General features: G+C 43.4%; 39 protein-coding genes (1 of these 39 only partly in view). 19 read left to right on the top strand and 20 right to left on the bottom strand.

Going from position 1 to position 47243, the window contains the following annotated elements:
• The 3 genes from metK to AACQ81_RS16630 all read left to right on the top strand — a co-directional run.
• On the top strand, positions 1-23 hold the 3' end of the coding sequence (gene metK / locus AACQ81_RS16620) for a methionine adenosyltransferase (protein WP_237385689.1). 1132 nt of this gene lie to the left of the window's left edge; the window shows 23 of its 1155 coding nt (coding positions 1133-1155); its start codon lies off the left edge, out of view; the stop codon is at positions 21-23.
• 248 nt (positions 24-271) lie between these two features.
• Positions 272-1393 carry an ISAs1 family transposase gene (locus AACQ81_RS16625; protein ID WP_237385690.1) on the top strand — a complete coding sequence of 374 codons (1122 nt, stop codon included), beginning with the start codon at positions 272-274 and terminating at the stop codon, positions 1391-1393.
• Between the two features lie 29 nt (positions 1394-1422).
• A complete protein-coding gene (locus AACQ81_RS16630; protein ID WP_237385691.1) occupies positions 1423-1944 on the top strand; it encodes a SprT family zinc-dependent metalloprotease in 522 nt (173 codons plus the stop codon).
• Between the two features lie 93 nt (positions 1945-2037).
• On the opposite strand, the gene AACQ81_RS16635 is transcribed toward AACQ81_RS16630, so the two are convergent.
• Complete coding sequence (locus AACQ81_RS16635) at positions 2038-2385, bottom strand: DUF6694 family lipoprotein (RefSeq protein ID WP_237385692.1); 348 nt, start codon at positions 2383-2385, stop codon at positions 2038-2040.
• Positions 2386-2751: 366 nt separating this feature from the next.
• On the opposite strand from AACQ81_RS16635, the gene AACQ81_RS16640 reads away from it, so the two are divergent.
• Entirely contained in the window at positions 2752-4236 is a 1485-nt protein-coding gene (locus AACQ81_RS16640) for an aldehyde dehydrogenase family protein (RefSeq protein ID WP_237385693.1), read from the top strand.
• Between the two features lie 149 nt (positions 4237-4385).
• On the opposite strand, the gene AACQ81_RS16645 is transcribed toward AACQ81_RS16640, so the two are convergent.
• From AACQ81_RS16645 to rlmD, 7 genes are all read right to left on the bottom strand, one after another.
• Positions 4386-5309, bottom strand: coding sequence for an alpha/beta hydrolase family protein (locus tag AACQ81_RS16645; RefSeq protein WP_237385694.1), 924 nt, complete (start codon positions 5307-5309; stop codon positions 4386-4388).
• Positions 5310-5609: 300 nt separating this feature from the next.
• Positions 5610-6995 (bottom strand): SLC13 family permease, encoded by a 1386-nt coding sequence (locus tag AACQ81_RS16650; protein WP_237385695.1) that lies wholly within the window; start codon positions 6993-6995, stop codon positions 5610-5612.
• Between the two features lie 350 nt (positions 6996-7345).
• A complete protein-coding gene (eno, locus tag AACQ81_RS16655; RefSeq protein ID WP_237385696.1) occupies positions 7346-8647 on the bottom strand; it encodes a phosphopyruvate hydratase in 1302 nt (433 codons plus the stop codon).
• A 103-nt stretch (positions 8648-8750) separates the two neighbouring features.
• Complete coding sequence (gene pyrG / locus AACQ81_RS16660) at positions 8751-10388, bottom strand: glutamine hydrolyzing CTP synthase (protein WP_237385697.1); 1638 nt, start codon at positions 10386-10388, stop codon at positions 8751-8753.
• Positions 10389-10649: 261 nt separating this feature from the next.
• Positions 10650-11450, bottom strand: coding sequence for a nucleoside triphosphate pyrophosphohydrolase (gene mazG / locus AACQ81_RS16665; RefSeq protein WP_237385698.1), 801 nt, complete (start codon positions 11448-11450; stop codon positions 10650-10652).
• A gap of 4 nt (positions 11451-11454) precedes the next feature.
• A complete protein-coding gene (gene relA / locus AACQ81_RS16670) occupies positions 11455-13692 on the bottom strand; it encodes a GTP diphosphokinase (protein WP_237385699.1) in 2238 nt (745 codons plus the stop codon).
• Between the two features lie 77 nt (positions 13693-13769).
• Positions 13770-15092, bottom strand: coding sequence for a 23S rRNA (uracil(1939)-C(5))-methyltransferase RlmD (gene rlmD / locus AACQ81_RS16675; protein WP_237385700.1), 1323 nt, complete (start codon positions 15090-15092; stop codon positions 13770-13772).
• Positions 15093-15145: 53 nt separating this feature from the next.
• On the opposite strand from rlmD, the gene AACQ81_RS16680 reads away from it, so the two are divergent.
• Entirely contained in the window at positions 15146-17485 is a 2340-nt protein-coding gene (locus tag AACQ81_RS16680) for an ATP-binding protein (RefSeq protein WP_237385701.1), read from the top strand.
• Here the strand turns inward: AACQ81_RS16680 and dgt are convergent.
• The gene (gene dgt / locus AACQ81_RS16685; RefSeq protein ID WP_237385702.1) at positions 17478-19004 is read right to left on the bottom strand and encodes a dGTPase; all 1527 of its coding nucleotides are present in this window, start codon (positions 19002-19004) and stop codon (positions 17478-17480) included. The genes AACQ81_RS16680 and dgt overlap by 8 nt on opposite strands.
• 114 nt (positions 19005-19118) lie before the next feature.
• Between dgt and mtnN the strand changes: the two genes are divergently transcribed.
• The 3 genes from mtnN to AACQ81_RS16700 are packed head-to-tail and all read left to right on the top strand — an operon-like array spanning position 19119 to position 21660.
• Positions 19119-19817 (top strand): 5'-methylthioadenosine/S-adenosylhomocysteine nucleosidase, encoded by a 699-nt coding sequence (gene mtnN, locus AACQ81_RS16690; protein ID WP_237385703.1) that lies wholly within the window; start codon positions 19119-19121, stop codon positions 19815-19817.
• A gap of 27 nt (positions 19818-19844) precedes the next feature.
• Positions 19845-20714 carry a vitamin B12 ABC transporter substrate-binding protein BtuF gene (gene btuF / locus AACQ81_RS16695; RefSeq protein ID WP_237385704.1) on the top strand — a complete coding sequence of 290 codons (870 nt, stop codon included), beginning with the start codon at positions 19845-19847 and terminating at the stop codon, positions 20712-20714.
• A gap of 46 nt (positions 20715-20760) precedes the next feature.
• Positions 20761-21660 carry a DMT family transporter gene (locus AACQ81_RS16700; RefSeq protein ID WP_237385705.1) on the top strand — a complete coding sequence of 300 codons (900 nt, stop codon included), beginning with the start codon at positions 20761-20763 and terminating at the stop codon, positions 21658-21660.
• Positions 21661-21782: 122 nt separating this feature from the next.
• Here AACQ81_RS16700 and erpA read toward each other — a convergent pair whose 3' ends face one another.
• Entirely contained in the window at positions 21783-22127 is a 345-nt protein-coding gene (erpA, locus tag AACQ81_RS16705; RefSeq protein WP_237385706.1) for an iron-sulfur cluster insertion protein ErpA, read from the bottom strand.
• Positions 22128-22345: 218 nt separating this feature from the next.
• On the opposite strand from erpA, the gene hemL reads away from it, so the two are divergent.
• The gene (gene hemL / locus AACQ81_RS16710; protein ID WP_237385707.1) at positions 22346-23629 is read left to right on the top strand and encodes a glutamate-1-semialdehyde 2,1-aminomutase; all 1284 of its coding nucleotides are present in this window, start codon (positions 22346-22348) and stop codon (positions 23627-23629) included.
• Positions 23630-23771: 142 nt separating this feature from the next.
• Here hemL and AACQ81_RS16715 read toward each other — a convergent pair whose 3' ends face one another.
• Complete coding sequence (locus AACQ81_RS16715; protein WP_237385708.1) at positions 23772-24524, bottom strand: M48 family metalloprotease; 753 nt, start codon at positions 24522-24524, stop codon at positions 23772-23774.
• A gap of 1201 nt (positions 24525-25725) precedes the next feature.
• On the opposite strand from AACQ81_RS16715, the gene AACQ81_RS16720 reads away from it, so the two are divergent.
• Positions 25726-27678, top strand: coding sequence for a thioesterase domain-containing protein (locus tag AACQ81_RS16720; RefSeq protein WP_237385709.1), 1953 nt, complete (start codon positions 25726-25728; stop codon positions 27676-27678).
• A gap of 155 nt (positions 27679-27833) precedes the next feature.
• Here AACQ81_RS16720 and mrcB read toward each other — a convergent pair whose 3' ends face one another.
• Together mrcB and hrpB are read right to left on the bottom strand one after the other, a co-directional pair.
• On the bottom strand, positions 27834-30308 hold the full coding sequence (gene mrcB / locus AACQ81_RS16725) for a bifunctional glycosyl transferase/transpeptidase (RefSeq protein WP_237385710.1): 2475 nt from the start codon (positions 30306-30308) through the stop codon (positions 27834-27836).
• A gap of 51 nt (positions 30309-30359) precedes the next feature.
• Positions 30360-32855, bottom strand: a complete 2496-nt coding sequence (gene hrpB / locus AACQ81_RS16730; protein WP_237385711.1) for an ATP-dependent helicase HrpB — start codon at positions 32853-32855, stop codon at positions 30360-30362.
• 80 nt (positions 32856-32935) lie between these two features.
• Here hrpB and sfsA point away from each other — a divergent pair, with 80 nt between their 5' ends.
• From sfsA to panC, 7 genes are all read left to right on the top strand, one after another.
• The gene (gene sfsA, locus AACQ81_RS16735) at positions 32936-33646 is read left to right on the top strand and encodes a DNA/RNA nuclease SfsA (protein WP_237385712.1); all 711 of its coding nucleotides are present in this window, start codon (positions 32936-32938) and stop codon (positions 33644-33646) included.
• 197 nt (positions 33647-33843) lie between these two features.
• Complete coding sequence (gene dksA, locus AACQ81_RS16740) at positions 33844-34299, top strand: RNA polymerase-binding protein DksA (RefSeq protein ID WP_047963537.1); 456 nt, start codon at positions 33844-33846, stop codon at positions 34297-34299.
• Between the two features lie 25 nt (positions 34300-34324).
• Positions 34325-35245 carry a tRNA glutamyl-Q(34) synthetase GluQRS gene (gene gluQRS / locus AACQ81_RS16745; RefSeq protein ID WP_237385713.1) on the top strand — a complete coding sequence of 307 codons (921 nt, stop codon included), beginning with the start codon at positions 34325-34327 and terminating at the stop codon, positions 35243-35245.
• 300 nt (positions 35246-35545) lie between these two features.
• On the top strand, positions 35546-36904 hold the full coding sequence (gene pcnB / locus AACQ81_RS16750) for a polynucleotide adenylyltransferase PcnB (protein WP_237385729.1): 1359 nt from the start codon (positions 35546-35548) through the stop codon (positions 36902-36904).
• A 1-nt stretch (position 36905) separates the two neighbouring features.
• Complete coding sequence (gene folK, locus AACQ81_RS16755) at positions 36906-37397, top strand: 2-amino-4-hydroxy-6-hydroxymethyldihydropteridine diphosphokinase (RefSeq protein ID WP_237385714.1); 492 nt, start codon at positions 36906-36908, stop codon at positions 37395-37397.
• 90 nt (positions 37398-37487) lie between these two features.
• On the top strand, positions 37488-38279 hold the full coding sequence (gene panB, locus AACQ81_RS16760; RefSeq protein WP_237385715.1) for a 3-methyl-2-oxobutanoate hydroxymethyltransferase: 792 nt from the start codon (positions 37488-37490) through the stop codon (positions 38277-38279).
• A 38-nt stretch (positions 38280-38317) separates the two neighbouring features.
• Positions 38318-39175 carry a pantoate--beta-alanine ligase gene (gene panC, locus AACQ81_RS16765; protein ID WP_237385716.1) on the top strand — a complete coding sequence of 286 codons (858 nt, stop codon included), beginning with the start codon at positions 38318-38320 and terminating at the stop codon, positions 39173-39175.
• Positions 39176-39370: 195 nt separating this feature from the next.
• Here the strand turns inward: panC and AACQ81_RS16770 are convergent, their stop codons facing one another.
• Positions 39371-40141: an ABC transporter permease gene (locus tag AACQ81_RS16770; protein ID WP_237385717.1), complete on the bottom strand. Its 771-nt coding sequence runs from the start codon at positions 40139-40141 to the stop codon at positions 39371-39373.
• On the bottom strand, positions 40138-41064 hold the full coding sequence (locus AACQ81_RS16775; protein ID WP_237385718.1) for an ABC transporter ATP-binding protein: 927 nt from the start codon (positions 41062-41064) through the stop codon (positions 40138-40140). Before AACQ81_RS16775 ends, AACQ81_RS16770 begins: the two co-directional genes overlap by 4 nt.
• 181 nt (positions 41065-41245) lie before the next feature.
• On the opposite strand from AACQ81_RS16775, the gene can reads away from it, so the two are divergent.
• Complete coding sequence (can, locus tag AACQ81_RS16780; RefSeq protein WP_237385719.1) at positions 41246-41899, top strand: carbonate dehydratase; 654 nt, start codon at positions 41246-41248, stop codon at positions 41897-41899.
• 168 nt (positions 41900-42067) lie between these two features.
• Here the strand turns inward: can and hpt are convergent, their stop codons facing one another.
• The 3 genes from hpt to AACQ81_RS16795 form a co-directional block, all read right to left on the bottom strand.
• A complete protein-coding gene (hpt, locus tag AACQ81_RS16785) occupies positions 42068-42613 on the bottom strand; it encodes a hypoxanthine phosphoribosyltransferase (protein WP_237385720.1) in 546 nt (181 codons plus the stop codon).
• Positions 42614-43050: 437 nt separating this feature from the next.
• On the bottom strand, positions 43051-43695 hold the full coding sequence (locus AACQ81_RS16790) for a tail fiber assembly protein (protein WP_237385721.1): 645 nt from the start codon (positions 43693-43695) through the stop codon (positions 43051-43053).
• Positions 43695-44654 carry a tail fiber protein gene (locus AACQ81_RS16795; RefSeq protein ID WP_237385722.1) on the bottom strand — a complete coding sequence of 320 codons (960 nt, stop codon included), beginning with the start codon at positions 44652-44654 and terminating at the stop codon, positions 43695-43697. The genes AACQ81_RS16790 and AACQ81_RS16795 overlap by 1 nt, the downstream gene beginning before the upstream one ends.
• 506 nt (positions 44655-45160) lie before the next feature.
• Here AACQ81_RS16795 and AACQ81_RS16800 point away from each other — a divergent pair.
• Complete coding sequence (locus AACQ81_RS16800; RefSeq protein ID WP_237385723.1) at positions 45161-45508, top strand: YacC family pilotin-like protein; 348 nt, start codon at positions 45161-45163, stop codon at positions 45506-45508.
• A gap of 324 nt (positions 45509-45832) precedes the next feature.
• Here the strand turns inward: AACQ81_RS16800 and AACQ81_RS16805 are convergent, their stop codons facing one another.
• Positions 45833-46381 carry a cysteine hydrolase family protein gene (locus AACQ81_RS16805; protein WP_237385724.1) on the bottom strand — a complete coding sequence of 183 codons (549 nt, stop codon included), beginning with the start codon at positions 46379-46381 and terminating at the stop codon, positions 45833-45835.
• Positions 46382-46666: 285 nt separating this feature from the next.
• Positions 46667-47107 carry a hypothetical protein gene (locus tag AACQ81_RS16810; RefSeq protein ID WP_237385725.1) on the bottom strand — a complete coding sequence of 147 codons (441 nt, stop codon included), beginning with the start codon at positions 47105-47107 and terminating at the stop codon, positions 46667-46669.
• Positions 47108-47243 lie beyond the last annotated feature (136 nt).

A 47243-nucleotide genomic window follows, 5' to 3' on the forward strand; every position in this document is an offset into this window, starting at 1 on the left:
GCTCATCAGCAGGTTTGAAATAATCCTTTGCTAATCAATGAAGCCCGCTTCATCCTTGCGGGCTTTGTTATTATCAATCTGCTCATTATGAAAGTTTGAAATATAATCATCCTCTTTTAAGTTGCAAAACAGCAAGTTGAAAGATAAGAGATAAATCCTGAAAAGTAAGATAAAAAATTAAAAATACAATATGCAGCAGGGCAATCGCATCTAAAATTCATTGACAATGATTGAGTTTCATGTCGTTATGCTGCTTTTAAAGTCAACCCTTATGTCCTCTGTCAGCCCTTTGTTACAGCATTTTGCCTCACTTGAAGACCCCCGTGTTCAACGCACTCAGCTGCATAGTTTGGAAAATATCCTAACTATCGCCATCTGCGCTGTAATTTGTGGTGCTGAAGGTTGGGTTGAAATCGAAGAATTTGGCGAATCTAAACAGGATTTCTTTACCCAATTCCTTGATCTCAATAACGGTATTCCCTCTCACGATACCTTTGGTCGTGTCTTTGCTGCACTTGATGCGCAGGCTTTTGCCGACTGTTTCACCGCCTGGGTATCTACGTTGGCTCAAGGAATAGAAGAAGATATCGTCGCCATAGATGGCAAAACCCTGCGTCGTTCACTCGATAAAGCCAACGGCAAGGCGGCAGTTCATCTGGTCAGCGCCTTTGCCTGCACCAATCGCTTAGTTCTGGGGCAAGTTAAAGTGGATAGCAAATCCAATGAAATCACCGCGATCCCTGAATTACTCCGCCGGTTGGTGTTGTCCGGAAGCCTGGTGACTATTGATGCCATGGGCTGCCAGAAAGCGATAGCTCATCAGTTAGATGAAGCGGGAGCCGGTTATATCCTGCGCCTGAAAGAAAATCATCCCCACCTGTATGAGGATGTCAGTCGTTACTTTGATTATGTTTCATCCCAACCGGCACGCCTGAGCGAATATGAAGAAGTGGATGCCGGACATGGCCGCATTGAGCGACGCACAGTACAAATGGTTCCTGTTGACTGGTTGGCGGAAAAGACGGCCTGGAGTGGTTTACACAGCATAATACGGGTGATCCGTGAACGCCATGTCGGAGAGGGAGTGAGCCGGGAAATTTGTTATTTTATCAGCACATTACCCCCGACTGAAGCGCAACGGGCAGCGACAGCGATCCGCAGTCACTGGCAAATAGAAACGCAGCTCCATTGGTGTCTGGACATTGCCTTTAATGAAGATCAACAGCGAATGCGGGAAGGCAATGCGGCTGCTAATATGGCCTTACTCAATAAAATCGCGCTGAATTTACTTCGTTTAGCTCCCACCAAAGCGGGAATTAAAGCCCGCCGTAAACGGGCAGGTTGGGATGACAAATATCTGCTGACGGTTTTGGGTAAAGCCCAAAAAATTTAGATGCGATTGCCCTGCAATATGCAGCCGTGATGAAACCTGTCAGAGTTCCCCTCTTCTTACAGCAAGCCGTTATGCGCACCATGCGACAAAAATTGGCACAGGCAAGTAATTTTTTTCAAAAAACCTTTCCTGAGCCTAGCGTCACCTACCGCCAGCGAGGCACGATAGCGGGCTGTGCCCGATTACAAGATTGGGAGATCCGCCTGAATCCGATTTTGCTGATTGAAAACCAGCAAGCATTCATTGATGAAGTTCTCCCTCATGAACTTGCTCATTTGTTGGCTTATCATCAGTTTGGTCAAGTAGCCCCACACGGGAAAGAGTGGCGTTTTATCATGGAAACAGTGCTTAAAGTATCAGCCAATCGGACACATCAGTTCTCTGTTAATTCTGTGCGCAGCCAAATATTCACTTATTATTGTCGCTGTCGGCAACATGAGCTAACAATCAGACAACACAATAAAATCCTCAGAGGAAAAAGTTGCTATATTTGTCGCCAATGTGGAGAAAAATTACCCCCCCAAAATAATAAAATCAGTAAGATGCTATAGCATCAGGGCATCTTATTTATACCCAATCAATTTCAAAATGCTGCTTTATTGATTGCACTGCAACTTGCAATCCATTGGATATAACTTTCTAATTCATTCAGTAGCAATGTTCGTTACTTTGAGTTCTTCAGCTTCCGCTATAATTTGATCTGCTGATTTCCCATGAAGTGATCGGTAGAATTTTTGTTCTAAATTTTCAATATCACTATGATGAATATTTCCGCTCTTATCATTCTGAAATAATTCATCAAAATCAATACTGTTAATCATAGTAATATTCAATGAATCATCAAATTTTAGTTTTTTATCTTCTGATAAAGTATCTCTGATTTTTTCAATCGATGTCTTTACCGCTATTTCGTTCGAACCGTCAATCTTAGGATGATTATCACACCCCGTTAATGCAAAACCCAGTAAACAAGTTAACAACAATTTTTTCATGATCACCCCCACCTGATACGAATAAGATAATCATAGCAGAAGATGACTATATACGCTTCCCTAATAAAAACGTCTCTTATATAAACAGTTTAATTTATAATTTTATTATTTATTTATTGAATTACCTCTGCATTATTAACGAATTAAATTTATTAATTTGCTAGGTTGATATATTTCTAATTTTTAATTTAACTTATACTCCTAATAGATTTAGGTATAACAATAAGTTAAGATTTGTAAACCTCATTTATTGATAAGCCTCTTTTACATTTAGATTCATTTTTGTTAGAAAATTAAGACTTAATCCGATAATCACTTTTGAATATATGTCCTAGCATATAAGAAACAAAGTACCCGGAGAATATAATGAAAAAGTTACATGATATCGCAAAAGAACTGTTACCCGCTAAATCTTACAAGATGTTGATTAACGGTCAGTGGGTTGATAGCCTTTCGAAAAATACGATGAAAAGCTATAATCCGGCAACAGGTGAATTACTGACAGAATATGCAGCGGGTAATGCCGATGATATTGAACTTGCCGTTAAAGCTGCCCAAAAAGCCTTACCTGAATGGAGCAAAATCTCTCCCGTAGAAAGGCAATCTCTGTTACTGAAAATTGCTGATCTGCTGGAAGCTGAAGCCGAACGCTTTATTGCTCTTGAAACACTGGATGGCGGTAAAACACAAGCGTTATGCCGTAATTTTGATATTCCTTTCTCTATTGATCATTTCCGCTATTTTGCAGGCGTGATCCGAGCACATTCTGATGCCTCCGATATTATCGATAAAGATACTCTTAGCCTGGTGATTAGAGAACCCATTGGGGTCGTCGGGCAAATTATTCCATGGAACTTCCCATTATTAATGGCAGCCTGGAAAATTGCCCCTGCTCTTGCCGCAGGTAATACTATTATCATCAATCCCGCAAGCCTGACTCCAATCACTCTGCTTGAACTGGGACGTATCCTGAATGAAGTTCTGCCTGCGGGCGTTGTCAATATCGTCACAGGACGTGGCTCAGTCGTCGGCCAAGCAATCCTAGACCATGAAGGCATTGGCAAAGTAGCCTTTACCGGATCAACAGAAGTCGGATACAAGGTTGCTGCCGCAGCGGCAAAAAAACTTATTCCTGCCACTCTAGAATTAGGGGGTAAGTCTGCCAATATCGTCTTCCCTGATGCCAATATGAAAAAAGCAGTTAAATATGCTGCTAACGCGATTTTGCTCAATCAAGGGCAAGCCTGTGAATCCGGTGCTCGCCTGTTCTTGCATAAAGATATTCACGATGAATTCCTGAAATCACTGAAAACAGTGTTCGAATCAGTCAATGTGGGTGATCCCATGCTGTTAGAAACTGAAATGGGTAGCCAAGTCAGTGAAGAACAGATGAACACTATTTTAGCTTACATCGACCTTGCAAAACAGGAAGGTGCAACCGTTCTGACTGGTGGAAAGCGCATAACAGGCGAAGGATATGATGATGGCTTTTTTATCCAGCCAACGATCCTCACTAATGTGACCAATAATATGCGGGTTGCGCAGGAAGAAATTTTCGGGCCTGTGCTGTGTGTTATGCCATTCAGTGATGAAGAGGAAGTCATCGAAATGGCCAATGACTCCGAATATGGTCTAGCGGGAGCTGTATGGACACAGGATATTAACCGCGCCCTGCGTGTTGCTAAGGCAGTGAAAACGGGTCGTATGTGGATTAATACCTATCACGAGCTGCCCGCCCATACTCCGTTTGGGGGTTATAAAAAATCAGGGCTTGGGCGTGAAACTCACAAAATGATATTGGATGCTTACACTGAAGTGAAAAATATCTATATCAGCACAAAAGAAGAGTAATAAGCTAACAATAAGAATAACTGAAAAAAATCGCCATCTTCACAGATGGCGATTCAATATCACTAATTTATTAATTCAAATATAGAGAACAACTAAAACCGCTTTGATATTATTTACATTTCTTATTGATTTAATAATAATTATCACACTTATTTAATATGATAATTTAACCACTTTTTAATGTCTTCAATCACCATTGATGATTCATCTTCTTTTTCTCTGTTTTTAAAAAAATGGTCAAGATTTTCATAGGTCATAAACGTAATATTTTCATTATTAATCTGATGATACATTTTGTTGAATTCATTAACATTTACATTGATATCATTCATGTTTTGTATAATAAGCATAGGCGATTGTATTGATGATATGACTGATTGATTATCAATGGATAATGACTCTTGCCACCAACGAGTTCCGTGGTCACTAGTGATAAAGTCTTCAGGTAGTTTATTTTCTTTGACCGCAGAAAAGAATTTATTCAAATCTCTGAGCTTACCATCTAATTCATTTTCGTTATTATTTTTTTCTACACTGTAAATGACATCATCACGAAAATAGCGACCACCACCGTTTATTGATATTGTTACATCGCTGACATTCGAATTTGCTGTCACTAAATTGGAAATAATAGCACCTTCACTTCCACCCAATAAAATAACTTTCTTATAATTTTTCTTTAAGAGGCTAATGACAGCAATATAGTCCGACACTCTCTTTTTGGGTGAATCATTTAACATGTAGGTTTTAGGGCAATTATTACTTTCTATTTCAACATCATCCTGACTCGATGATTTTTCATTAAGCCCATATTTTTCAACCAGTAAGAGATCACTTTCAGGGACAATCTGACCAAACTTTTTTATCATGTTTTTGTTTCGTATGGCACTCTTACAATCAGATCCTTGAATGAGAACTAATAAATTTTTAGATTTTCCGTTGTTTCTTTTAAAGAGATAATAAGTAATATCCTTATTATCGTCAGATTTTAGTGTATGGATATTAAAATCCCCTATACTTTTGGCAGAAAAAGATAAAATTAACAAAGTGAAAATAGAAATATATTTAATCATGTGATAATTCTCATTCAAATGAATAATAAAACGCCTACAACATAAATGATAGTAAATTTATAAAGATATTTTTGAAAATATTCAATGAAATTATAACTTATGCGCGATAATAAGAAGTAAACTCTCAAGAGCATAGTTAATTTTATATTTATAAAAATGGCAGTTGGAGTGAGTGTAACGAATAAAACTGCTGCCTGAAAGATGAAGATTATATCTTTAATTGATTTATAAATAATTTAACAGATTTATCTGCAATTTTAATCGCCACCTATAAAGATGGCGATTTTACTTATTGAGTGATTAAACCCAGAAGAACCAGGCAACCACAGAAATAATGGCAATACATGCCACGTTCAGCACCATGCCCACTTTGACCATTTCCACTTGCTTGATATAACCAGAGCCGTAAACAATCGCATTAGGCGGTGTCGCTACAGGCAGCATAAATGCACAGGATGCACCAATACCAATAATCATGGTCAAGACCATGACTGGCATTCCCAATGCTTCTGCAACCGTGGCAAAAATAGGTACAAGCAATGCAGCACTCGCCGTATTACTGGAAAATTCTGTCAGAATGATAATAAACGCAGTAACGGCAACGATGATCACAAACCATGGGCTTGCACCGAAAGTCGTCGCTATGCTATTCGCCATCACTTCACTGGCTCCAGAGTCTTTCAAGACAGCACTCAACGTCAAACCGCCACCGAACAGCATCAACACGCCCCATTCAGTATTGTTTTGAATCTGTGACCACGTTGAAACACCGGTGATACCAATCAGGATAGCCGCGCTTACTGCAATAATTGTATCCAGTTCTTTCACACCACCAAGTGCGTCGCTGATAAATGAACTGAAAATCCAGCACACAACGGTCAGCAGGAAAATGATCATGGCGATAATACGCTTACCTTTCCATTCCAACTGTTCCAGTTCCAGATCAAATTTGTGGTTCAGATTTGGGCGCAACATGATGTACATCACCCCAACCATAACAGGCATCAGAATAATGACCATTGGCACACCGTATTTCATCCACGTGATGAAATCCATGCCCAATTGTGCAGCGGCGATAGCATTGGGTGGGCTACCTACCAATGTACCCAATCCACCAATACTGGCACTATATGCCACTCCTAACAGTACAAACACAAAGGTATTACGCTCAGAGCGTACATCCAGATTTGCCAGAATACCGAGAACCAGTGGCAGCATCATTGCAGCAGTTGCAGTATTACTGATCCACATTGAAAGTAGTGCTGTAATACCAAATATCAGCATTACCGCCACAGACAAACGTCCACGGGCAATCATCAGCAGACGGTTAGCAATCAATCTATCCAGGCCTTGGATATGTAGCGCCGTTGCTAATGCAAAACCACTGAAAAACAAAAAGATAATCGGGTTTGCAAAAGATTTCAGCGCGTCATTGGTCCCCATCAACCCCATACCAACGGCCAGAATTGGAATACACAATGCAGTAATCGTGACGTGAATGGCTTCAGTCAGCCATAACACACCAACAAATGCCATCAATGCCAGACCTGCGTTTGCTTTCTCTCCATAAGGCAAAAACTTAAGCAGCACTACAAGCAAGATGATATCCAGCGCAAGTATAATTAAGCCTCTTTTATTTAAAGGGGTAGGCCCAACCGCTGGGGTTAAAGATTCAGAAGCGTCCATGAAGACTCCATAAAACAATGAAACATTACTCAGTAATGTAAAAAGATAATTGATGAATCATTGCCATAAATGTTAAAGAATTACATTACATGTGAAATAATAAGGAGTATCAACAAGGAATAAAATACGAGTTGTGTGATTTTGGGATCTATTACGCGGGATTTGTCTAATTACCGAATGTATGATCAAAAAATAAACTTAATTTTTGCTTTTATGTTAATTTTTTATATCTTAATTGAGCATAAAATCCTATTTTAAATAAAATTTTCTTTCTTTAAAAAGGCGAAAGGGTTTTAACCTCTTTCGCCGAAATATAAATAATATTTAACTTTATTGGACTAAACTGGCAATTATGCTTGACCTTTTACTTCTTTCAGACCGTTGAAAGGTGCACGGTTACCCAGAGCTTCTTCAATCCGGATCAGCTGATTATATTTAGCAACACGGTCAGAGCGGCTCATAGAACCTGTTTTAATTTGACCTGCTGCAGTACCTACTGCCAAGTCAGCAATAGTTGCATCTTCAGTTTCACCAGAGCGGTGAGAGATGACCGCAGTATAACCAGCATTTTTTGCCATCTTGATTGCTGCCAGAGTTTCAGTCAGAGAACCGATCTGGTTAAATTTGATCAGGATGGAGTTTGCAATGCCTTTTTCGATACCTTCTTTCAGGATCTTGGTGTTGGTTACAAACAGATCGTCACCGACCAACTGGATTTTGTCGCCCAGTATTTTAGTTTGGTAAGCAAAACCCTCCCAATCAGATTCATTCAGACCATCTTCGATGGAAACGATTGGGTATTCTTTAGTCAAACCTTCCAGATAATGGGTAAATTCCTGAGAAGTGAACGTCTTGCCTTCGCCCTTCAGTTCATAGTTGCCTGTTTCTTCGTTATAGAATTCAGAAGCGGCGCAGTCCATTGCCAGAGTAATGTCTTTACCCAGCACATAACCTGCTTTCTCAACTGCTTCTTTAATCGCTGCCAGCGCTGCTGCGTTAGATTCCAGGTTTGGCGCATAGCCACCTTCATCACCCACCGCAGTGTTCATGCCTTTCGCTTTCAATACTTTTGCCAGATTGTGGAATACTTCAGAACCTATACGTACAGCTTCTTTCAGAGAGCTTGCACCAACTGGCTGAATCATGAATTCTTGGATATCGACATTGTTGTCAGCATGCTCACCACCGTTGATGATATTCATCATTGGCAGAGGCATAGAGAATTTCCCCGGAGTACCGTTCAGCTCGGCAATGTGCTCGTACAGAGGCATACCTTTCGCTGCTGCTGCTGCTTTGGCGTTCGCGAGAGAAACAGCCAAAATCGCGTTAGCACCGAAGTTAGATTTATTTTCAGTACCATCCAGCTCAATCATGATCTTGTCGATGTTAGCCTGATCTTTCGCATCTTGACCAACCAGAGCCTGTGCAATTGAACCGTTGACCGCAGAGATAGCTTTCAAGACACCTTTACCCATGAAGCGAGATTTATCGCCATCACGCAGTTCCAACGCTTCGCGCGAACCTGTTGATGCACCTGATGGCGCAGCAGCCAGACCAACAAAACCACCTTCCAGATGCACTTCTGCTTCTACAGTTGGGTTACCACGGGAGTCGATAATTTCACGGCCAAGCACTTTAACGATTTTGGACATTAGGTTTTCCTCAAGTCACAAGTTAAATTCCGGGCAACAGATTGAAACCAAAAAGCCATTAACCTACAGCATTCGATTTAAAACCAACCCATTGCCCCATATCTTATTTCAACAGGCCTTTCTGATATTTGCCTGCGGCTTCAACAAAACCAGCAAATAACGGATGGCCATCGCGAGGCGTTGAAGTGAATTCTGGGTGGAACTGGCACGCTACAAACCACGGGTGCGCGGGGTTCTCAATAATTTCTACCAGTTTGTTGTCGATTGAACGGCCAGCCACACGCAAGCCTGCATCTTCAATACGTTTCAACAACAAATTGTTCACTTCATAGCGATGACGGTGACGTTCAATGATGTCATCCTGGTCATAAAGTTTACGTACCAGACTACCTTCAGTCAGATGGCACAACTGACCACCAACACGCATCGTCCCACCGAGATCACCCTCTTCACTACGTAATTCTAGATTGCCATTCTCATCACGCCATTCGGTGATCAGACCAACAACAGGTAACTTACATTCAGGCTCGAATTCAGTCGAGTTAGCACCTGCCAATCCCGCAACATTGCGAGAAAACTCAATCAGGGCAACCTGCATTCCCAGACAAATTCCCAAATATGGAACCTTATTTTCACGGGCATAACGTGCAGTCATGATCTTGCCTTCGATACCACGACCACCGAATCCGCCTGGTACCAGAATCGCATCCAAGCCTTTCAGAATATCAACACCACGAGTTTCAACATCCTGTGAATCAATCAACTTGATGTTGACGGTCAGGCGGTTTTTCAGCCCGCCATGTTTCAGTGCTTCAATCACTGATTTATAAGCATCTGGCAATTCAACGTATTTACCTACCATCCCAATGGTTACTTCGCCCGATGGATTGGCTTCCTCATAAATGACCTGTTCCCATTCGGACAGATCAGCTTCCGGGCGTTCGAGGTTGAATCGTTTACAAATATAATCATCTAAGCCCTGAGATTTCAAGAGGGCTGGGATTTTATAAATGGAATCAACATCTTTTAAAGAGATAACCGCTTTCTCCGGGACGTTACAGAAAAGCGCAATTTTTGCACGCTCATTGGCAGGGATAACGCGGTCTGAACGGCAGATCAGCACGTCTGGCTGAATACCAATGGACAGCAATTCCTTAACGGAATGCTGGGTCGGCTTAGTTTTCACTTCGCCCGCTGCCGCCATATAAGGCACCAGAGTCAGATGCATGAATAGGGTATTTTCGCGGCCTACTTCCACTGCCATCTGGCGAATAGCTTCAAGGAATGGCAGAGATTCGATATCACCAACAGTACCGCCGATTTCCACCAGCACAACGTCATGACCTTCTGCGCCACGGATGATGCGGTCTTTGATTTCATTGGTAATGTGAGGGATAACCTGAATGGTTGCACCCAGATAATCGCCGCGGCGTTCTTTGCGCAGAACTTCGGAATAGACACGGCCAGTCGTGAAGTTATTGCGGCGTGTCATTTTGGTTCGGATGAAACGTTCGTAATGACCTAAATCGAGATCAGTTTCAGCGCCATCTTCGGTTACGAAAACTTCCCCGTGTTGGGTTGGACTCATTGTACCCGGATCGACGTTGATGTACGGGTCCAGTTTCATAATGGTGACATTGAGTCCACGGGCTTCGAGTATAGCCGCCAAAGAGGCTGCGGCAATGCCTTTACCCAGAGAGGATACGACCCCGCCGGTCACAAAAATATAATTAGTTTTCATGCTGAACCTGAAAGTTTAGGTTTAAAAGGATGATGAATATAACAGGACGGGAAAGCAGTATACCCTAACCTTAAATGCGCTACAAACCATCTGAGCAGGCTAAAGTGCCCCGAAATGAGTAACACCACAAAACGAATGCACTACTTTCTATTTAAATTCAGCAAGTTATTAGTATGAAATTTTTTCACCCGACTCAGGTTATTCAGCTATTCATTCGACATCCTTTTCGCTTTTCACTCGTTATTTGCCGTTATCGCTGCCTTATGACTGCTGCTTTTTGACTCGTTGCCACATTTCTTCCATCTCATCCAGTGTCGCTGTTTCCAGTGACAATCCTTTGTCTAGGATCAGTTTTTCGACGTTGCGGAAACGATTTTCAAATTTATGGCAGGCTTTTTGTAGTGCCATTTCCGGCTTATGCCCCAAATGACGGGATAAATTGACCACTGAAAACAGCAAATCCCCCAGCTCTTCCTCCAGTCGGGATTCATCAACCACGACCTGTTTCGCTTCATCCATGACTTCATCAATTTCTTCATAGACTTTGCCCAGTACCGGGCCAAGGGTATCCCAATCAAAACCGACCGAAGCACAGCGTTTCTGAATTTTATAGGCTTTCATTAACGCCGGCAAAGTGGCAGGAATATCATCCAGCACCGAATGCTGATTTTTCTCCGCCCTTTCTGCGGTTTTGCGCTGTTCCCAGCTTCCTATCGCTTCTTCGCTGCTGATCCCCGTTTGTTGATGGAAAATATGGGGATGGCGGCGCTCCAGTTTGTCGCATACTGCCTCGCAGAGATCATCGAAATCAAACTGTTGCTGTTCTTGAGCCATCTGAGCATAAAATACAATATGGAACAGCAAATCCCCTAACTCTTCTTTTAGGGCATTACTGTCATTGCGCTCAATCGCATCAAGCACTTCATACGTTTCTTCCAGCGTATAAGGGGCAATCGTCGCAGAAGTTTGCACTTTGTCCCAAGGGCAGCCATTCTGGGGATGGCGCAATTGCGCCATAATCCCCTTAAGTCGTTCTATAGTTTCTGTTTTCATGTTGTCCATATCATCAATTACCGTGTAAACGTCTGGCTTCAATCACATCAGGCAATTGATTAAGTTTCGCCAATACCCGCCCGAGTACTTGTAAGTTATAAATTTCAATGTTCATATCAATGGTGGCAAGCTGCTGCTTAACATCACTACGGCTGCTGACACCCAATACATTGACTTTTTCATTGGCAAGGATAGTTGTGATATCACGCAATAATCCGCTGCGATCATTGGCAAGCACCCGAACCACAAGGGAATAGCCACTGGAGTAACTTTCTCCCCATACCGCATCAACAATCCGCTCTGGTGAACTGGCTTCCAATTCTGTCAGTTGGTCACAATCAGAACGATGGATGGAAATCCCGCGCCCACGGGTGATAAACCCGATGATCTCATCACCGGGGATAGGCTGACAGCAACGGGCAATGTGATGCATTAAGTTACCCACCCCTTCTACGACAATACGGCCATTGTCTCTGGTTGTATTGTGCGGTGTATAGGATTTGTTTTCCAGATTGCGAAGCGCTTCGCGATCCTCTTCTTCCGCCGTGATTTTATTGAATTTACTTTGCAGGAAATTCATCAACTGATGGATACGGATGTCACCAACACCAATGCCTGCCAGCACTTCTTCCAACGAATGGACGTTATAACGGGCAATCAGTTCTTTCTCAGCTTCCTTAACCGTGATCCCTAAATGCGCCAGCTCATTGTCCAGCATTTGCCTACCGGCAATAATATTCTTATCGCGATCCTGCTTACGGAACCAGTTATGGATTTTCGCCCGACCACGGCTGGTAGTGACATAGCCAAGGTTAGGATTAAGCCAATCACGGCTTGGGTTAGGCTGTTTCTGGGTGATGATTTCTATCTGATCGCCCATCTGGAGCTGATAACTGAACGGTACAATGCGTCCCCCGATTTTCGCCCCGATACAACGATGCCCGACATCACTGTGGATATGGTAGGCAAAATCCAACGGCGTAGAGCCGATTGGCAGGTCAATTACATCACCTTTTGGCGTAAAGACATAAACACGATCATCAAATACCTGACTGCGCACTTCATCCAGCATCTCGCCGGTATCCGCCATTTCTTCCTGCCATGCGATCAGTTTACGCAACCACGCAATGCGGCTTTCATAACTGCCAGATTTGCCACCGCCAATCGCAGCACCTTCTTTGTATTTCCAATGGGCAGCCACCCCAAGTTCAGAATCGTCATGCATCTGACGGGTTCGGATTTGGATTTCAAGGGTTTTTCCATTTGGCCCCAAGACGACAGTATGAATGGACTGATAACCATTCGGCTTCGGGTTAGCAACGTAATCGTCAAATTCATCCGGCAAATGACGGTAGTGAGTATGTACTATCCCCAAAGCCGCGTAGCAATCTTGCAAACGTTCGACAACAATCCGAACAGCACGTACATCAAACAGCTCATCAAAAGAGAGGGATTTCTTCTGCATTTTTCGCCAGATGCTGTAAATATGCTTGGGACGGCCATATATCTCACCGCGGACTCCCTCTTTCAGCATGTACTTACGCAGAGTTGTAATGAATTTCTCGATATATTGTTCGCGATCAATCCGGCGCTCATGCAGCAGTTTGGCAATTTTTTTATATTCATCAGGATGCAGATAACGGAAACAAAAATCTTCCAGCTCCCATTTCAACTGCCCAATCCCCAGACGATTGGCGAGAGGTGCATAGATATTGGAACACTCTTTAGCCGCCAGCACTCTCTCATCTTCACTGGCATCCTTTACCTCCCGCAAATGGGCAATGCGTTCTGCCAGCTTGATAATGACACAGCGAAAATCTTCTACCATTGCCAACAGCATCCGGCGAACATTATCGACCTGTGCTGAACAAGTAGAGTCAGTATGTGTCGCTTTTAGCTGACGAATGGCGTCCATTTCCAGTACACCATTGACCAGATTCGTAATGGACTTACCAAAAGTCTCCGTCACTGTTTCGCTATCGATCAGCTTAGAATTAAGGATGGGAAAAAGTAGCGCGGCGCGCATACTGTCATTGTCCATACTCAATGTGGACAAAATTTCCACCATTTCCACACCGCGCCACAACAGCAATTCCGCATCGGGGTGATTTTGGACTTTTTCGTGACAGTAATGCCATGTTTCAGCCAATTTTTCACTGGATTGTGGGTTAGTAATATTTAAACTTGCGATCCACTTATCGACAGCAAATTCACCTGCCGGTGTGAGATGCGCACTTCTTACCGCAACCATAATTTCTCCCTACTCGATAGCCCTTGGCTCACGACTGACAATTAGCTCACAACTAACGCGACTAATGACTAATAAAACTAATAATTAATAAATAGCGCCATGGACTCCAAATGACCGGTGTGCGGGAACATATCCAGCATCCGCACACTGACAAGCTGATAACCCGCCTCCAACATAACCTTGCTGTCCCGCGCCAGTGTTGTGGGGTTACAGGAAACGTAAACCACTTTTTCGGGAGCCAGTTTTACAATATGTGACATGACGCCAGCGGCACCTGCGCGGGCTGGGTCTAACAACACTTTATTGAATCCCAGCGCTGCCCAAGGCTGCTGGTGAATATCTGACTCCAGATTTTCATGAAAAAAATCGACATTATTAAGTTCATTAAGCTGAGCATTATATTGCCCACTCGAAACCAGAGCAGCAACACCTTCTACACCAACCACAGCCTGTACTTTAGTAGCCATTGGCAGGGTAAAGTTCCCCATACCACAAAACAGATCCAATACTCTGTCCGTTGGCTGCAAATCCAGCCACGCCAATGCCTGTGCTACCATTTGTTGGTTAACTTCATCATTAACCTGAATAAAGTCCCTCGGGCTGAACACCAATTTCAGTCCATCGACCTGATACCACGGCTCAGCCTGCTCTGCTATCAATGGTTCAAGCTGCTTTTCATCACCCGCCAAATAGACTTTTACATTATTCTGCACCGAAAAAGTGCGCAGAGCGTCCTTATCTTCATACTTTAGGGGATCAAGATGACGCAATACAATTAATGGGCCGTTATCCGCCAGCACCAACTCAACGTGTCCCAACCGCTTAACTGCGTTCAGGCTATTCAGGCATTGAGATAAAGGCAGCAATAATTGTTCCAATTCAGGGCGCATGACAGGGCAGTGGTTAATATTCACTACATCATTGGTCTGATTTTGGCGAAATCCCATCAATAAAGTGCGTTGTTTGACGTTATATTGCAGGCCGAGCCGGGCACGGCGCCGATAACCATATTCAGGGCTGTGGATGATGGGATGCGCGCTGATATTAATACCCGTCTCCCGCCGGATAAGGTGTTCCAACACACTGGCCTTGGTACTGGCTTGCAGTTCTGTGGCAATATGTTGCTGCTGGCATCCGCCACACACTTTAAAATGCGGACAGTGAGGTGCCACACGATACGGGCTGTCTGATACCCGTTTCACTACTTTAGCTTTGGCAAACTGACGTTTTTCCTCTGTCAGTTGGATCTGAGCCTGCTCACCCGGCAATAACCCTGAAATAAAAATAGTTTTTCCCTGATGATGGGCAATGCCTTGCCCTTGAGCATCAAGGTTATCTGCGGCAACGGAGATAATGCCTCGGTTTACGGAACGACGATTTGGGGAGTAAAATTGCACCATGATTCTGACTGACGTTGAAAAATTGAGTTATGATTTTCCCACAATGGACGCCTATGACCAAATATAGCCTACGCACCCGTATGATGAGCCTGATATTGGTTCCTGTTTTACTGGTCGGAACGCTTGTGAGTATATCATTTATCTCATACCGCTATTACGAGTTGAAAATCCTGATAGTCCGAAGTGGGATCAGCATTATTGAACCCCTATCTATCGCCAGCGAAGTTGGCATTAATCTGGACAATCACAGGCGCGTCAAGTCATTGATAAACAGCCTGCACCGCCGTAATTCTGAAATTGTCAGGGCAATTGCGATTTTCGATGAACACCATAAATTATTTGATATTTCGAATAACAAATATAATGTCAATTACCTGAGACTCACACCCGATGAACTGATCCCAACGACATTATCCAAGACAGAGTATGGCAATAGCATCATCCTGAAGATGCCGATTATCTCAGAAATACAGCCTTCTAATCAGCAGGACAATCCCTCCAGCAATACTCAGCCCATCGGTTATATCGCGATTGATTTGGATTTACGCGTCGCCCAGCTTCAGCAATACAAAGAGATTGCCACCGCCATTATCCTGTTGATTTTGTGTCTGGGAGGAACAGCCTTGTTTGCTCATGTTCTGGTGCGCAAAGTGACCCAACCCCTGAATTGCATGGTCAAAGCCGTGGATCGCATTCGACAAGGGCAGTTGAACAGCCGTGTGACAGGTGCTATGCCGGGAGAATTGGCCGCGCTTCAAAATGGTATCAATACCGTGGCTGAATCGCTTTCAAAGTATAAAAACGAGATGCAGCTCCATATTGATCAAGCTACTTCTGATCTGCAAATCACCATGGAACAGTTGGAAATCCAGAATGTGGAACTGACCATCGCCAAAAAGCGGGCACAAGAGGCCGTCAGGATCAAAACCGAATTTTTGGCCAATATGTCCCATGAATTGCGCACACCACTCAACGGTGTCATTGGCTTTACCCGCCAAATGTTAAAGACCCCCATAACCTCCCGACAGATGGAATATCTGTATGTTATTGATCGTTCAGCAAACAACCTGCTGAAAATCATCAATGACATTTTGGATTTCTCACGGCTGGAATCCAATAAATTGGTGCTGGATCAAGTCCCTTTTCTGCTGCGCGATACCGTCAATGAAGTTATTGAATTACTTACTCCCGCTGCCAGTGTGAAAAATTTGCTATTGAATCATCATATTGATGAAAAACTGCCTAATCTGATGATTGGCGATCCCATTCGCCTGCAACAAATACTCACAAATCTTATTGGCAATGCGATTAAATTTACCGATAAAGGCTACGTGGCACTGAATATCAAATTACGCCAGCAACAGCACCACCTTGTACAGATTGACTTTTCCATAACGGACACAGGTATCGGCATAAAACCGGAATACCGTCCGATTTTGTTCCAAGCCTTCAATCAGGCAGATGCCAGTATTACCCGCCATTATGGAGGAACGGGACTAGGCCTGAGCATTACCAAGAGACTCGTCAATGAGATGAAGGGTGAGATTGATTTCACCAGTGAAATTGCCAAAGGCACAGTGTTCTATTTTGATATCTGGTTGGAAAAAGAAGAATGCTTATTCGGATCACTACCGAAGCTTGTGCCCGTTCCTTCAATAGTAACGCGTTTACCAATAACTGTAATGGCTGTGGATGACAATCCCGCAAACTTAAAATTGATTGGCACTCTATTAAATGAGCAAGTTGAGAATACCCTACTGTGCAGCAGTGGCATGGAAGCGTTGGAAACAGCAAAAAAACACGCTCTGGATCTGATTTTGATGGATATTCAAATGGCTGATATGGACGGTATTCAAGCTTCTGAACAGATCCATCAATTGCCTCAGCATAGAGAAACACCGATTATCGCCGTCACCGCCTTTGCTTGTCGTGAGGCAAAAAATGCGCCGTTTATTGACTGCCTTTCTAAGCCGTTGGATGAAAACCGTCTGAAAGCCTTGCTGAATCAACACAGCCAGCAGAAAAAGCCACCCGTCATTGATTGGGGTATAGCGTTACAACAAACCGCCGGCAAGGAATCATTAGCACGAGAGATGCTGGAAATACTGGTACAATCTTTGCCTGAGATGAAAAACATGATTGAACGGGCTTTATCTAACGATGGCGAATTGTCTCGCAAACACTTTCAGCACTGCGTTCATCAATTACACGGTAGCTGTTGCTATAACGGTGTCCCAAAACTAAAAGCGATTTGCGAATTCGTCGAAAAGCAACTTCAACAAGATATTGCTTTGGCCGATCTTGAGCCGGAATTGCTGGAGTTTATGGATGAAATTAATCACGTAATTGCGGCAGCCCCTGATATATTCAGAGCCACCAAACCCCTTATTTAGTTACCATAAACTTGCGGTATTCTTCGTAGGCATAATGGTCTGTCATACCACTGATATAATCTTGAATCAGACGCGCCCGATAATAAAATTCGAGTATATCTTTTTCAGTTTCATCAGTGGCAACAATTCCTTCTACCGATTCGCTATAAGCCAGACGATGCTTCGCAGAAAGTTTGTGCAACAAGCGCGTTTCAATAAAATATTTTTTGTGGAAATTATTCTGATTCAGTTCGATAAAGTCTTGCCGGGACAGCTCCAGCAAAGGGCTATATACATCCAGTAATCCGTTAATAATCCGGTAACCCTGCAATTCCAGCTCTTCCACTTCAGGATGATTGAAAACCCGTTTACGCGTAACATTTTTCAAGGTTTTCAACAAACGGTGTTCATCTCCCTTCCCTTCCAACAAGGCGTGGTTAAATGTTCCTGCATAAATTTCGGGCAAATTTTCAATAAACAATCTGGCAGTATAAGGAACCAGTTTCCCCGTGATAAATACCCGCAGGTACATAAAAAACTGTTCGTGAATATTACGACGGGCTTCGTTATTGGCTGTTTTTTTATGGGCTTGCATTACCGTGGCTTCGAATAAATCACCTTTCCTGTGCCCCCCCTGTTCATCCCACTCTTTTTTCAGGTATTCCAGTAATTGATCAACGTTAAAGATGCCCTTTTCAACAGCATCATCTAAATCCGCAATGCAATAGGAGATATCATCTGCGGCTTCCATAATGTATGTCAGGGGAAAGCGGCAAAAATCCCCCATTTGCAGCTCTTTTCTCAGCTCACGAATAAAACTATCTTCCGACCAGTAATAACCTGGTTTCTTCATGAGATAACTGAATTCAAGAGGGTTCCTTTCCAGACTGTATGCCGGGCCGGTATATTTCAGGATACAGCCTATTTGGGCATAAGTGAGATTCAGCCGGAGCAGATTATGCGCCAGACGGATAGCCTGAGCATTGCCTTCAAACTGGCATAAGTCTTTGCGCAATTGCCGACGGAATAAGTCTTTTTTTTCGTCACCGCTCAGGAGCAATGCCGCGACGTTACAACCATCCTTCCGATCTTTCATTTTGAGTGAATAATCAGGGTCTAATCGGCGGGAGAACCAATCTTTAATCGCCGCTTCACCAAAATGGCCGAATGGGGGATTACCAATATCGTGCATCAGGCAGGCCATTTCTATCAGGCTTTCAAAGGCAAGTAACCGCTCACTCAGCCCATATTTTTTCAGCAAATTTTGTTTTGTCAGCTCCGAAATAATCGTTTTTGAGATATAACGTCCTATTTGCTGAACTTCGAGAGAATGCGTCAACCGACTACGCACGGCGGCATTACGCTCAAGTGGAAATACCTGTGTTTTCTGCTGCAATCGCCGAATAGCGGCTGAGTTGATAATCCGTCCCCGATCACTTTCAAATTGGCGAGTTACATGTTCCTCATCATCAGGGTGGATAGAAGCGTTGCTGAACTTACGCTGGTAATTCAGCTTCTGTTTGAAATCAATCTTAGACATTAATCCCCCCATGCCGAATGAAACGATTATTTAGAATAGGAATCTCCGGTAAATCACTATTCAATGATACACTTCCCGACTCAAATCAGCCCATTAATAAGCGAGTATGACACAATGAAAGTAGGTGTAATAGGTGCAATGGAACAAGAAGTGACTCTATTGCGTGACCAGATTGAAGGTCTGCAAATATTGTCACGAGGCGGTTGTGAAATCTATACCGGCAAACTGAATGGCGTTGATATCGCCTTACTGAAATCCGGTATCGGTAAAGTCTCAGCGGCACTTGGAACCACTTTGTTGATTGAACATTGCCAGCCAGATATCGTGATCAACACAGGTTCAGCAGGCGGCCTTGACCCTAAGTTGAAAGTGGGGGATATCGTAGTTTCCGAAGAAGTCCGCTACCACGATGCTGACCTTACCGCTTTTGGTTATGAATCAGGACAGATGGCACAATGTCCACCCGCTTTTATTGCTGATAAACAACTAATCACTCTGGCAGAAAAGTGTATCCAATCCCTTGAGCTGAATGCCATTCGTGGTCTGGTTTGCAGCGGTGATGCTTTTATCAATGGCTCAGAACCACTGGCACGTATTCAAGCGACTTTCCCGAAAGTCGCTGCGGTTGAAATGGAAGCAGCAGCGATTGGTCATGTTTGCCACCAATATAAAGTCCCGTTTGTTGTCGTCCGTGCCATCTCTGATGTTGCCGATCAAGAATCCCATATCAGCTTTGATGAGTTTTTGGTTGTCGCCGCCCGTGAATCCACACGGATGGTCAACGCCATGCTGTCCGAACTCAGCAAGCAGTAAATCATCATTTAAAGTGGAGCATGAATAATGAAATCATTTTTGAACATTGCCCCTCACCGATCTATTTGGCTGGCCTTTTCATTTCTTCTATATGGTTTTTTATATAGCTTTTTATATGGTTTCAGTGCTCCACTTTATGCCGCCGCTTCCCGCGTTATCAGCCTTGCGCCATCAACAACAGAGCTTGCTTACGCAGCAGGGCTGGGCGATCAGCTTATTGCAGTCAGTGCTTACTCCGATTATCCCGAAGCAGCCAAAAAACTGGAACAAGTTGCGGATTGGCAAGGCATTAATGTAGAACGGATTATCGCACTGAAACCTGACCTGATTCTGGCATGGCGTGGCGGCAATCCCCAGCGTCCGCTCGAACAACTGGCCGCTTTGGGTATTCCGATTTTTTATTCTGATGTGAAAAAAGTAGAAGATGTCGCGGCAGAGCTGGAGCGTCTTGCTGACTATAGCCCAAGTCCCGATATAGCCAAGAAATCCGCTTCAGATATTCGTCAGGCGTTCAATCAATTAAAACAGGATTATGCCAACCAGTCCCCTAAGCGGGTATTTTTACAGTTTGGCATGAATCCTATTTTTACGTCATCTGATCACACTATTCAAAGTGAGATTGTCTCCACATGCGGGGGCAAAAATATTTTTGCTGACAGCCCGGTTCCGTGGCCACAGGTTAATCGTGAGCAAGTACTTACCCGCAAACCGGAAGTAATAGTAATGGGTGGTACGGAAGAGCATAAACAACGGATCGCAGATTTCTGGCAACCACAAATGAATATCAAAATCATCGCACTCAATGATGACTGGTTTAGCCGTGCAGGGCCGAGGGTTATTCTGGCCACAGAGCAACTTTGTAAGCAGTTAAATTATTCCAACAATCAAGCAAAATAGGACAATATTCGGTTGCCCTGCTTCTTATTTGGATGGATTCAAAAATATGAATAACGCTTTTTACCAGAGGGCTGAATTTTATGCTCTCACTGCCGCTGCGCTTAATGGCACTATCGGCGTGCTGACTCATTTCGGCCTGAATTCAGGGATCAGCCACCATCAGGTCGCATTCTGGAAATGTTTTATTGCCTTCCTGATCCTGCTGGTATATGGCTTAATTAAGCCCTCTGAACGACGTACATTTTTTGCTTTACGTCATAAGAGCCTGCAATTTGCCATCCTCGCCTTCTTTGGCATTTTTTGCCTGTATTTTTTCGAAACCTGGGCGTTTAAAGAAGCACCCGTTCCATTAGTCTCTTTTCTGGTCTATGCGGCCGGTGGTATTACACTCATTCTTTCATCTCTGTTTTTAGGTGAAAAAATTGGACTCAATAAATGTTTATCATTTGTGTTCATCATTATCGGTGTTTACTGCCTATTTAATTTCGCGGAACAAACTTCCAGTAGTTATCTCGGCATTATGCTGGCCCTGTTGGGTGGATTGGGATATGCCCTCTTCATTTTTCTCTCAAAACTGATGAACATCGGCAGCGGGATATCAGTACTGCTCTGGCTGTTTGGTTTCGGTACTGTCTTCCTTGCTATTCCTGCAATATATGAAGGATTGCAAATTCCTTCTGGTATTGCTCTGTTGATGATTTTGGGGCTGGTATTTTTGCCATCAATTGGCGGATTTTACTTTACAACCAAAGCAGTAGAGAAAGGAGAAGCGAGTAGCGTACAGATTACGGAAACCAGCGAGCCACTGTTTTCAACCCTGTTCGCATTTGTATTCATTGGGGAAACATTAGGATGGATGGGCACACTAGGGGCGTTTTTCATTATGTCCGGTTTAGTGGTCAGTATTCTTAAAAAATCCCACCAACCACAATTGCTTTCGTCGTAGACATACACGACAAATTTCGAATTATGGATCGAAAAAAAGAATAGGTATCAAGATACTGAAAATACTTTGCAAAATAGCCGCCTGTAAAGGAGGCTATTTATTACAATGGAAAATAATCTCAATCAGACACTGAAAGAGGAGCCACAGCCACAGGTTGTTTTTGCATTTGGATTAGTGACGATAAAACGAGAACCTTCCAGCCCTTCCGTATAATCCACACAACCGCCTACCAGGTATTGCAGGCTCATCGGGTCAATCACCAGTTCAACCCCTTGTTTCTGAATTGTCATATCACCTTCGTTAATTTGGTCATCGAAAGTGAAACCATACTGGAAACCACTACAGCCCCCACCTGTAATATAGACCCGCAGGCGCAGATTCGGGTTATCTTCATCAGCAACCAGTACTTTGACTTTATTGGCTGCAGCATCAGTAAACTGCAAAGGCAATCCAGCATCATCGCTCATATTTTTGCTCCAGTCCGGTTTTCCGGTAAAAATTCTCGAAAGTTCATTTTACACTTTCTGATCAATTGTCGGCGATTATCCAATACCTGACTCATTCGTTCAAGTTTTGCCACACGAATGCAACAAGGTAAATCCTTCTCATTATTTGGCTTCCCCATTAGGGTGCTTTAGAATGGCATACCCCTATCTGTACCGTTATCTTTCAGGAGCTTTAATTAATGAGCCAGTCCGAAACGCTTTACTCTCAGGCAAAACAAGTGATCCCCGGCGGTGTCAATTCACCTGTACGTGCTTTTAATGGTGTTGGCGGTACGCCTGTCTTTATTGAGCGTGCCGATGGTGCCTATCTTTATGATGTCGATAACAACGCTTATATCGATTATGTCGGTTCATGGGGACCGATGGTGCTCGGACATAACCATCCGGCTATCCGCAATGCTGTCATTGAAGCCGCTGAACGTGGATTAAGTTTTGGCGCGCCAACCGCAGCCGAAGTAGAAATGGCAAAACGGGTAACAGAACTTGTACCTTCCATGGATATGGTTCGCATGGTGAACTCAGGTACAGAAGCCACCATGAGTGCCATCCGTCTGGCTCGCGGTTATACCCAACGTGATAAAATCATTAAATTTGAAGGTTGTTACCATGGTCACGCTGATTGTCTGCTGGTAAAAGCAGGATCTGGTGCCCTGACTATTGGTCAGCCTAACTCTCCGGGCGTTCCTGCTGATTTTGCTAAGCATACCCTGACTTGTGTCTACAATGACCTGAATTCCGTCCGCGAAGCCTTCGAAAAATATCCAGAAGAAATTGCGTGTATCATCGTAGAACCTGTCGCAGGTAACATGAATTGCATTCCACCAATGCCGGAATTTCTGCCGGGTCTGCGTAAGCTGTGTGATGAGTTCGGTGCCCTGCTGATTATTGATGAAGTCATGACAGGCTTCCGTGTCGCTCTGGGCGGGGCACAAGAATATTACGATGTTAAGCCGGATCTCACTTCTCTTGGTAAAATCATTGGTGGCGGGATGCCTGTCGGTGCTTTTGGTGGTCGTCTGGCGATCATGGAAAAGCTGGCACCAACCGGCCCTGTTTATCAGGCAGGAACCCTTTCTGGTAACCCAATTGCAATGGCTGCGGGTCTGGCTTGCCTGAAAGAAGTTGCTCAAGCGGGCGTTCATCAGCGTTTGAGCGAACTGACCGGAAAATTGGCTTCTGGATTTAAAAACGCAGCATCAGAAGCCGGCATTCCACTGGTTGTTAATCACGTTGGTGGCATGTTCGGTATTTTCTTTACCGATGCGGAGAGTGTCACCTGCTACCAGGATGTCATGAAATGTGATGTTGAACGCTTTAAGCAGTTCTTCCACCTGATGCTGGATGAGGGGGTTTATCTGGCTCCTTCCGCATTTGAAGCAGGCTTTATGTCCATCGCTCATTCCGATGAAGATATCCAGAGTACCATTGACGCGGCAGCACGCTGCTTTGCTAAATTGAAGTAAATTATCCTATTGTTCATATAGTTAAAATATGAATAAGATTTCAGGACAATAGATCACCTAAAGAGAACTCAGTCCGATTTTTGCGATCTGATCAATTGCCAAATCCAAACAGATCACTAACCGGACTGAGTAATCAAACATTTTATTTCTTGTCTGCTACGATACGCTCACGAATGTGTTTAGCACGTTCCTGTGAAGGTGGGTGTGAATCAAACATGCTGCTTTTACCACTGCCCAGTTTAGCCAGTTTCTCGAAGCCGGTTGCTAAACCTTCAGTTTTGATACCGCGTTTTTTCATCAGATCATAAGAGAAGTCATCAGCCTGACTTTCCTGATGCTGTGAAAACTGCGAGTTGATCAGTTTTTGACCCATGGCGGCAAATTGAGAGTTGCTCAGCTGTCCTGCCACACCACCGGCTGATGCAGCTGCGGTACGTGCTGCAACTGCTGCATAAGCAACCTGCATTGCTTTACGAGAGTGGCCCAGTGCAACGTGACCCATTTCATGACCCAGAACACCTTCGACTTCGTTGTCATTCATCATGTCCATCAGGCCGCTGTATACACGCACACAACCGTTAGCCATTGCCCAAGCGTTCACATCCTTAGTCAGATAAACTTTATAGTTAACCGGTGTACCGCCAACTTCGTTACCTAATGCTTTGGCAATTTTGTTCAGACGTTTAGTATACTGGCTGGATGCTGGTGCAATTTTATTCTGTGCATCCATCTCTTTACATGTTTGGTTAGTTAACTGTTTGACATCTGAATCACTCAGCGTCGCAGCCTGGAATAATTGCATTCCAGATTTAGCCAGCATTCCCTGATCAATATTCTTACAACCCGTCAGAATTACAGCAGAAACTGCTACTGCAACAAGAGTTTTAATTTTCATAAAATTGTTTTTTCCTTTGCAATACATGTAACTATTATATGTAAAAGCATTAAATAGTCTTCCAAAATTGTAGATCACTTCCTTACTCCCCGCATAGAGAGGAGTAAGAATCTTCATAAATTGAGTGTATAACTATTATGACCATTTATTTAAAAGACTATAAATTTTGCTAAAAATAATAACAAAAATAAACCCTAATATTTATCATTATGTGAATTTGATAACATTTTAAATAAAAAAATCAATGAATGAATCGAGTGATTCAATCTAAATTTACTTAACCAAATAATTTTTCGTCTGTCTGATTAATTATTTTGACATTATTCTGTACGATCGACTAAGAACCTATCCCAAAAGGAATTGTCAATCTGTAATGGGCTGTTTCTGAAAAGACAGGCATATAGCAAGCAATAAATGGTGCCATTTTCTTTGTGTTCAGTCATCGCTGTGAACCGAACATTCAGTCGTGCAAAAAGAAGAGATAATAGATGAATATACCCATTGGATTTCAAGATGCAGCGCGACGGCAAGGAACGAATTCCCGGGAGCATAGATAACTATGTGACCGGGGTGAGTGAACGCAGCCAACAAAGCTGCAACTTGAAAGACGACAGGTATATACAATTCAAAGTTTATAGCTCGATAGTGAAAAAGATGTATAGCGGGATGTACCGATTCCAACTTGTACAGATCCGTTGGGAGAAAAAAGTTGAAAACCATGAAGAAATGTTGCATCTGGTATGAAATATTATTGTCTTTCTAAAAGTCTATTTAAATAGACTTTTAGAAAGACAATAACAATTACTCCAAAGAAAAACACCTTACAAAATATCTATAGTCCAAAATTGAAAATGTAAATAGAAAATTAATTGCAACCAATCATCAACAAACTCATTATAACCAAAAAGAATAAAAGAAAGTTACCCATAAAAAAATTGTTAACAATCATATGAATATATTTTATTTATTATAAAATCCACGTTCACTAAGACTATTTAACACTTAATACTTATTCGACATGTAAAAATAATTAAATTAATTTAGCGTTGTCTATTTTGCACACTATTTTATTGGCATTTATTACTTTTGCAATTCATTGAAAGTTCATTTTTTACGCATCACACAAGTTAAAGTTAATAATTCTCGTCTTTCCAAACCGAATATCGGACTGGGTTTAAACTATTACACAGGAGAAATGAGTATGTTACCCAATAACAACAATAACCCTCCTCTGAAAATTTCCCCAACGATTGATAACGATAACTCTTTTCCTTTGAACGCATTGGGGGAGATTGAGTCTTGCCTCACCCTCTGCCCCGATATGCGTGAAGCTATGGTGCTGATTCGTACAGACGAAGAGGATCAAAAATGTCTCATCGCCTATCAACTACTGACTCGTATGCAGGAGCAAAATATGGAAACTCCATTGGCAACATTGTTAACTTATTCAACACTGATTGAACCAGCCTTAGCCATGGGTGAGCGGACATCCTCGCCAAGCGACATTTTTGATGCTAATCCTGTGCCATTAAGCCCTAAAGGGAATTTACTGCCACTATTTTTCGTACACGAGTCATCCGGTGATCCGCTGGTCTATTCACCTTTGGCAACTTTGCTTCCTCCTGAACTTCCTGTTTACGCCTTGCAGGCGCTTGGTCTCCACACACTTTCCAATCCGCCAACATCTATTGAAGCGCTGGCTAGCTGCCATATTCAAGCTATTCGCCGTGTTCAGCCCCATGGCCCTTATCACCTCGCAGGATGGTCAATGGGAGGCGTCATCGCCTATGAAATCGCTCAACAATTAATCAACAGCAAGGAAGACGTGGCATTTATCGGCATGATCGATGCGGTCAATCCCGCCCAGCAAAAAACCGCCCTTGATGACACAATGGATAAAACCCAAAAACGCATTCATATAATGGCAGAGTTCCTGCACAAACTTATGGCACCGACCGATGCATTAGAATCAGAGGAACTTCGCCATCTTGAGGATATCGAACAATTTTTTGAACTGTGCATTGAACGAAAATGGCTACCTGCTGGTATTACACGAGAAGATTTCTTCCTACGTGTATACACAACCGAGCTGCTAATGCAGCTTAAAACAGCTTATGTTCCATCAGCATCACCGTTGCCCATTCATCTCTATACAACTGACAGCACGGTTAATGGAGATAAATGGCGAGGTTGGAAAGGTATTGTGAGTAATACATCGGTCATTCATCCTATCAGGGGTACACATTACACGATCATGCAATTTCCTTTGCGCAATCAAATAGCTGATTCGATCACCGGAATTCTGTTGCCGGCTCTCACTTATGATCCCCTCGTGATCATCCAAGGTGATAAAAATGATACTCAAATATACTCACCGTTGTTCTGTCTTCCTGGTGCCGGTGCCAGCGCTTCCAGCTTCCTTGAGCTAGCACTATCATTCCCGTCATCCCTGCCCGTCTATGCCTTACAGGCACGCGGATTGACTACTCCCGAACTGCCACCTTATACCAGCATTGAAGGGGCTGCCAATGATTACATTAAGAAGATCCGACAAACACAGCCAACAGGCCCTTATCACCTATTAGGCCACTCTTTTGGGGGCTGGATTGCCTTTGAAATCGCGTTACAACTACAGGCACAAGGGGAACAGGTCGCCAATTTGATTCTTCTCGATACCAATGCACCTACTCCACAAAACTACCATTTCAGGTCATACAATCGTATTGAAACATTGATGAAGTTAATTAAACTCTACAACATGATGATAAACCAACCACTGCCGCTTACGAAGCAGGATTTAGAAGGGTTAACTCATAATGAACAGATTCTCTGTCTGCACCAAGCTCTGGTACATGCTCGGTTATTCACTGCCAACTCTCCCGTTTCATTGCTAGAGGGGGTTGTTCAGGTTATGCAAGCCAATCTGAATACGTGTTATACACCTCGTGCCCAATATGATGGCTGTGTTCATTTCATCAACGCAAAAGAGAAAAACATAGATGAAATTCAAGACAGTGTGAGCCAATGGGAAAATTATGCCTCTCAGTTAGATACAATGCTGGCATCCGGTAACCATATGACCATGTTGTCCATGCCACATGTCAGACAGCTTGCCCCAGAACTATGGCAAAATTTAAATGGCATGGAAGACTGAAATGTTTTTTCTATGACCAGAAAAGCAAAGCATTTTATCTGGCAGACGACTAATGCCCTTGCTGGCTACTTTCGAAATTGTCTATTGCATGACAGAAGGTATAAGTTCCCCACCAAAAATCAGGAGGGGAACTTATTTTCTTACGGATCCAATGATTACTGACTAAACATTTCCCGCAACCAACCCGGAGCTTCTTCTCCATTCTCCTCTATCGGCTGTTGCACCGACTGCTGGCATAAGCCCTCTGGATTGTCTGTCCAAACCGGCAATATCCTGATGCCATTACCAGCGCAGTTGAAACTTCCATCTTCATTGACCGACATATCCACAATACCTTCCGGTGGACGGTTGTTCAGCATCAGTGGCGTTTCATTTTCCAAGTAACGGCGGTAAATCGTCATCGCCCCCGTCGCGCCCGTCAAATTGGTTGGGCCATTGTTATCGCGCCCTGTCCAGACAATTGTGACTTCTTTGCCATCAATTCCCGTAAACCAACTGTCACGAAGATCATTGGTAGTACCGGTTTTCCCCGCCAAATTATATTTGCCGTATTTTCCGGTCAGTGAACGGCCTGTACCCCGTGCCACGCCTTGCTGCATACCATATAGTGTCAGATAAGCAGCCTGTGGCGGCACAGCTCGCTCAGCCTGTGGAAAGCTCTGGTAAACCACGGTACCGTCTTCAGTAATGATAGAACGCAGTGCAGAGAGTTTAGCCCGATTACCGCCACTGCCAATGGTCTGGAACTCTTGCGCCATTTCCATTGGCGTCAGGTTAATCGCGCCCAGCAACATGGCAGGAACCTGCTGGATCTCTTTCGCCGGAATACCCAGTGAAATTAAGGTGCTGGTAATGCGATCCAATCCAACATCCAGCCCCAGATTCACTGTTGAGATATTTATCGAACGTGCCAACGCATCAACCAACATCACCCGTCCGCTGAAGGTACGGCTAAAGTTCCTTGGTTCCCAGGATTTTCCACCCGTCAGAGGGACAGAAATGGGTTCATCTGCCAACCAAGTATTCAGGCGATATTTATCCGGCTGGCTCAATGCGGCCAAATAAGTCGCAGGCTTAGCTAAAGAACCGATTAAGCGGCGGGCATTCAATGCCCGGTTAAATCCTGCATACTGTGGTTGGGCCCCCCCCACCATTGCACGAACTTCACCACTGATGCGATCCACAACCACCATTGCACCTTCAAGGTCTTTGATCTTTCGCGTTTTTCGCAGAGCGGCGACACCTTCCTCCACCGATTTTTCTGCCGCATCCTGTGAAACAGGGTCTAAGGTAGTAAAGATTTTTACACCTGATAAATCATTAACTTTATCACCTAACTTTTCCTGTAATTCCTGACGCACTAACTGCATAAACGCAGGTTGTGGCGTAATACTCTCACTTTTAGGTTTTACGCCCAGTGAGCGGACACTCAACAAGTCATAATCCTTTTGTGTGATGACGTTCCGGTTCTGAAGAATTTTCAGAACGATATTCCGGCGTTCCAGTGCTTTTTTAGGATTGCGCCACGGGTTATATACCGATGCCCCTTTAACCATCCCCACCAGCAAAGCCTGCTGATCCAGCGTTAATTCACCAATCGGGCTGCCAAAGTAGTACTGGCTCGCTAACGGGAAGCCATGGATCTGTTCATCGCCACTCTGCCCCAAAAAGACTTCGTTCAAATACAGTTCAAGAATGCGATCTTTGCCATAACGTGCATCCATCAACATTGCCATCAGCGCTTCATTCGCTTTACGGGTCAAAGTACGCTCATTGGAGAGAAACAGGTTTCTCACCAGCTGCTGAGTCAACGTACTGCCTCCCTGAACAGTACGCCCCGCGGTCAAATTAGCCAACGCAGCGCGGATAATGGATATTGGCCTGATTCCGCCATGTTCATAGAAATAACGATCTTCTGTTTCCAACAAAATCTGAACCAGTGAATCAGGAAAACCTTCACGCGGGACAAACAGACGTTGTTCGCCATTCGCCGACTGCATCATCGTAATCAGTTTTGGATCAAGGCGGAAGAAACCAAACTGCCGCTGGTTTTCTACGTTTTCGATGCTAGTAAGATGATTGTTTTCAAAGGACAATCTGGCCTGGATCTGATTTTCCTGACCATCAGGGAAATCAAATGAACGACGCAGAAGTTCAATATTGTTTCCCTTGAGTACAAATTCACCCGCACGGGTTATTTTTGTCACTTTCCGGTACTGCATACCTTCCAGCAAATGAATCATTTCGTCCTTGCTGTAATTCATGCCCGGTTCAAGATTGACCATCCGACCATACACTGCGGCGGGCAAATCCCAGACTTTACCATCAATGCGCTGGCGGATTTTGTTATCCAGATAGAAGCCATAAATAACAATAAATACCACCAGCACAATAAAGATTTTCAACAGCAGCCATAAAATCCAATTCCCTCTGCTCCTTGATGCCTGAGTCTTGGATGGGCGGGTATTTCTCCCTTTTTTGGTCATGACTTCGTCCTCATCGTCGTCAAAATCATCATTTTCATAATCATCATAGTCATCCCGCCGATTGCGCTTTTTTGATGTTCGCCCACGACGAAGTCCTGATTTTTTACCCTTACGTCCGATTGGCTGACGATCATCATCAGACATACCGAATTCTCCACATATTTATTTAAGGCAATTGTATGAATAAAAATTCGATTACATATATTTTTTCACCTGCCTTGTTGGCGCAGTATTGGCAGGATCATCTGGCCATAAGTGTTTAGGATAGCGCCCTTTCATCTCTTTTTGCACTTCACGGTAGGCTCCCCGCCAAAATGCAGCAAGATCTTGTGTTATCTGCAATGGTCGATGGGCAGGAGACAACAACTCAATGACAACCAGAATTCGTCCTTTCGCCAATACTGGATTTTGCTGCTCCCCATACATTTCCTGCATCCTGACAGACAAAACAGGCGGCTTATCACTAAAATACTGGATAGTGATCCTGCTTCCAGTTGGCACAGTGTAATTAGTAGGCAATTCATTATCCAGCATTTGCCGTTGCTGCCAGTCAAGTAACCCCATCAGACAAGTTGATAATTCAATCTGACGTAATCCTTTCAAGTCAATAACGCCTCCCAGTGCAGGAAGCAGCCACTGTTCGAGGGAATTCAGCAAAGCGGTGTCATCAACCGCAGGCCATTCTACTTCTGGCAGCCATTCTGTTGCCCTTTGTAAGCGTGTGCGCAACTGTAATGCTTCTGATGACCAATTCAATGCCGACACACCTTCCTGCCGAATCCAATTCAGCAAAGCATCATGTAATTCTGCTTCCGACGGTTTTGCCAAAGGCTGTGCTCTGACGATTAAACGTCCGCACTGCAAACGCCGCCATGCACGCAGCGAACCTTTACTATCATCCCACTCGACGGCTGTATGTTCAGTAAACAGAGACGGCGATTGCCGTACAATCTGTTCGATATTTAATGAACAGGCAAGTAAAATCCGGGCATCGGGGCTTTTACTGCCCTGCAGTAATAAAGGAGCAATCAACCAAGACTCTCCCGAAAGGGGTTCTTCACGTTCCAGTTCGATCCCCAATCCATTGGCTAACTGAAAACGCCCAAAATTATCACGGTTTTTGGCTATCCGATCTGGAAATCCCTGCACCAATAATTCAGGTACCAGCCTGAGATTAATATTTTCATCACAACCATCAAAGCGCGGCTTTTTATCTTTGTCCGCAACATTTCTGATCAGTTGGTTAGCCCTTTGCCGCCAGTGGCGCTGGTTTGATGTCATCCAATAAATAAGATCAGGTTGCCCGTGACGCGGCGGTTCTTCCAAAATAGCAACCAATTTTGCTGCGGTTGTCAGCACTGCGCTATTCTGTTCTTTATCCGCATACTCTTTACCAGCAGACAGAATAGCCGCCAAACGCGGCTCACTGCCGGATTCCGCCATTTGCCGACCACGGGCAGTCAATTGTTGTTTCTCATCCAATGCCCCCAATTTTAGCAGTAAGGATTGCGCAACGGCCAAAGCCGGTTGCGGCGGATTATCCAGCCAATGAAGCTGAGAACTGTCACGGCACCCCCATTGCAATAAAGAAAGCAACAGACTGCTCAGATCTGAATGCAGGATCTCCGGCTCGCTGTATTCTGTAGCTCTTTCCGCCTGCTCCTGACTAAATAAATGCCAGCAAATACCAGACTCTAATCGGCCGGCACGCCCTGCCCGCTGAACCATTGATGCCTGGCTGATTCTCTGGGTAATCAAACGAGTCAAGCCATGTTTTGGTTCAAATCGGCTGGTACGCTCAAGACCGCTATCGACCACCAGACGAATGCCTTCAATCGTTAAACTGGTTTCAGCAATGTTGGTTGCCAGCACAACTTTACGCATTCCCGCTGGAGCCGGAGCTATTGCCTTGTGTTGGTCTGATAACGATAGCGCGCCGTATAGCGGACACAATAACGTATCGTCATTGATCTTACCTTCCAAGTGTGAAAAAACACGCTGAATCTCCCCAACACCAGGCAAAAACAGCAACAATGAACCCGCCTCTTGCTGCAATAAACGTAATACCGCCGACGCAACAGATTGCTCAAAAGACTGATGGGCAGAAAGCGGATGATATGATCTCTCGACCGGATAACTGCGTCCTTCTGACACAATCACTGGTACGTCCGGCAATAAAGAAGAAAGACGCTGATTATCCAATGTCGCTGACATCACTAAGATACGCAGATCGTCGCGCAATCCTTCCTGCACATCCAGCAACAACGCCAGTGCCAGATCGGCCTGTAAACTGCGTTCATGAAATTCATCAAGGATCACGAGAGAGACATCACTCAATTCGGGATCTTGCTGAAACATTCGCGTTAAAATCCCCTCCGTCACAACTTCAAGCCGTGTAGAAGCACTGACTTTAGTGTCTGAACGCATCCGATAACCCACAGTCATCCCAACAGGTTCATTCAGTTGTTCAGCAAGGCGCTCAGCGACTCTGCGTGCGGCAATGCGCCGTGGTTCCAACATAATAATACGACCGGGCAATTGTGCCTGATTTAAAATCGCCAGTGGCATTCCTGTCGATTTTCCGGCTCCTGTTGGCGCATGTAACAGCACCTGTTTCGACGTTTGCAATTCATCAATAACTGATTCCACTACATCATAAACGGGTAATGAGTTATAAGTTGGTAATAACAAAGAATCACCATAATGGATTAACTTTCAATAAGTGCCATTGTAGCATTGGCACATTTGATTTTGGTTATGAAGGAAGGTTTATGGAATTTTCACCCGCTCTAAAGTCCGCTATTTTAATTCGCCGTTATAAACGCTTTCTTGCGGATGTCCTTACGCCAGAAGGAGAAACGCTCACTATACATTGTGCCAATACTGGCGCAATGACAGGCTGTGCTACACCGGGAGATACCGTGTGGTATTCCACATCGGACAATCCCAAACGCAAATATCCGAATAGCTGGGAGCTGACTCAGACTCAAACTGGCCACTGGATCTGTGTCAATACGCTCAGAGCCAATGAGTTGGCCTATCAGGCCATTGAAAATAATGTAATTTCGGAATTATCCGGTTATGAACACATCAATCGTGAAGTGGGCTATGGAAAAGAGAAAAGCCGCATAGATTTATTGTTACAGTCAAAACAAAGAGTTAATTGTTATATTGAAGTAAAGTCAGTGACATTATTAGAGGGGAATTATGGTTTTTTCCCCGATACCGTAACAATTCGAGGGCAAAAACATTTACGTGAGCTATCATTGATAGCACAACAAGGTCAGCGTGCTGTCCTGTTATTTGTCGTTTTACACTCTGGAGTCAGTCAGGTTACGGCAGCAAAACATATTGACCATGATTATGCTTTTCTTTTGGAACAAGCGTGTAATTCTGGAGTCGAAATAATTTGTTATAAGGCCAATATGACAGAAAACAGGATGGTTATAAGTGACAAATTACCTTTTTTATCAATAGGATAATTTGTAAACAGATCATACTGGCGAGAGTGGTTTTGCAATATATTTAAGCAGTAAACATGTCTGTCTTCACACCATTGCAAAACTAATGGCAGGAACAATTGCCAACCTCGCAGTCATCTGTTATTTATAGCGGCCTATTTTTTTCCCCCCTGCTGTTGGGGGGGTCGTTTGATAGTGCGTGTGTAAGGAGAAGCATTATGCAAGAAGGGCAAAAACGCAAAACCTCGTCCTTGAGCATTCTCGCCATCGCTGGGGTAGAACCTTACCAGGAAAAGCCAGGCGAAGAATACATGAACGATGCCCAGTTAGAGCATTTCAAGCTGATTCTGGAAGCATGGCGCAATCAACTCAGGGATGAAGTAGACCGTACTGTATCTCATATGCAAGATGAGGCAGCGAACTTCCCTGATCCAGTTGACCGTGCGGCGCAAGAAGAAGAGTTCAGTCTTGAATTACGTAATCGGGATCGTGAGCGTAAATTGATCAAAAAGATCGAGAAAACGCTGAAAAAAGTTGAAGAAGACGACTTCGGCTATTGTGAATCCTGTGGGGTTGAAATCGGCATCCGCCGTTTAGAAGCTCGCCCAACAGCCGATTTATGTATTGACTGTAAAACGTTAGCCGAAATTCGCGAAAAGCAAATGGCTGGCTAACCAATAGGGCTAAATACGGCGCCCAATGGCGCCGTATGCTCCCTATAATGATCCTGATATGACTCAATCTGAACATTCTTCGTTATATGTTGGGCGATTCGCTCCATCTCCTTCAGGTGATCTTCATTTCGGTTCCCTCGTCACAGCTTTGGGCAGTTATCTGCAAGCCCGTGCCTGTCACGGAAAATGGCTGATGCGTATTGATGATATCGATCCTCCCAGAGAAATTTCCGGAGCAGCCTGTCGGATATTGAAATCCCTTGAACATTATGGGTTCTGCTGGGATGGGGATGTTCTTTATCAATCCCAACGTCATGAAGCCTACCGTGCCATCCTTAATCAATTAAAACAGCAGCAAAAGAGCTATCGCTGTGCTTGTAGCCGCCAGCGCATTCAGCAATTGGGCGGTTTTTATGATGGTCACTGCCAACATTTGCATCTATCCGAGCACCATGCCGCAATCCGTCTGAAGCAACACCATCCGGTATATGGTTTTCGCGATAAATTACAGGGTTACATCACCGTTCCCGCAGCGATGGCGAAAGAAGATTTCATCATTCATCGCAAAGATAGTTTATTCGCCTATAATCTTGTCGTTGTTATTGATGATAACTATCAGGGCATCACTGAAATTGTCAGGGGAGCCGATTTAATTGAACCAACAGTCCGCCAGCTTTCTCTGTATCAGCATTTGAATTTTAAAACGCCAGATTATGTACATTTGCCTCTCGTACTTAATAAAGAGGGAATTAAACTCTCTAAGCAAAATCATGCCCAACCGATTCCTTTGGGTGATCCAAGGCCATTGCTTATTGATGCGCTATCATTTTTAAATCAACCCATTATCGCGGGCTGGCAAGACCTCACCACATATCAATTGCTACAGCAGGCTATCGTTGGTTGGAATATAAATGTGGTTCCGCCTAAAAACATAACCAATCGCTAATTTAAATAAAGTGTTTCTATTGGCATTGTAAGCATTCTCAAAAAATGTCCAGTAAGTTATGATTGGCGGCTGTTTTTTGTTTTAATTGATTAGTCACTATCGAGGTGTACCATTTTTAACCGAGTAGCAACTTTCTGCCGTAATCTGTTGATCCGTGATAACGGGGTAAAAAGCAACACACAGGTAGTCAGTGAAAGGCCAGTCACCGTATCTGACCGTTCTGCTCAAACAGAGAGCAGTTCTCCGCGCAAACGCCGCAGAGGAAATAATTCATCTTCATCACATGCCTATAAAGACAAAATGAAGAAAAAATCCGTAAAGGCAAAGCCTTCGGACTCCCCGATCACTGTGATCCCACGGGAGCAGCATCCAATCTCACGCAAGGATATCAGTGATAATGCACTGAAGGTTCTGTATCGCCTGAATAAATCAGGTTTTCAAGCTTATCTGGTCGGTGGCGGGGTTCGTGACTTACTGCTGCATAAAAAACCCAAAGATTTCGATATAGCGACCAATGCTACGCCAGAGCAAGTTCGTAAGCTATTCCGTAACTGCCGCCTTGTCGGACGGCGCTTTCGACTTGCCCATATCATGTTTGGGCCTGATGTGATTGAAGTAGCCACCTTCCGCGGGCCTCACGATCAAGTTGAAAGCAACGACCGGAATCAATCACATAAAGCACAGAGCGGCATGTTACTACGCGATAATATCTTCGGTTCAGTCGAAGAGGATGCCGTTCGTCGCGATTTTACGATCAATAGTCTCTACTATGGCATTGAAGATTTCGCCCTGCGGGATTATGTCGGCGGGATAGCAGATATGGAAGCAGGCATCATTCGCCTTATTGGTGATCCTGAAACCCGGTATCGGGAAGATCCTGTCCGTATGCTGCGTGCCGTCCGTTTCGCCAGCAAGCTGAACATGACTATCGAGCCGGCGACTGCTGAACCGATCTCTCGCCTTGCGTTCCTGTTGAGCGATATTCCATCAGCGCGCCTGTTCGAAGAGTCTCTTAAGTTATTACAGTCAGGGCAAGGCTACAGCACCTATAAACTGCTTTGTGAATATCATTTGTTCCAACCACTGTTTCCTTTGATTCAACGTGGTTTCAGCCACGGTGGTCATTCACCAATGGAAAAATTGCTGGTGCAGGTGCTGAAAAACACTGACCACCGCATCCAGAACGATCAACGAGTGAATCCCGCGTTCTTATTCGCAGCCATGCTGTGGTATCCGTTGATTGAGCATGCAGAGAAACTGTCACAGGAAGGCGGATTACAGTATTATGATGCTTTTGCGCTAGCAATGAATGACATACTTGATGAACAGTGTCGCTCGATTGCTATTCCAAAACGCTATACTACAACCATGCGCGATATTTGGTTACTCCAGCTTCGCCTGCCGCGTCGTCAAGGAAAGCGGGCAAATAAACTAATGGAACATCCGAAATTCCGTGCTGCATATGATTTACTGGAATTGCGTGCCAGCATTGAGCCGCGCTATGAACTGAAAGAACTGGTACATTGGTGGGCAGAATTTCAACAGTCAACGCCTCCCCAACAACGCTCAATGATCTCAGCGCTGGGCAGTGAACTCATTCGCCGCAAAACACGTCCCCGCCGTGTTGGACGCATTCGCCAGAATAGGAACAATAGCTAATATGACGCGTGTTTATATCGCTATTGGCAGCAATCTGTCCTCTCCTTTGCAGCAAGTCGATAACGCTCTTGCTGCTCTGGTAATGATCCCTGACACTACTTTTGTTGCCCGATCATCTTATTATCGAACCAAACCAATGGGACCACAGGATCAACCCGATTTCCTCAACCTTGCCGTCGCACTGGATACTCAATTGCCAGCAGAAACATTGCTTGATCACACTCAGGCAATCGAACTGGCACAGGGCCGGGTTCGCAAAGATGAGCGTTGGGGACCAAGAACGCTCGATCTGGATATCATGTTGTTTGGTGACCATATAATCAATACTGAACGCCTGATTATTCCCCATTATGGTTTGAAACAGCGCGAATTTATGCTTTATCCACTCGCAGAAATTGCTCCAGACCTTGTATTCCCCGATGGAGAAATATTGGCAGAACGATTAAAGCAAGTTCCAAAAAATGACCTGACTTTTTGGTTGGATACCCAATAAATTTCGAATAGCAACACAACCAACAACAAAGCAACAACTTGAAAAATAATGGGGATAACTATTCAGGGGATAACAACTCAGGAGAATATAATGAAACCAATAACTCTGGCTGACCTGCGCCAGCTAAAAAAAGAAAAACACAAGTTTGCGACTATCACCGCTTACGATGCCAGTTTCGCCCAGCTTTTCGCCGAACAGGGCATTAATGTCATGCTCATTGGTGATTCACTCGGTATGACTGTACAAGGATTTGACTCTACCTTGCCTGTCACCGTTGAAGATATCTCTTACCACACCCGAAGCGTTCGCACTGGTGTCTCTCACGCTTTTCTTATCGCAGATATGCCCTTCATGAGTTATGCCACCCCAGAACAAAGTTTTGACAATGCAGCAGTATTAATGCGGGCAGGAGCCAATATGGTCAAAATTGAGGGTGGAGACTGGCTGTGTGATACCGTTAAGATGCTGACCGAGCGTGCCGTTCCGGTCTGTGGACACTTGGGGCTGACACCACAATCGGTCAATGTACTTGGTGGTTATAAAGTTCAGGGACGCAGTGAAGATTCTGCCCAGAAATTACTTAATGATGCCATTGCATTGGAAAAAGCGGGTATGCAGTTACTCGTACTGGAATGCGTTCCGACCGAATTGGCAAGACGTGTTACCGAAGCGCTGGAAATTCCGGTCATTGGCATTGGAGCCGGTAACCTGACTGACGGACAAATTTTAGTTATGCACGATGCTCTGGGTATCACTGCAAGAGCACCTAAATTTGCCAAAGATTTCCTCAAAGAAACAGGTAATATACGGGATGCCATCCGTCTGTATATCGAACAGGTAGAAAGCGGTATCTATCCCAGCGAAGAACACTCATTCAAGTAATTATTCCCAGCATGACTGCTAATTAAAGGAGTACAGCAATGCTGATTATAGAAACCATCCCTCTTTTGCGCCGTGAAATCCGCCGTTGGCATCAGGCAGGCAAACGCATAGCCTTTGTTCCTACTATGGGTAATCTGCATGATGGCCACATGGCACTGGTTGATACCGCCAAAGCACAAGCCGATGTCGTTATTGTCAGTATCTTCGTCAATCCGATGCAATTTGACCGAAAAGACGATCTGGTCAATTACCCACGAACTTTGCAGGAAGATTGCGAGAAATTGAACCTTCGCAAGGTTGAACTTGTTTTCGCTCCCGGTGCCAGTGAAATGTATCCCAATGACTTAAATGACAACCAGACTTTTGTCGAAGTGCCGGAGCTTTCTTATATGCTCGAAGGCACCCACCGCCCGGGCCATTTCCGCGGTGTCACCACGGTTGTCAGTAAATTGTTTAATCTGATCCAACCTGATCTCGTTTATTTCGGTGAAAAAGACTTTCAGCAATTAAAAATTATCCGCCAAATGATTGCAGATATGGCTTACGACATTACGCTGATTCCCGTGCCTATTGTCCGTGATAAAAACGGATTGGCATTGAGCTCACGTAATAATCTCCTGTCTGATGAGGAGAAAAAAATTGCACCTTTGCTGAATAAAATTATGCAGTCTATCGCAGAAAAATTGCAGCATGGTGAACAAAATACAGAACAATTAATTGAATTGGCATCTGCACACCTGCGGGAAGCAGGTTTTATGCCGGATGAGTTGTTTATCCGCGATGCAGAAAATCTGGCTCCACTGACAACACAAAGCAAAAAAGCCGTGATCCTGATGGCTGCATGGTTAGGACAAACACGATTGATTGATAATCAGCAAGTTGATTTGGCTATCTGATTTTTCATTGTGGAATATGTGTATACCCAATGTGTTTCGAGATATAACGCAACGGTAAGAGAGCGAAAAATTCGTCGGGAACGCATTTGCCCAGCCAAAGGCTGGCCTCTGGTAAGAGGCAGGAGCCTCTCATTAATCCCCAGTCAAATAGCTAACTATGTGACTGGGGTGGATCGGAGTATTACATTTTTATTGTTAAGTTCTCAAACCCCGGCCTGATTCAATTAAATACCAAGCCAACCCATAGAATCCGATAATAAATGCGCCCAACATGCCTAACGTCATCCCCAGTGAAACATCAGCAATACCGAGAAAACCATAACGAAAGCCACTGACCATATAGACTATCGGGTTCAGCTTCGATACAACCTGCCAAAAGGCAGGCAACAGGGTAAGCGAATAAAATACACCACCCAAGTAAGTCAGAGGGGTCAGAACAAAGGTAGGGATAATGCTGATATCATCGAAAGTCTTCGCAAAAATAGCATTTAACAACCCAGCCAACGAAAATAGAATGGAAGTTGCCAACAAGGTAATGACAATCATTCCCCATGAATGCATCTGTAGCGGTATAAACAATAGGGAAACCAGTGTCACCAGTATTCCAACACAAATACCACGCGCTACTCCGCCGCCAACAAACCCAGCAATAATAATATGGGTTGGAACCGGCGCAACCAGCAGTTCTTCAATACTGCGCTGGAACTTAGCACCAAAGAACGATGAAGAGACATTTGAGTAGGAGTTGGTGATCACTGACATCATAATCAACCCCGGCACAATAAACTGCATATAATCCACTCCACCCATTTCACCAATACGGGAACCAACCAAATTACCGAAGATGACAAAATAAAGGGACATGGTGATCACAGGCGGCAGTAATGTCTGTACCCAGATACGCCCAAAGCGAGTGATTTCTTTAATCCAGATGGTTTTCAGAGCCACCCAATACAGTTGGATCATGCTCTCTCTCCTTGATTATTATTGGTCAAACCAACAAACAGTTCTTCAAGGCGATTCGCCTTATTACGCATACTGCTGATTTGAATACCCTGCGTATTCAGTTGGGAGAAAATATCATTCAATCCCTGCCCACGTTTTACATCCACTTCCAGTGTTGTGGTATCGACCAAACGATAATCGTAACCTTCAATGACAGGCATTGTTCCTTTCTCTGCTAAATCGAACAAGAACGTCTCCACTTCGAGTTGGCTGAGCAGATCTTTCATGCTGGTATTCTCGACCAATTCACCATGCTGAATAATGCCGATATTTCGGCATAGCATTTCGGCTTCTTCCAGATAATGAGTCGTCAGAATGATAGTGGTTCCCTGCGAATTCAGATCTTTCAAATACTCCCACATAGATCTGCGCAGTTCGATATCGACCCCCGCCGTAGGTTCATCAAGGATCAGCAACTTCGGTTGGTGCATAAGAGCACGGGCAATCATCAGGCGCCGTTTCATGCCGCCAGACAAACGGATGGCCCGTACGTTACGCTTCTCCCATAAATCCAGTTGAGTAAGATAAGTTTTAGCCCGATCCTGTGCCACATGACGCGGAACACCATAATATCCCGCCTGATTCAGTACAATTTGAATCACTGTCTCGAATGGATTGAAATTAAATTCTTGTGGAACAAGACCAAGTTGCCGTTTGGCATTAACGAGATTTGTATCAATATCGTAGCCAAATACTTTGGCCTGACCGCTGCTCTTATTAACCAATGAACTGATAATACCAATTGTGGTGGATTTCCCAGCGCCATTTGGCCCCAAGAGCGCGTAGAAATCTCCCGCTTCGACATGCAAATCAATTCCCCGCAGTGCTTTCACCCCCCCTTCATAGGTCTTCGTGAGCTGCGTTAATTCCAGTGCATAAACCATAAGTAAAAGACACCTTTATTTTTTACTATTTTTGAGTGTAAGATGGAAATTATGCCATTATTTTTCCTGTATTTCTTTGCAATGACAGGGATCAAATAAAAAACATTCTTCAATTAAATATTAAATTCTCAATTAATGTTGTATATGATTCTATCTCAAAACCGTTGCCAGGCTATTAATTATGATGAGAAAAATTGAAGGGCTGTTTGCCAGGAACAAACAGTGGTCACAATCCGTAAATGAAGAAAATCCTCATTTTTTCAAGGAATTATCAAAAGCACAAAAACCTCATTTTCTATGGATAGGCTGTTCTGATAGCCGAGTTCCTGCTGAAAAATTGATAGATGCCGCACCTGGTGATCTTTTTGTTCACCGAAATGTCGCTAATCTGGTTATCCATACCGATTTAAACTGTTTATCAGTTGTACAATATGCTGTTGATGCTTTGCAGGTTGAACACATCATCATTTGTGGCCACTACGGCTGCGGTGGAATTGAAGCTGCTGTGAATGGTACTGAATTAGGTTTAATCAATAACTGGCTGCTCCACATTCGCGATTTATGGTACAAGCATAGCTCTATGCTTGGTGAACTACCACCCAACGAACGATTGAATCGCTTGTGCGAATTAAATGTGATTGAACAAGTTTATAACCTCGGTCACTCAACCATTATGCAATCGGCGTGGAAACGTGGGCAGAAAGTAATGATTCACGGGTGGGTATATGGTTTAAAAGATGGCGAGCTGCATGATCTGGATATTACAGCTGACAGCCGTGAAAAACTGGAACTCAATTATCGTCAGGCTATTTCCAAACTTTCTCAAATCAAATGACAACCTATACCCATTGGATTTCAAGATATAAGGTATATACCCTTCATCTTTCAGGTTGCAATTCAAAATCCCTTGGTTATGGAATAGTAGGTTAGTTAAAAAAACAAATGGCAGCTCTCCGCTGCCATTTGCTCACCACTTTAAAAATGATTTCTGCTTACTACAAAATCAATCTTCCAGCAGAGTAACGTGCCCAATATAAGGCAGATGACGGTAATGCTGTGCATAATCAATACCGTAACCGATTACAAACTTATCTTCAATCGAATAACCAACCCACTCAACTGGAACATCGACTTCACGACGAGATGGTTTATTCAGCAAAGTACAAATTGCCAGTGAGTTTGGCCCACGCAGTTCCAAAATCTCACGGATTTTTTTCAGTGTATTGCCTGAATCGATAATATCTTCAACAATCAACACATCTTTACCACGAATATCTTCATCCAAATCTTTAAGGATTTTCACATCGCGGGTAGAACTCATCTCATTGCCATAGCTGGATGCAGTCATAAAATCCACTTCGTGAGGAACCTGTATTTCACGGCATAAATCTGCCATAAAGATAAACGATCCTCTCAACAGACCAACCAGCACGAGTTCACGATCGCTATTGCGATAGTGTTCTGTAATTTGTTGTCCCAGCTCAGCAATACGCTGCTTAATCTCCTGTTCGGAGATCATAACTTCTACAATATGTTTTAGTTCACTCATAACTATTTATTTTTAAACAAAAATTAAAATAAAATCATGTGTCTTTTTACGAAAAGTGATACACCGATTGATATACCTTTCATCACACAAAGACGCACATACACAAAAACATGAGAACAAAATATTTGCAAAGCATATCAGAATTTACCACCTACAGTAAAAGAGGGGTTGAATCTATGACGACCTACAAATATTGTTGCCAGTGAGTAGATCAGAACACTAAACGTTCTGGCCTTGTGATAGGAAGTTGCGATGAATTTCGTCGGAAGGTATTAAAGATTGCGGTTACAGATAGCCAATTGTGACGACGTGCTGCGCACTTAAAATAAATGCAAACTCTTCATACTCAATCTGCCATGTGCCAAAACGCATCAGGAACTTTTGATATTTCCGAAAGGTATCGGTTAGACATCCATGTCCAGATTGGCATGAGTTCATCAGTAATGATGTCTAAGGTTAAATATTCTGTCATCAGGTGGCTCCGGCCAGATGACATCAGGAGCAGTGGAACAGTCGACCCGGTTGAGCAACACTCGGTATTTACGCCATGCAGTGAGTGCAGATTTTTCGGCATTAGTGGCAATACCTAAATAAACGGCATCCTGTAGTGGAGCAATTCGATGGAACACCTCAATTAGCAATTGCCGTTTCTGAGATTCTGTCTGTTGTATTTCGTGCTGATTTTGTGCTTCAACATCCGTCACCCATTGTGTTCCATTCCATTTATCAAAAGGAGTTTTCGGCTCCAGTAGCGTTAGTTCTGTGGGAATATCCCCAATTTCTGTTATCACAATGTGCTTACGCGTCTGAGTATAGTATGCTGTTTTACCCCGGTAATCTGGCACATACTCCCATGATTTGTGGTCAATTGTTCGACAAATCACCTTATTCGGAATTTTGAGCAATTTGGGTTCATCCAGATACGATCCTGCAGATAAAGTAACACCAACAAAGGTTCGTTCCAGTTTTGTTCCAATATATTCCCAGTTTACCATACTCGAGCAATAAACCTGTATCCAGCCGTAGAACAAAGCAAATCCATTTTTATCAAATTGTATCGGTGGTTCTGTAAGTTGAACCATTACCTTCCCCTTACTAAAAATAGCACCGCAACGTTTTTCATCCTATTTTCAGCCGATGTCGGAACAACATAAGATGCACGAAATTCCCGATCCTCATAAATGTAGCCGTTATCCCCAAATGCATCAGAGTAAACGTGGCTTCCCCGACCTTCCTCAATGGTGGAGAATACTCCGGTTGTATTATCGGAAACCTCATCTGTTTTGCGACCACCTGTTCTAATTACTCCTGTAATATCTCTGATAGCATCGGCCTGAAATGATCCCAACTCCCTCCCCGCTTCCGAATCAACTCCTCCGGTTTTATCCCAGCCACGAGGCACATAACCCCGCCAGTCTGGCAGATTGCCCGAAGGATAGTGTTTGAGTAATTCAGGATATTTATCAGGGTCAATTTGTCCACCTTCCATCGGTAAGAAGTTATTCGGATGTGGTAGGTCACTGCACCACATTAAAATACCACCGATGGGAACTGCCAATAACTCAGCATCTTCTTTTTTGATGTGCTGACTCATCAGCATAGTTGTCACATTTTGGCTCATCACAACGTCATTAGATGATCCTACTTGTTGAACAATAGCTGATTTTTGCAAGGCATTTTCCGCCTGATTAACTGTATTTCGTAATCCGAGATTGTTTACAAAAGCATCTTTGCTCGGGATGTCTGCTCCATTCTGCTTTTTCTCCAAATAGTGATTGGAATTATTATTGAGGGCATTTTGATTGGCAGTATTAGCTAGATCATATGCCACTTTCACTGCTTTTGGTGTTGCCGCCATAGTTTCACTATCACTACCTACCTCATTGCTCAGGATAACAAATCCTTTATCTTGTAGTGTTGCATCTGGATGGTTTCGGCTCTGAGCGTGCTCTTCTATTACTTCTTTGGTATATGCCGGTGTTGTAACGAGCACAAGGCTGTTATCGTCTAATACCTTTGGTTCAGATTTTTTATCTTGCATAGTTATTCCCTCATTTAATCAACAATAGATATTGCTAAATAATATGAAGACGATGGGATACTTCTCCGACTGTGAACATCAATAAAATAGGCTCATCAATACCGGAAAATACAGCTTGACTAAATTCAGCTGGTGAATTGCATGTTTTGATGACAGGATGGCATAAAATAACAGATGATGAATTAATTAAATTTATAAATTGGATGATAAGGCTTGGTGTATTCAAAAGTGAAATACTTCACATTGAAAATGGTTGAAATATTAACCATTATAATTCCTTAGCGTATTAATAATGCTCAATATTTCACCATCAGCAATCCTAGCCGGAGAATCCTTTTTAACGCCCTATCCTATCAGAACAAATCCCATTCATTAATGCACCGTTAAATTTTTTAATGATATAAAAAATGGTAATTTTCCCAACTTTAAGGAAATAAAGTTTGGCTAACTGAGATATTAATATGTTAATTTAGGCAAAACGGTAGAAAATCAGTATAATAGAAATTATGCAAAAAATTGCCTTACTCACATACATTCTGGTTTTGTTTGGTTTTGCGCAACCCGCACACGCCCTGACCGAAAATGAAGCTGAAGATCTAGCAGATCTGACAGCGGTCTATATGTACCTGAAATATGACTGTGGCTATAGCCAAATCCCAGATCGTGAGATCAGACGCACAATTATCTATTTTGCCCAACGTAAAAAGCTGGATCTCAGTAATTATGATGGTCAGTTAATGGAAAAACTGAATCAATTAGGATACAACGATTTGAAGGGAATAAACCTGCCCCATGAGGTTAAATGTCGTTCGCTTGCACGGCACTCTCTCAGTCTACTCGCCTATGTAAAATAGCTCCCTTTTAAGGGCATTTCAGATAAATTCCGCGATGCAACTAAATTAATATGGCTGGCTATTATGTATTCCCAATCCCGGTAAACGTCATAATGGAGGAAAATAGTAACATGCCACAAAAAGAAATTTGGTATGAAACATTGCATTCCAATTTCGGCCAGTATTTCCAAGATATACCCAATAAATTTCAAATACAGGGCTATCTCCTTCATCTTTCAAGAGTAGTTTTTGATCGACGCCCCTGCTACACACTTAAACATGTTCCCGAGGATTCGTTTCCTTACCTTCGTGCTACATCTTGCCATCCATCAGGTACAGCACTTTTTATTCTGACGGGACACCCAATACCGTATTCGTGATGATTTCAGCATCATAAATAGTTTTCAAATAATCAAGAGCAGCTTCTTCGTCGACTCCCGAGAAGGCACAAACAGCATCGGACAAAATTTTGATGTCATAACCCCGAATAAATGCACTATAGGCTGTATGCCGGACACAGCAATGGGTATGTTGCCCCGTCAGAACAACTTCTGTAACACCATATTTATCAAAAATCTCTTCCAGATCAGTTCCGTCAAAAGCGCTATAAAAACGCTTGGGAGAAATAATTTCACGCTCTAAACCAATGGGTGCCAATGCTTCGACAACTTCAGCACCCCACGTTCCCTCTAAGGCATGTTTTCCCCAAATATCTATTTCCCGATCACCCACATGATGTGCATCATTGGAGTAGACTATCAACCAATCGGGTCTATTTCTGACATATTCGAGCGTCCGCTGGATCACAGGAATAATTTTCATGACCTTCTCTTCATTGGCGATAACTCCTGTTACAAAATCATTTAACATGTCAATTATGATAAGCCCTTTCATTTGTAAAACCTTCTTTATTTCTATATTAGGATTTTTTGACAAACACAATCAAAAAGAACAATACCTATGTTAGATTAAATATAACTCACTACAGTATAAAAACATTTGTTATACTTTCATTCAAGTAAAAAAGAGAGAACATTAAATTCGTCAGATAAATTATAAATATAATAATTTATTTCCAATAATTCTTATAAAGACGTTGACTAGGGTGAGTAAACATAGTCAACAAATCCACAACTTGAAAGATAACGGGTATAACTACTAATCATTATTGAATATTATTCAGCAATATCCTTTATATAAATAACCGCCATGGCTAGGTGAAAATAGCCATAAGTGACTTTCGCTAGGTTTCAATTTCATATCAACAGCTTGATCATTAGTAAATTTAGTGAATCCCATCCTCGCATAAACATTATCGGAAAGTATTTTACTATTATTTTTCACTGGGACTCTCAGGTTTCCTGAACATCCAAATTCATAAGATTTATTAACCGCTCGTTCTACTAATAAAGAAGCACAATTCTGGATCCCCGGATGAGTAACCAATAAATGTACTTCAGGATAGAGCGGCTCATTCTCTTGAAAAGTATCATATTTATCATAATAAAAGAGGGTTAATAGTAACATACCAATAGGTACACTGCCTATATAGCATACAAAATAATTATATCTATCAGGATGATTCATGATCATTGGCGATTTCTTTAATGTCACAGCCATACCCGATGCCAGGGCACGAGCATACTTTGATTAACATTCAGCCAAAGAAAACTTGGGCGCGGTAATCATCACACCAGCTGGCTTTTTTAAGCTTATTTCTTTGGCTTGGTGCCCCGCAATCACATTGCTTGACCAT

The organism is Xenorhabdus sp. Sc-CR9 (genome assembly GCF_963897815.1).
Classification (GTDB): domain Bacteria; phylum Pseudomonadota; class Gammaproteobacteria; order Enterobacterales; family Enterobacteriaceae; genus Xenorhabdus.

Excerpts from the sequence above, each read along its gene's own strand:
- AACQ81_RS16645 (WP_237385694.1), bottom strand. The coding sequence starts at position 5,309 with ATGATTAAATATATTTCTATTTTCACTTTGTTAATTTTATCTTTTTCT.
- erpA (WP_237385706.1), bottom strand. The coding sequence starts at position 22,127 with ATGAGCGATGATGCTGGATTGCCTTTGCAGTTTACTGATGCTGCAGCC.
- pyrG (WP_237385697.1), bottom strand. The coding sequence starts at position 10,388 with ATGAAAACTAATTATATTTTTGTGACCGGCGGGGTCGTATCCTCTCTG.
- AACQ81_RS16630 (WP_237385691.1), top strand. The coding sequence starts at position 1,423 with ATGAAACCTGTCAGAGTTCCCCTCTTCTTACAGCAAGCCGTTATGCGC.
- rlmD (WP_237385700.1), bottom strand. The coding sequence starts at position 15,092 with ATGGTGCAATTTTACTCCCCAAATCGTCGTTCCGTAAACCGAGGCATT.
- AACQ81_RS16810 (WP_237385725.1), bottom strand. The coding sequence starts at position 47,107 with ATGGCTGTGACATTAAAGAAATCGCCAATGATCATGAATCATCCTGAT.
- AACQ81_RS16720 (WP_237385709.1), top strand. The coding sequence starts at position 25,726 with ATGTTACCCAATAACAACAATAACCCTCCTCTGAAAATTTCCCCAACG.
- AACQ81_RS16715 (WP_237385708.1), bottom strand. The coding sequence starts at position 24,524 with ATGAAAATTAAAACTCTTGTTGCAGTAGCAGTTTCTGCTGTAATTCTG.
- AACQ81_RS16800 (WP_237385723.1), top strand. The coding sequence starts at position 45,161 with ATGCAAAAAATTGCCTTACTCACATACATTCTGGTTTTGTTTGGTTTT.
- mtnN (WP_237385703.1), top strand. The coding sequence starts at position 19,119 with ATGAAAGTAGGTGTAATAGGTGCAATGGAACAAGAAGTGACTCTATTG.
- AACQ81_RS16625 (WP_237385690.1), top strand. The coding sequence starts at position 272 with ATGTCCTCTGTCAGCCCTTTGTTACAGCATTTTGCCTCACTTGAAGAC.
- AACQ81_RS16770 (WP_237385717.1), bottom strand. The coding sequence starts at position 40,141 with ATGATCCAACTGTATTGGGTGGCTCTGAAAACCATCTGGATTAAAGAA.
- AACQ81_RS16640 (WP_237385693.1), top strand. The coding sequence starts at position 2,752 with ATGAAAAAGTTACATGATATCGCAAAAGAACTGTTACCCGCTAAATCT.
- panC (WP_237385716.1), top strand. The coding sequence starts at position 38,318 with ATGCTGATTATAGAAACCATCCCTCTTTTGCGCCGTGAAATCCGCCGT.
- AACQ81_RS16795 (WP_237385722.1), bottom strand. The coding sequence starts at position 44,654 with ATGCAAGATAAAAAATCTGAACCAAAGGTATTAGACGATAACAGCCTT.
- AACQ81_RS16700 (WP_237385705.1), top strand. The coding sequence starts at position 20,761 with ATGAATAACGCTTTTTACCAGAGGGCTGAATTTTATGCTCTCACTGCC.
- sfsA (WP_237385712.1), top strand. The coding sequence starts at position 32,936 with ATGGAATTTTCACCCGCTCTAAAGTCCGCTATTTTAATTCGCCGTTAT.
- dksA (WP_047963537.1), top strand. The coding sequence starts at position 33,844 with ATGCAAGAAGGGCAAAAACGCAAAACCTCGTCCTTGAGCATTCTCGCC.
- panB (WP_237385715.1), top strand. The coding sequence starts at position 37,488 with ATGAAACCAATAACTCTGGCTGACCTGCGCCAGCTAAAAAAAGAAAAA.
- mrcB (WP_237385710.1), bottom strand. The coding sequence starts at position 30,308 with ATGTCTGATGATGATCGTCAGCCAATCGGACGTAAGGGTAAAAAATCA.
- AACQ81_RS16790 (WP_237385721.1), bottom strand. The coding sequence starts at position 43,695 with ATGGTTCAACTTACAGAACCACCGATACAATTTGATAAAAATGGATTT.
- AACQ81_RS16805 (WP_237385724.1), bottom strand. The coding sequence starts at position 46,381 with ATGAAAGGGCTTATCATAATTGACATGTTAAATGATTTTGTAACAGGA.
- hpt (WP_237385720.1), bottom strand. The coding sequence starts at position 42,613 with ATGAGTGAACTAAAACATATTGTAGAAGTTATGATCTCCGAACAGGAG.
- hemL (WP_237385707.1), top strand. The coding sequence starts at position 22,346 with ATGAGCCAGTCCGAAACGCTTTACTCTCAGGCAAAACAAGTGATCCCC.
- folK (WP_237385714.1), top strand. The coding sequence starts at position 36,906 with ATGACGCGTGTTTATATCGCTATTGGCAGCAATCTGTCCTCTCCTTTG.
- can (WP_237385719.1), top strand. The coding sequence starts at position 41,246 with ATGATGAGAAAAATTGAAGGGCTGTTTGCCAGGAACAAACAGTGGTCA.
- pcnB (WP_237385729.1), top strand. The coding sequence starts at position 35,546 with ATGAAGAAAAAATCCGTAAAGGCAAAGCCTTCGGACTCCCCGATCACT.
- eno (WP_237385696.1), bottom strand. The coding sequence starts at position 8,647 with ATGTCCAAAATCGTTAAAGTGCTTGGCCGTGAAATTATCGACTCCCGT.
- AACQ81_RS16650 (WP_237385695.1), bottom strand. The coding sequence starts at position 6,995 with ATGGACGCTTCTGAATCTTTAACCCCAGCGGTTGGGCCTACCCCTTTA.
- relA (WP_237385699.1), bottom strand. The coding sequence starts at position 13,692 with ATGGTTGCGGTAAGAAGTGCGCATCTCACACCGGCAGGTGAATTTGCT.
- gluQRS (WP_237385713.1), top strand. The coding sequence starts at position 34,325 with ATGGCGCCGTATGCTCCCTATAATGATCCTGATATGACTCAATCTGAA.
- AACQ81_RS16680 (WP_237385701.1), top strand. The coding sequence starts at position 15,146 with ATGACCAAATATAGCCTACGCACCCGTATGATGAGCCTGATATTGGTT.
- AACQ81_RS16635 (WP_237385692.1), bottom strand. The coding sequence starts at position 2,385 with ATGAAAAAATTGTTGTTAACTTGTTTACTGGGTTTTGCATTAACGGGG.
- dgt (WP_237385702.1), bottom strand. The coding sequence starts at position 19,004 with ATGTCTAAGATTGATTTCAAACAGAAGCTGAATTACCAGCGTAAGTTC.
- mazG (WP_237385698.1), bottom strand. The coding sequence starts at position 11,450 with ATGGACAACATGAAAACAGAAACTATAGAACGACTTAAGGGGATTATG.
- btuF (WP_237385704.1), top strand. The coding sequence starts at position 19,845 with ATGAAATCATTTTTGAACATTGCCCCTCACCGATCTATTTGGCTGGCC.
- AACQ81_RS16775 (WP_237385718.1), bottom strand. The coding sequence starts at position 41,064 with ATGGTTTATGCACTGGAATTAACGCAGCTCACGAAGACCTATGAAGGG.